At 34.9% G+C, this 57671-nt stretch carries 43 protein-coding genes, 2 tRNA genes, 1 pseudogene and 1 CRISPR repeat array (1 of these 47 only partly in view); of the genes and pseudogenes, 29 read left to right on the top strand and 17 right to left on the bottom strand.

The annotated features are described in order from the left end of the window. The first annotated feature begins 186 nt into the window (after window positions 1-186). Both FW781_RS09035 and FW781_RS09030 read left to right on the top strand, forming a co-directional pair. Window positions 187-1605 carry an amino acid permease gene (locus FW781_RS09035; RefSeq protein WP_149387091.1) on the top strand — a complete coding sequence of 473 codons (1419 nt, stop codon included), beginning with the start codon at window positions 187-189 and terminating at the stop codon, window positions 1603-1605. Window positions 1606-1862: 257 nt separating this feature from the next. Then, on the top strand, window positions 1863-2495 hold the full coding sequence (locus FW781_RS09030; protein ID WP_149387090.1) for an HdeD family acid-resistance protein: 633 nt from the start codon (window positions 1863-1865) through the stop codon (window positions 2493-2495). Between the two features lie 54 nt (window positions 2496-2549). Here the strand turns inward: FW781_RS09030 and FW781_RS09025 are convergent, their stop codons facing one another. Further along, window positions 2550-3956: a hypothetical protein gene (locus tag FW781_RS09025; protein ID WP_149387089.1), complete on the bottom strand. Its 1407-nt coding sequence runs from the start codon at window positions 3954-3956 to the stop codon at window positions 2550-2552. 408 nt (window positions 3957-4364) lie between these two features. Here FW781_RS09025 and cas9 point away from each other — a divergent pair, with 408 nt between their 5' ends. Genes cas9 through cas2 form a run of 3 tightly spaced genes read left to right on the top strand, consistent with a single transcriptional unit; the run spans window position 4365 to window position 9918 of the window. Continuing rightward, entirely contained in the window at window positions 4365-8687 is a 4323-nt protein-coding gene (gene cas9, locus FW781_RS09020) for a type II CRISPR RNA-guided endonuclease Cas9 (RefSeq protein ID WP_149387088.1), read from the top strand. 2 nt (window positions 8688-8689) lie between these two features. Further along, complete coding sequence (gene cas1, locus FW781_RS09015) at window positions 8690-9583, top strand: type II CRISPR-associated endonuclease Cas1 (protein ID WP_149387087.1); 894 nt, start codon at window positions 8690-8692, stop codon at window positions 9581-9583. Further along, window positions 9580-9918, top strand: a complete 339-nt coding sequence (cas2, locus tag FW781_RS09010) for a CRISPR-associated endonuclease Cas2 (protein WP_007842732.1) — start codon at window positions 9580-9582, stop codon at window positions 9916-9918. The genes cas1 and cas2 overlap by 4 nt, the downstream gene beginning before the upstream one ends. Before the next feature lie 57 nt (window positions 9919-9975). Further along, window positions 9976-11408: a CRISPR direct-repeat array (repeat unit 47 nt; unit sequence GCTGTGACTAATCACGAAGATAATAATTTTTGAAAGCAATTCACAAC). Window positions 11409-11606: 198 nt separating this feature from the next. Here the strand turns inward: cas2 and FW781_RS09005 are convergent. Together FW781_RS09005 and FW781_RS09000 are read right to left on the bottom strand one after the other, a co-directional pair. Then, window positions 11607-11924 (bottom strand): DUF6922 domain-containing protein, encoded by a 318-nt coding sequence (locus FW781_RS09005; protein ID WP_149387086.1) that lies wholly within the window; start codon window positions 11922-11924, stop codon window positions 11607-11609. Window positions 11925-11961: 37 nt separating this feature from the next. Next, window positions 11962-12642, bottom strand: a complete 681-nt coding sequence (locus FW781_RS09000; protein WP_149387085.1) for a nucleotidyl transferase AbiEii/AbiGii toxin family protein — start codon at window positions 12640-12642, stop codon at window positions 11962-11964. 718 nt (window positions 12643-13360) lie between these two features. On the opposite strand from FW781_RS09000, the gene FW781_RS08995 reads away from it, so the two are divergent. The 10 genes from FW781_RS08995 to FW781_RS08950 all read left to right on the top strand — a co-directional run bounded on the left by FW781_RS08995 (window position 13361) and on the right by FW781_RS08950 (window position 27494). Continuing rightward, window positions 13361-14902 carry a T9SS type A sorting domain-containing protein gene (locus FW781_RS08995; protein ID WP_149387084.1) on the top strand — a complete coding sequence of 514 codons (1542 nt, stop codon included), beginning with the start codon at window positions 13361-13363 and terminating at the stop codon, window positions 14900-14902. Between the two features lie 9 nt (window positions 14903-14911). After that, window positions 14912-18337: a hypothetical protein gene (locus FW781_RS08990; RefSeq protein ID WP_149387083.1), complete on the top strand. Its 3426-nt coding sequence runs from the start codon at window positions 14912-14914 to the stop codon at window positions 18335-18337. A 5-nt stretch (window positions 18338-18342) separates the two neighbouring features. Further along, on the top strand, window positions 18343-21753 hold the full coding sequence (locus FW781_RS08985; protein ID WP_149387082.1) for a DUF6443 domain-containing protein: 3411 nt from the start codon (window positions 18343-18345) through the stop codon (window positions 21751-21753). Between the two features lie 10 nt (window positions 21754-21763). Then, window positions 21764-22147, top strand: coding sequence for a DUF2750 domain-containing protein (locus tag FW781_RS08980; RefSeq protein ID WP_149387081.1), 384 nt, complete (start codon window positions 21764-21766; stop codon window positions 22145-22147). A 106-nt stretch (window positions 22148-22253) separates the two neighbouring features. Beyond that, window positions 22254-22889, top strand: a complete 636-nt coding sequence (locus FW781_RS08975; RefSeq protein ID WP_149387080.1) for an immunity protein Imm33 domain-containing protein — start codon at window positions 22254-22256, stop codon at window positions 22887-22889. A 23-nt stretch (window positions 22890-22912) separates the two neighbouring features. After that, window positions 22913-23506 (top strand): suppressor of fused domain protein, encoded by a 594-nt coding sequence (locus FW781_RS08970; RefSeq protein WP_149387079.1) that lies wholly within the window; start codon window positions 22913-22915, stop codon window positions 23504-23506. Window positions 23507-23716: 210 nt separating this feature from the next. Continuing rightward, window positions 23717-24697: a hypothetical protein gene (locus tag FW781_RS08965; protein ID WP_149387078.1), complete on the top strand. Its 981-nt coding sequence runs from the start codon at window positions 23717-23719 to the stop codon at window positions 24695-24697. A gap of 47 nt (window positions 24698-24744) precedes the next feature. Further along, the gene (locus tag FW781_RS08960) at window positions 24745-25500 is read left to right on the top strand and encodes a DUF6882 domain-containing protein (RefSeq protein ID WP_149387077.1); all 756 of its coding nucleotides are present in this window, start codon (window positions 24745-24747) and stop codon (window positions 25498-25500) included. 100 nt (window positions 25501-25600) lie between these two features. Then, complete coding sequence (locus FW781_RS08955; RefSeq protein ID WP_172625687.1) at window positions 25601-26068, top strand: DUF922 domain-containing protein; 468 nt, start codon at window positions 25601-25603, stop codon at window positions 26066-26068. A gap of 241 nt (window positions 26069-26309) precedes the next feature. Next, a complete protein-coding gene (locus FW781_RS08950; RefSeq protein ID WP_149387075.1) occupies window positions 26310-27494 on the top strand; it encodes a hypothetical protein in 1185 nt (394 codons plus the stop codon). Between the two features lie 425 nt (window positions 27495-27919). On the opposite strand, the gene FW781_RS08945 is transcribed toward FW781_RS08950, so the two are convergent. After that, the gene (locus FW781_RS08945; protein WP_149387074.1) at window positions 27920-28264 is read right to left on the bottom strand and encodes a helix-turn-helix domain-containing protein; all 345 of its coding nucleotides are present in this window, start codon (window positions 28262-28264) and stop codon (window positions 27920-27922) included. Between the two features lie 853 nt (window positions 28265-29117). Here FW781_RS08945 and FW781_RS08940 point away from each other — a divergent pair. From FW781_RS08940 to FW781_RS22645, 4 genes and pseudogenes are all read left to right on the top strand, one after another. Beyond that, the gene (locus tag FW781_RS08940; protein ID WP_149387073.1) at window positions 29118-29933 is read left to right on the top strand and encodes an RNA polymerase sigma factor; all 816 of its coding nucleotides are present in this window, start codon (window positions 29118-29120) and stop codon (window positions 29931-29933) included. 1 nt (window position 29934) lies between these two features. Continuing rightward, window positions 29935-31029, top strand: coding sequence for a hypothetical protein (locus FW781_RS08935; protein ID WP_149387072.1), 1095 nt, complete (start codon window positions 29935-29937; stop codon window positions 31027-31029). 444 nt (window positions 31030-31473) lie between these two features. After that, window positions 31474-31635: a DUF2624 family protein gene (locus FW781_RS08930; protein WP_149387071.1), complete on the top strand. Its 162-nt coding sequence runs from the start codon at window positions 31474-31476 to the stop codon at window positions 31633-31635. Window positions 31636-31671: 36 nt separating this feature from the next. Then, window positions 31672-32616 (top strand): annotated as a pseudogene (locus tag FW781_RS22645) (recombinase family protein); the annotation flags it as partial. A gap of 589 nt (window positions 32617-33205) precedes the next feature. Here FW781_RS22645 and FW781_RS08920 read toward each other — a convergent pair. Then, window positions 33206-33276 (bottom strand) — tRNA-Gln (locus FW781_RS08920). 154 nt (window positions 33277-33430) lie between these two features. Continuing rightward, window positions 33431-33501, bottom strand: a tRNA-Gln gene (locus tag FW781_RS08915). A 99-nt stretch (window positions 33502-33600) separates the two neighbouring features. Here FW781_RS08915 and FW781_RS08910 point away from each other — a divergent pair. From FW781_RS08910 to FW781_RS08890, 5 genes are all read left to right on the top strand, one after another. Beyond that, complete coding sequence (locus tag FW781_RS08910) at window positions 33601-34629, top strand: AMP-binding protein (RefSeq protein ID WP_149387070.1); 1029 nt, start codon at window positions 33601-33603, stop codon at window positions 34627-34629. 39 nt (window positions 34630-34668) lie between these two features. Beyond that, window positions 34669-35061, top strand: coding sequence for an alternative ribosome rescue aminoacyl-tRNA hydrolase ArfB (gene arfB / locus FW781_RS08905; RefSeq protein WP_149387069.1), 393 nt, complete (start codon window positions 34669-34671; stop codon window positions 35059-35061). Between the two features lie 48 nt (window positions 35062-35109). Further along, window positions 35110-35754: a hypothetical protein gene (locus tag FW781_RS08900; protein WP_149387068.1), complete on the top strand. Its 645-nt coding sequence runs from the start codon at window positions 35110-35112 to the stop codon at window positions 35752-35754. 300 nt (window positions 35755-36054) lie between these two features. Next, window positions 36055-36435, top strand: a complete 381-nt coding sequence (locus FW781_RS08895; protein ID WP_142717856.1) for a GreA/GreB family elongation factor — start codon at window positions 36055-36057, stop codon at window positions 36433-36435. 397 nt (window positions 36436-36832) lie between these two features. Then, window positions 36833-37807: a deoxyhypusine synthase family protein gene (locus tag FW781_RS08890; protein WP_045500886.1), complete on the top strand. Its 975-nt coding sequence runs from the start codon at window positions 36833-36835 to the stop codon at window positions 37805-37807. A gap of 255 nt (window positions 37808-38062) precedes the next feature. Here FW781_RS08890 and FW781_RS22405 read toward each other — a convergent pair whose 3' ends face one another. Beyond that, the gene (locus FW781_RS22405) at window positions 38063-38209 is read right to left on the bottom strand and encodes a hypothetical protein (protein WP_167498843.1); all 147 of its coding nucleotides are present in this window, start codon (window positions 38207-38209) and stop codon (window positions 38063-38065) included. Between the two features lie 89 nt (window positions 38210-38298). Between FW781_RS22405 and FW781_RS08885 the strand changes: the two genes are divergently transcribed. Beyond that, window positions 38299-38595 carry an MGMT family protein gene (locus FW781_RS08885; RefSeq protein WP_149387389.1) on the top strand — a complete coding sequence of 99 codons (297 nt, stop codon included), beginning with the start codon at window positions 38299-38301 and terminating at the stop codon, window positions 38593-38595. Window positions 38596-38888: 293 nt separating this feature from the next. Here the strand turns inward: FW781_RS08885 and FW781_RS08880 are convergent, their stop codons facing one another. After that, on the bottom strand, window positions 38889-39281 hold the full coding sequence (locus tag FW781_RS08880) for a helix-turn-helix transcriptional regulator (RefSeq protein WP_047386296.1): 393 nt from the start codon (window positions 39279-39281) through the stop codon (window positions 38889-38891). A gap of 940 nt (window positions 39282-40221) precedes the next feature. Further along, entirely contained in the window at window positions 40222-42114 is a 1893-nt protein-coding gene (gene htpG, locus FW781_RS08875; RefSeq protein ID WP_149387388.1) for a molecular chaperone HtpG, read from the bottom strand. Window positions 42115-42267: 153 nt separating this feature from the next. Between htpG and FW781_RS08870 the strand changes: the two genes are divergently transcribed. Both FW781_RS08870 and FW781_RS08865 read left to right on the top strand, forming a co-directional pair. Further along, window positions 42268-45168, top strand: coding sequence for an alpha/beta hydrolase family protein (locus tag FW781_RS08870; RefSeq protein WP_149387067.1), 2901 nt, complete (start codon window positions 42268-42270; stop codon window positions 45166-45168). Between the two features lie 143 nt (window positions 45169-45311). Next, window positions 45312-46745, top strand: a complete 1434-nt coding sequence (locus tag FW781_RS08865) for a hypothetical protein (RefSeq protein WP_149387066.1) — start codon at window positions 45312-45314, stop codon at window positions 46743-46745. A 287-nt stretch (window positions 46746-47032) separates the two neighbouring features. Here FW781_RS08865 and recA read toward each other — a convergent pair whose 3' ends face one another. The 3 genes from recA to FW781_RS08850 all read right to left on the bottom strand — a co-directional run bounded on the left by recA (window position 47033) and on the right by FW781_RS08850 (window position 50421). Next, on the bottom strand, window positions 47033-48034 hold the full coding sequence (recA, locus tag FW781_RS08860; protein WP_047386304.1) for a recombinase RecA: 1002 nt from the start codon (window positions 48032-48034) through the stop codon (window positions 47033-47035). A gap of 326 nt (window positions 48035-48360) precedes the next feature. Then, entirely contained in the window at window positions 48361-49545 is a 1185-nt protein-coding gene (locus tag FW781_RS08855) for an oxygenase MpaB family protein (RefSeq protein ID WP_149387065.1), read from the bottom strand. Between the two features lie 78 nt (window positions 49546-49623). Continuing rightward, entirely contained in the window at window positions 49624-50421 is a 798-nt protein-coding gene (locus FW781_RS08850; RefSeq protein ID WP_149387064.1) for a response regulator transcription factor, read from the bottom strand. A gap of 199 nt (window positions 50422-50620) precedes the next feature. Here FW781_RS08850 and FW781_RS08845 point away from each other — a divergent pair, with 199 nt between their 5' ends. Both FW781_RS08845 and FW781_RS08840 read left to right on the top strand, forming a co-directional pair. Continuing rightward, window positions 50621-51103 (top strand): hypothetical protein, encoded by a 483-nt coding sequence (locus tag FW781_RS08845; protein ID WP_149387063.1) that lies wholly within the window; start codon window positions 50621-50623, stop codon window positions 51101-51103. 102 nt (window positions 51104-51205) lie between these two features. Beyond that, on the top strand, window positions 51206-52498 hold the full coding sequence (locus tag FW781_RS08840) for a hypothetical protein (RefSeq protein WP_149387062.1): 1293 nt from the start codon (window positions 51206-51208) through the stop codon (window positions 52496-52498). Between the two features lie 112 nt (window positions 52499-52610). Here the strand turns inward: FW781_RS08840 and gap are convergent, their stop codons facing one another. The 5 genes from gap to FW781_RS08810 form a co-directional block, all read right to left on the bottom strand. Further along, the gene (gap, locus tag FW781_RS08835; RefSeq protein WP_047379077.1) at window positions 52611-53615 is read right to left on the bottom strand and encodes a type I glyceraldehyde-3-phosphate dehydrogenase; all 1005 of its coding nucleotides are present in this window, start codon (window positions 53613-53615) and stop codon (window positions 52611-52613) included. A gap of 32 nt (window positions 53616-53647) precedes the next feature. After that, the gene (gene pfkA / locus FW781_RS08830) at window positions 53648-54634 is read right to left on the bottom strand and encodes a 6-phosphofructokinase (RefSeq protein ID WP_149387061.1); all 987 of its coding nucleotides are present in this window, start codon (window positions 54632-54634) and stop codon (window positions 53648-53650) included. Between the two features lie 83 nt (window positions 54635-54717). Then, window positions 54718-55596, bottom strand: a complete 879-nt coding sequence (locus tag FW781_RS08825) for a DUF4846 domain-containing protein (RefSeq protein ID WP_149387060.1) — start codon at window positions 55594-55596, stop codon at window positions 54718-54720. Window positions 55597-56260: 664 nt separating this feature from the next. Continuing rightward, entirely contained in the window at window positions 56261-57022 is a 762-nt protein-coding gene (locus FW781_RS08815) for a TIGR03915 family putative DNA repair protein (protein WP_317133401.1), read from the bottom strand. A 141-nt stretch (window positions 57023-57163) separates the two neighbouring features. Continuing rightward, window positions 57164-57671: the final stretch of a putative DNA modification/repair radical SAM protein gene (locus FW781_RS08810; protein WP_149387059.1), read on the bottom strand. 752 nt of this gene lie beyond the right edge of the window; only the last 508 of its 1260 coding nucleotides appear in the window; its start codon lies beyond the right edge, outside the window; its stop codon occupies window positions 57164-57166.

Below are 57671 nucleotides of genomic sequence, written 5' to 3'. Positions count from 1 at the left end.
TGTGGAAAGCGGTCTTAATCTATCGGGTTAAGGCCGTTTTTGTCATTATATTTTAAATTTTATCGGTAAGGGGCTAAGCAGGAAGGGGCTTTCCGGTTTGAAGAATCCTGAATTGTCAATTTACCCCATGGAATGTGAATTTCTGTGAAAAGTTTTTATATATTTAGCGACCGAATAATTCATTCAATGAACAACGAAAATAAAACAGGAGAAAAGGAGACTTTAGTTAGAGGATTAACAAATCGACATATACAATTAATTGCCCTTGGAGGTGCCATTGGAACCGGCTTATTTCTGGGAATCGGACCGGCTGCGGTACTGGCAGGACCATCAGTAATTTTAGGCTATGCTTTAGCAGGAATTATTGCCTTTTTTATTATGCGTCAGCTTGGTGAAATGGTTGTTCAGGAACCCGTATCAGGAAGTTTTAGCCACTTTGCCTACAAATATTGGGGAAATTTTCCGGGATTTGCTTCCGGATGGAACTATTGGATTCTCTATATCCTGGTAAGTATGGCTGAACTCACGGCAATTGGGCATTATATTCACTTTTGGTGGCCGGAAATTCCGCTCTGGGTTTCCAGTTTGTTCTTTTTTATTGTGATCAATGCGCTGAATCTTGCTTCCGTTAAAGTATACGGAGAAACAGAGTTCTGGTTTTCCATCATCAAAGTCGTGGCTATTATTGCCATGATTATCTTCGGAGTATATCTTTTGATAAGCGGTACAGGAGGCGAGAAAGCAACGATTACCAATTTATGGAACGATGGCGGATTCTTCCCGAAAGGATTATTTAATAAAACAGAAAACGGATATTCAGGATTATTTGCTGCAATGGCCATGATTATGTTCTCTTTCGGAGGATTGGAACTTATCGGAATTACAGCTGCTGAAGCTAAAAATCCGGAAAAAACTATTCCACAGGCTACTAATCAGGTGATCTATAGAATCCTTATTTTTTATGTAGGAGCTTTGGTGATCTTATTTTCATTAAGTCCCTGGAGAGACATTACAGAAGGATCCAGCCCGTTTGTGATGGTGTTTCAGAACCTGAATGGCCTTGAATTTAGTATTTTTGGTAAGGTGATCCAGTTCAATACATTGATTGCAAATGTTCTTAATCTGATTGTTTTAACAGCGGCTCTATCAGTATATAACAGTAGTGTTTACAGTAACAGCAGAATGCTTTTTGGATTGGCTCAGCAGGGGAATGCCCCGAAATTCCTGAAAAAACTGAATAAAAACTCTGTTCCTATTAACGCTATTCTTATTTCATCATGCTTTGCCGGGATATGTATTATCATTAATAAACTAGTACCGGAAAAAGCTTTTGAATACTTAATGGCTTTAGTAGTATCTACTTTGATCATCAACTGGCTGATGATATGCTACACCCACCTGAAGTTTAAAAAATCAATAAATACATCAGGAATTCAGTCAAAATTCCCATCTATATTTTATCCGGTATCCAATTATATCTGTATTGCCTTTTTGGTTCTGATATTAGGATTGATGAGTATTACGGGAATGGAAATTCAGGTAATTCTGATCCCGGTATGGATTGGCTTTTTGTTTGTTATGTACAAATTGTACAAACCGAAGTAAGAATATAAAAACAGAATTAATATGTTTTGGAAAGGTGAAAATTAATGATTTTCACCTTTTTTATTTTTATGAATAAATAGGCTTAATCTGATTTTTTGCGGAAACAATTCACTGAATTTGCTATGGTCTACGGTTATTTTTCGTACATTAGTAAGAGGTTATATTTCAAATTCAGGTGAAATTTTAATCTGTTTGAAATGCCTGCGGATAAGCCGAAAACCGTTACAAAAAAGTAGGCAGGACCAAAAAAGACACCTATGGCCAATTTATTTCAAACCCTTACCAATACTGTAAAACATTGGTATATCCCATTAATCTTCGGAATTATATTTCTAATCTGTGGTTTTTATGTATTCAGTGTACCACTTGCAACGTATGTTACACTTTCTGTTTTTTTCAGTGTTTCCTTTTTGTTTTCAGGAATTACGGAAATATTCTTTTCCTTGCAGAACATTAAATCTCTGCAAGGTTGGGGTTGGTTTCTTGTAAGTGGATTATTAACGACTGCAATAGGAGTTTATCTTATCGCAAACCCTCAGATTTCAATGACTGTGCTTCCGTTTGTTATAGGATTCACTTTACTGTTTCGTTCATTTCAGCTTCTGGGTTTTGCTTTCGATCTGAAAAGTATGAGAATAATGAGCTGGGGAAATGTTGCCCTTGCCAGCGTCGGAGGAATTATATTTTCTCTGTTGCTGATATTTAATCCTGTGTTTACGGGAATTTCATTAGTTACGCTTACAGGTGTTTCTTTCATTTTTATGGGAATAGCTTCCATTATGCTGGCTCTGGATTTAAGGAAAATTAAAAAAATCCCAGGAAAAGTAAGCCAGGAATTAAGAGACAGAATCAAATCGATACAGGAGGAAATTGATGATCTTAAAAGATAATAAGTAAATTACTTCTAAATAAAAAGACCTTGTAAAAAGGTCTTTTTATTATTTTTAAAATGGCAAAACTGAATTCACATTATTCCCGTTCCAGATATAAATAAGATTAAAAGGATCAGCCAGATAAAATACATCATCAACAAGAAATTTATACTCATGTCTGCCTTTCAGGACTTCAACCTCCGCATACCAGTATCCTTTTTGCTTCTCAAGAACAATCGGTTCTTTTAGCCATTGGGTAAAACTTCCGATAAGTTTTACATTGTGAGCACCCGGCCATGCATTAATTTTAAAAATAACCTTTCGGGAATTTCTTTTTCCATACAAATTTGCCAGATAATCATTCGGAGAATCCTGAAGTACAGAATAAAAGTATTTCTGCGATTGTATAGAATCTCCTTTATATTGATAAGCGATGGCAAGCCAGTCATTAATCAATATGCTTTTACCCGTTCTCTTTTTCAGGTTTTCAATAAATGTGATGGCATCATCGGTTTTATGTGTTCGGAGAAGATCTGCTCCAAAATAAATAGCATCATTATTTTTAAAATTATAAATCTCCGATGAATTTTTAAATAAAGAATTGTAAAGTCGAATAGTTTCGTCCATCCCTTTATTCTGATAAATGGAACTTAAAAGGCTTCTGATGTTTTTTGGAAAATATTCAGTAATATCTGAAGAGTGTTTTCCTTTTTTCAGCTCTTTAGCCAATTTGAATCTGACAGGAGTGGTAAAATCTCCCTTTAGATAAAGCACCATTTCCTGCTTTTTCAGATTAATGGTCATTGAGTAGTTGGTTATAATGTCGCCAGGTTCTCTTTGTGCAGTTTCTGTCAGAATATGGGTAATCTTCTTTTCAGTAAAAGAATGAGACTGAGCCAGAAGATCTGTGGATGTTTCTCTTCTCCAGCAGGTTTCCTGGTGTCCGTTAGCAATGCAGTAATTGGTCAGTGAAAAATTTCGGGTTGTTTTAGTAACAATATAATTGCCGTGGATGGTAGCATAATCTCTGGAAGAATCAGCAATGAATAATTGAGCTCCTGAAAGCTTTAATAAGTTATAAGGAGCAATAAGTTGAAGAGCTTCTTTTACACTTTTGCATTTTTTTAGAATATCATTTACTACTTCCTGTTCTCTGTTTATTTTGGATGAATTAACAATTACGGGAATATCATCAATTGCGGTATAATCTAAAAAAAGACCGTGTTCATTCATTCCTCCCTGAGGATATTGCCACATGACATCATTATATCCGTCATGTTTTTCAGACCATAGCATATATCCCCATGATTTTTCTTCCCTGGGAATATACCAGAATCTATATTTCATATCAGGGCTTTCATCCTCATTATTGCCTATCCATATATTTTTACCGTCATTGGCTAAAAAAATAGTACAGGCATTTATTGGAATGAAAGTGCTTACTATCAAAAGGCAGATATATACTATTTTGGTTTTCATCACTTTAAAGATAATTTTTTTTAGATAAATGCTTGATAGCCTTGTTGTTAATTTTTTTATAATAAAAGAAGCTGATTACCCATTTTAAAATTTTAGAAAGTAGAATGAAAAATAAAACCATCCTTAAAAAAGGATGGTTTGTAGTCATGAAAGAACAATTCTCGAACCATTTTGTTGAGGATTTAAATAAGCTTAAACGTTTGATGTATTAAAGATGATAATTCAAATAAAAATGCCCCGAAGGTAGTCGAGGCTCTAAATGTTTTCACAACGGAATAATCCTTATTGTGAATTGCTTTCAAAATTATTGATACAAATATAAAAGAAAAAAATTAACTGTATTTATGGGAATCCATAATTTGAATATTTTTTTTATTACTATTTTTATGTGGTATCAAATTAATAGCGATGAAAAATATACTTGGACTGGACTTGGGAACAAACTCTATTGGGTGGGCGTTGGTAAAACAGGATTTTGAAAACAAACAAGGTGAAATTCTTGGAATGGGAGCCAGGATAATTCCGATGTCTCAAGATATTTTGGGCGATTTTGGTAAAGGGAATTCTGTTTCGCAAACCGCGGAACGTACAAAATATAGAAGTGTGAGACGATTACGTGAACGATTTCTTCTACGAAGGGAGAGGCTTCACAGGGTTTTAAATATTTTGAATTTCCTTCCAGAACACTATGCTTCACAGATTGATTTTGAAAAACGATTTGGGAAGTTCAAAGTTGAAACTGAACCAAAATTGGCATGGAAAAATATTGAAGGACAGTTTTCATTTCTGTTCCAAAACTCTTTCAACGAGATGCTTGAAGATTTTAAAGCGAACGGTCAGGATTTAAGAATACCGTACGACTGGACGATTTATTATCTTCGTAAAAAAGCACTTTATCAAAAAATTGAAAAAGAGGAGCTGGCCTGGATTCTTTTGAATTTTAACCAAAAACGTGGATATTATCAATTGCGTGGGGAAGAAGAGGAAGAAAATCCTAATAAACTTGTTGAATTTTATTCTTTAAAAGTTGTAGATGTTCTTGCAGATGAGCCGCAAAAAAGCAAATCAGATATTTGGTATTCTTTGGTTTTAGAAAATGGATGGATTTACAGAAGGGCAAGCAAAATATTGTTGTTTGATTGGAAAGATAAAACAAGAGATTTTATTGTAACAACTGATTTGAATGATGATGGAAGTGTTAAAACAGACAAAGAAGGAAATGAAAAAAGAAGTTTCAGGGCACCGGGTGAGAACGATTGGACTTTGGTAAAGAAGAAAACCGAGCAGGAAATCGAGCAGTCTCATAAAACCGTTGGAATGTATATATACGAAACGCTACTTGCTAATCCTAAACAAAAAATCAAAGGAAAATTAGTTCGTACGATTGAAAGAAAATTTTACAAAGAAGAGCTTAGACAGATATTAGAGAAGCAAAAGGAGTTTCATCAGGAATTACAAAATGATGACTTATATAATGATTGTATTCGTGAGTTGTACAGAAACAATGAAGCTCACCAACTGACTTTAAGCAAAAAAGATTTTATACATCTTTTTATAAAGGATATTGTTTTCTACCAAAGACCGTTGAGAAGCCAGAAGTCTTCTATTTCCAACTGTACTTTGGAATTCAGAAAATACAAAGATGAAAATGGAGCAGAACATACGCAATATTTAAAAGCAATTCCAAAATCGAATCCATATTATCAGGAATTTCGTCTTTGGCAATGGATTTTTAATCTTAACCTATATAAAAAAGATAATGATGAAAACGTTATCAAAGAATTTTTAACCACTACCCAAGATGTCGAAAATCTGTTTGAGTTTTTAAACAACAGAAAAGAAGTTGATCAAAAAACTTTATTGAAACATTTTAAGCTCAATGAGAAAACACATCGCTGGAATTTTGTAGAGGATAAAAAATACCCCTGCAACGAAACAAAGACGATGATTTCAACCCGATTGCAGAAAGTAGAAAATATTTCCGGGGATTTTCTGACGAGGGAAATCGAACAAAAGATTTGGCATATTATATATTCTGTCAATGATAAAATTGAATACGAAAAAGCCTTAAAATCCTTTGCGTTAAAACATCAACTTGACAAAAGTTCTTTTTTCGAGGCTTTCAGAAAATTTCCACCATTTAAAAGAGAATATGGTTCCTTTTCGGAAAAAGCAATTAAGAAATTGTTGCCTTTAATGCGATTGGGTAAGTATTGGGATTATGCCAATATTGATAAGTTTTCAAAAGACAGGATTCAGAAAATCATTAATGGAGAATATGATGAAAATATAAAAGATAGGGTAAGAGAAAAGGCGGTCCATCTTAGGAGTGAAGATGATTTCCAGGGTTTACAATTGTGGCTGGCCCAATATATTGTATATGGAAGACATTCGGAAGCATCAATAACAGGGAAATGGAATTCAGCTGATGACTTGGAAGAATTTTTGAAAGATTTTAAACACCACTTGCTTCGCAATCCAATTGTAGAGCAGGTCATTACAGAAACTTTACGTGTTGTAAAAGATATTTGGCTAAAATATGGAAAAGGAGCAAAAGATTTCTTCAATGAAATTCATATAGAGTTGGGAAGGGAAATGAAACTTCCAGCTGACGATAGAAAGAAACTCACAAACCAGATTACTGAAAACGAAAATACGAATCTCCGCATTAAAGCTCTATTAACAGAAATGATGAATGATCATGCTGTAGAAAATGTTCGTCCGTTTTCGCCCCAGCAACAAGAAATTCTGAAAATTTATGAGGACGGCGTTTTAAATTCAGGCATTGAAATTGAAGATGAATATTTAAAAATAAGCAAAACGGCGCAACCTTCTCCTTCAGATTTAAAACGGTATAAACTTTGGCTGGAACAGAAATACAAATCGCCTTATACTGGGCAAATTATTCCATTAAATAAATTGTTTACACCAGAATATGAAATTGAACACATTATTCCACAAAGCCGATACTTTGATGACAGTTTTAGTAATAAAATTATTTGTGAATCGGCGGTTAACAAATTGAAGGATAATTATATCGGACTTGGATTTATTAAGCAGTTTGGAGGAACTATTATTGAACTTGGTTTCGGGAAAAGCGTAAAGGTTTTTGATATTGATGAATATGAAGATTTTGTCAAGAAGCACTACGCCAATAACCGAAGTAAAAGAAATAAGCTTCTCTTAGAAGATATTCCTGAAAAAATGATTGAACGTCAGATCAATGATACTCGTTATATCAGTAAATATATTTCCGGTATACTTTCTAATATTGTTCGCTTAGAAGATGGTTCGGATGAAGGAGTAAATTCTAAAAACATTGTTCCCGGAAATGGAAAAATTACTACCCAATTGAAAAAAGACTGGGGGTTAAATGATGTTTGGAATGACTTGATTTTACCCCGTTTTAAAAGAATGAATCAGCTGACCAATTCGACAGATTTTACCGCCTGGAACGAAAATTTTCAAAAGTTTTTGCCGACCGTTCCAATTGAATATTCCAAAGGTTTTTCTAAAAAAAGAATCGACCATCGTCATCATGCTTTAGACGCTTTGGTAATTGCTTGTGCTACAAAGGACCACGTAAATTTATTAAATAATCAATCGGCAAAATCGGAAACCAAACGCTACGATTTGAAAAAGAAATTAATGAAGTTTGAAAGAGTTGTTTATCTCCATGTGCAAACAGGGGAGAAAATCGAAAGAGAAGTGCCAAAACAATTTTTAAAACCTTGGGAAAATTTTACTGTAGATGTTAAGCATAATTTGGACACGGTTATTGTAAGTTTTAAGCAAAACCTTAGGGTTATTAATAAAGCAACGAATTATTACGAAAAATATGTAGAGAAGGATGGTGCAAGAAATAAGACTAGAGTAGAGCAAAAGGGAATAAATTGGGCTATTAGAAAACCAATGCATAAAGATACGGTTTCCGGTAAAGTAGATTTACCTTGGGTAAAAGTTCCAAAAGGAAAAATTTTAACAGCGACGAGGAAAAGCCTTGATGCTTCATTCGATTTAAAATCAATTGCCTCCATTACTGATACAGGGATTCAAAAAATTCTCAAAAATTATTTAATGCTTAAAGATGGAAACCCTGAATTGGCTTTTTCACCCGAAGGAATTGAAGATTTGAATAAAAGTATTGAGAAGTACAATGATGGCAAACCTCATCAACCCATCAATAAAGTAAGGGTTTTTGAACTGGGTAGTAAATTTCAGATAGGACAAGCCGGAAATAAAAAAGATAAATACGTAGAAGCCGCAAAAGGAACCAATTTGTTTTTTGCATTGTACGAAGATGAAAACGGCAAGAGAAGCTATGAAACTATTCCTTTGAATGAGGTGATTGAAAGGCAAAAGCACGGTTTACCTGTGGTTGATTTAACAAGTACAAATGATTTCTATTTATGCCCGAATGATTTGGTTTATATTCTATCTGATGATGAGCGGGATAATATGACAAATAACGATTTTGAAAGCCTTTCTGACGAACAAGTTAAAAGGATATACAAATTTGTTAGTTGTACAGGAGGTGAGGGGCATTTTATTCCTTACGCAAGTGCGACAGAAATAATAAAAAATGAAAACGGTACAAATAGTAAAAGCGAGAGAATGCAGAATTTCTATGATGGTAGTTGTATGCTTGATAAAAACAGCAAGCCCATTATGATAAAGGAAAACTGTGTAAAACTTAAAGTCGACCGTTTAGGTAACATTTCAAAGATATAATTATGATTACTCGTTCAATCTACATCGGTAATCCCGCTTATCTCAAGCTGAAAGATGAACAGATGAAAATTCTTTGTCCGGAAACCAAAACGGAAAAGGGGAGTGTTCCTGTGGAAGATTTGGGCTTACTGATGTTGGATCATTATCAGATTACTATTTCGCATAATCTTATTCAGAAAATGATGGGAAATAACGTGGTGGTCATCAGTTGTGACGCTCATCATTTGCCCCATGGAATAATGCTTCCACTGTATGGTCATACTGAACATTCCGACAGGGTAAAAGATCAGTTGGAAGCAAGTGAACCATTGAAAAAACAGCTTTGGAAGCAAACCGTGGAATGCAAAATTGAAAATCAGAAAAATGTTCTGATGAAATTGGAAAACTATTATGAACCAATGGTTGAATACCAAAGAAATGTAAAGTCTGGGGATTTAACCAATATGGAAGGTATTGCAGCTCAGCATTACTGGAAATATCTGATCAGCCTTGATTTTTTGAGACAGCGTTTCGGAGAATCACCCAATCAGTTCTTTAATTTCGGGTATGCGGTTCTTAGAAGTATTGTCGCCAGGGCTATTGTTGAAACAGGATTATTGCCTGTATTGGGGATTTTTCATAAAAATAAATATAATCCTTACTGTCTTGCCGATGATATAATGGAACCTTATCGTCCGTTTGTTGATTTACTCGTGATGCAATGGCTGAAAATTCATCCTAATACCGAAGAACTGTCGAAAGAATTTAGGGCTCATATTCTTCAGATTGCAACCAAAGATGTACATATTGATGACAAAACAAGACCGTTGCTTGTTGCTGTAAAAATGACGGCTTCATCGCTTTACAAATGCTACACAGGAGAAAAAAGATTGATCTCTTATCCTGAACTGTTATGAACGCCGAAAGGTTTAACGCATACCGGATTATGTGGGTTTTAGTATTATATGATCTCCCGACTGAGACCAAAGCGAATATGAAAGATGCTAATCGCTTTCGGAAGGCGCTCATTGATGATGGTTTCACCTTGTTTCAGTTCTCAATGTATGTACGCCATTGTCCGAGCCGGGAAAATGCTGAGGTTCATATTAAAAGAGTTAAATTTATGCTTCCAAAAGCTGGGAAAGTTGCCATTATGTGTATCACGGACAAACAATTTGGAGATATTGAAATCTTTTTTGCCAGGAATAAAGAAGAGCCACCTCCAACCTTTCAGCAGCTTGAATTATTCTAAATTTTAAATTCTAAATATAAAAATAATCTACTGGTTTTCAGTAGATTATTTTTTGAGGCTGTGACTAATCACGAAGATAATAATTTTTGAAAGCAATTCACAACGAATTTCTCCACTTTGTGCATTTATTTGATGCTGTGACTAATCACGAAGATAATAATTTTTGAAAGCAATTCACAACAAAGAGAGATATAATCTATTGGCGTTACTTGCTGTGACTAATCACGAAGATAATAATTTTTGAAAGCAATTCACAACATCTTGTTCCTCCTTGCCTTTCTCGTACTGGCTGTGACTAATCACGAAGATAATAATTTTTGAAAGCAATTCACAACATTGAACATCGGATCCGTTTTCTCCGGGAGGCTGTGACTAATCACGAAGATAATAATTTTTGAAAGCAATTCACAACACAGCTTGGGGTTTTAGAAAAACATGCAGAGCTGTGACTAATCACGAAGATAATAATTTTTGAAAGCAATTCACAACCGAAATCAGAAGCATCTTTTGCTAATGCACGCTGTGACTAATCACGAAGATAATAATTTTTGAAAGCAATTCACAACGAAAGAACATCCGGGGAAGTACTGATCTGAGCTGTGACTAATCACGAAGATAATAATTTTTGAAAGCAATTCACAACAGCTTTACTTTCTACTTTTTTTGTGAACGTGCTGTGACTAATCACGAAGATAATAATTTTTGAAAGCAATTCACAACTAATAGTAAATCTGGATTAATTGGTTCTCCGCTGTGACTAATCACGAAGATAATAATTTTTGAAAGCAATTCACAACGGTTTAACGAATGAAGAATTTGCCAATTACGCTGTGACTAATCACGAAGATAATAATTTTTGAAAGCAATTCACAACCTACTTCATCATATTCCTCAATATAAAGATGCTGTGACTAATCACGAAGATAATAATTTTTGAAAGCAATTCACAACAAAAGCAAAAGATACTACAACATCTTTAGAGCTGTGACTAATCACGAAGATAATAATTTTTGAAAGCAATTCACAACTGGTAAACTGAACCTCTCTCTCACGTTTATGCTGTGACTAATCACGAAGATAATAATTTTTGAAAGCAATTCACAACTGGTTGTTAAAGTTGCTTTGTTGATGTATTGCTGTGACTAATCACGAAGATAATAATTTTTGAAAGCAATTCACAACAGCCAACTACGGGACTTGAACCCGTGACCTGCTGTGACTAATCACGAAGATAATAATTTTTGAAAGCAATTTACAACCATTTCGCTTGATTTAAAATTTGTTTAGCCGCTGTGACTAATCATGAAGGTAATAATTTTTTTAAGCAATTCACAACTGATGATGCTATGAATTTAATCCGCTGTGCGCTGTGACTAATCACGAAGATAATGATTTTTGAAAGCAGTTCACAACCCTCCTTATCACCATAATCCCGAACCAACTACTGTGACTAATCACGAAGGCAATAATTTTTGAAAGCAACTCACAACTATGCAATGTCTCGTGAAAGATTTTTAGGCTGTTGTAGCTGATCGGAAAAATAGTAATTTTTGCAATTCATAATCGTTCACCCATTACTATTGCCATTGTTATTTCCAATGTAGCACCTTTCAATTTTTAATACGAGAAATTGTTTTCTCAAAAATATAATTGGTTTCTAGTTATAGCTCAAATAACTATTTTCTTAGCTATATCCAATGATATGGTTTATCCTTACGATTAATATAGCAGTGCATCTCTTCTTTTTTAAGTTCGGGGAAAAACTCTATAGCTTTATCAATTGCATAATTTGGCAGGAAATGGATTTCGTCACGAATTGCTTTGAATACTTTTTCGTAAGTATAAAATTCTACAATTCTATCAATGTCGTTTTGATTACCACGTTCAACAATACGGGCAATAATTGATTTATAGGCTTTATCTAAATCCATCGCATCTAAATCAAAATCCCAAAAAAATGAAGGATCGATATCAAAGCATGGTCTTTTTTTATTTCCTTTTTTCATAGTATAAATTTACTGAATAATAGTGATATATGAAAGTTTAGCGCTTGAATCTACGTACCTTTTGTTTATTATTTTGCTCTTTGATTTCAGTAAATTTCAGTAATGGGTTATGTACTGATTTTTTTAATCTCTCTTCTATCTTTTGCCAGGTTATATCTTTACCTTTTATCATCTTGACTTGTACATTCCTATCAATACTGTCATGATGTAGTAAACTTAAGGCAGCAAGTGAGGGATTTCCTCCGTACTTTTTTTGATAAAAATCAAGATAAGTCTTAAGGGAATTGTGTTCCAGTAGAAAATGCATATCAACGAAATCTTTTATTCTGCTTCCATCTTGAAATATAGCGTGAAGTTTCATAGCGCCTATATCCTCAAGGGATGCCAACCTAATGTCTTCTTTTGTTATTATTGTAGGCAATTGCCATTGATACTGATGGGCAAGGATATCGACCTTGATTTCAGATATTTTCAAAAGTAAGGTATTTTCAAAAGTATTTTTAACTTCAACAGGATAGTTATTCGAGAGATAGTTTAGGATAGACTTCTCATTAAACGGTTTGGTTGTAAACAGATCAATATCAATACTTAAACGATGACCAAGCATTAGACTGAGTGCGGTGCCACCTACCAAGGTAAAATCCTTTAGTCTTTCCTCTTTCATCAGTTTCTGAAGAAGTTCCCACATTTCGGTACTGACAGTTTCTTTATGTAGCATATTTCATTTTTCAGAAAATTAATTCTGAAAGTGAGGTATGCTTCTACAAGGACTTTACAAGGAACTATTTGGCTTTGATTATCAATGAAAGCTAAATTATCAACCTTTTATTGATGGATATATTAATAAATGGAATTACAATTTTTGTCTGTTGGTAGTTAGTATCTGCATACTGATACAGCCAACTTAAATTTTAGCATAGTTTTTTCTTCCTAAAATTCTATTTTAAGAATGGATTTATTGTCTGTTAAATGCGTGCGATTTCGACAACTATGTGGAAAAGTTAGGAGCTCATTCGCAACTTTGAAAGTCCTTACGTCCTAACAAAGTTGCTGCTTCGCTCTGTGAGACTTTTTTGTTCAGTATTTTGATAGATTTTCGTTTGTAAAGTTGTTGGTTTTGGGAGCTGTTGAGAAGCTTTATTGTTAAACTAAACTTTATTTTTTTATTACTGTGACTTTAATCTACGGCACTTTTATTTTAGGATTTCTTTTTGTAAATAAGTGTACAAGTTTAATAATTCAGTGCTATTTAAATATTATACTCAATAAATAAAAAACGACAAGTTCTGTCGTAGTGAGCTTTTATTTTTGTAGTTCGATATAACATTAATTGGTAATACATATGTTACAAAAATGAATGTAAATATGGGGTTTTTACGGAGTATGTGTATAAATTATTAATAATACTTTTATCCCCTCAAATATAGCACAAGCCTATGAAAAAAAATTATCTCTGTGTATTCACTTTATACACAGTCCTGGGTATCTCTGCTCAGGAAGTGGTATGGCAGAAAGACATCAAATCCTCTACACAGGATTTTTTAAGCCAGGTCACCACAACAATCGATCAGCAGTATCTGATCACGGGAAGCTCAATTCAGAGCGATAAATTACAACAAACCAGTAAACAGAACAATGGTTATGATTTCCACCTGGTAAAACTTAACCAGCAAGGGGAAGAGGTTTGGGAAAAATACTTCTCAGGACAAAATCATGATTATCTCTCTGCTACTGTTACCACACAGGATGGCGGATTTTTAATTTCAGGTACCACATTCTCTGGGAAGGGGCTTGATAAAAAGGATGAGAGTAAAGGTGGTTCAGACATCTGGCTCATCCGTTTGGGTGAATTTGGTGATGAGTTATGGCAAAAAACATTAGGAAGCTCTTCAGACGAAGAAGCAAGGTCAGTCATTCAAACTACAGATTTAGGATTCTTTGTTGCCGGAAATGTACAAAACGCTGCGAAAAGTTACGGTTCCAAAGATGTTTTGATCACCCGACTTGACAAAGACGGAAAAGAATTATCCCAACTTGTTTTAGGTGGCCCTGGATTAGATGAAGTGGAAAAAATGATTCCAACACCTGACGGTGGCGCACTACTCGGAATTTATTCCAGAAGTGGTGCCGGTGGTTCAAAAAAGACGGAAAACTATGGAGAAGGAGATTTTTGGGTGATAAAACTTGATAAAAACTCGAAAGTAGAATGGGAAAAGAACTTTGGGGGGAAAGGTGATGACCACATAAGAACCCTTGCTTTAACTTCCGACGGTTTAATGATCGGTGGGGAGTCCAGATCGGAACGATCAGGAAATAAAACGGCAGGTATTAAAGAAGGAACAGACTTATGGCTTATTTCTTTAAATGAAAAAGGTGATGAACAGTGGCAAAAGTCTTACAACTTCGGTAATCGTGATGTCCTGATGGGAATGAGCGCAATTCATTCCGCAGATGACAAATCTTCTAAAGGAATTCTATTAGGAGGTTACACTCAGGCTGAAGGAAGAATACAGACTGATGATGAGACTTTTTGGCTGCTTTATATTGATCAGTTAGGGAACGAATCATGGAGAAAATATATCACCGGAGAATCCAGAAAGAAGGAAGAAAGGCTTTCTGATTTAAAACTGAACAGAGATGGCTCAATTATTCTTGCAGGAACCAGTGCCACAGAATTAGGTAAAGAAAACTGGAAGATTGTAAAGCTGGGAGACAAGCAGATTGATCAGCTCATTGAAAAATATGACATCAAAATCTATCCCAATCCAGTATCTGACTATGCTTATATAGAAATAGGAAGCTCATTCAAGGAGGCTGATATTCTCTTATATGATATGAGTGGAAGACAGCTGCAAAGCGTAAAAACCAAGAACAAAGTAACTAAAATTAATACGCAGGCTCTGGTACAAGGGGCTTATGTAGTGACTATAAAAACTGATACTGGTAAAACAGCGAATGCCAAATTAATTAAGAAATAGAACACAATAATGAAAAGAAATATAACCAGTTTGTTTTTTTGCCTGTCCTTAACTACAGCAATAGCACAAACTACGGGAAGCAAACAATCAACCCTTCCTAATATTATTCCGCCCTCTGCGGAGTCCTATAAACTTGGCGCTTTTGGAAATCTTCCGGTAAGCCTTTTTACAGGGAATGCTAATGTAGATATCCCTGTTACGTCGTTTGATACTGAGAATATTAATATTCCGATCAGGCTCAATTATTTTTCCAATGGACTCAAAGTAGACGATATGAACGGTTCTACAGGACTCGGCTGGAATCTTGTTTCCGGAGGAGTAATTACCAGAGTGATAAGAGATCTTCCTGATGAAGACAATCAGTCCAATATAAATATTCCGACTAATATTGGAGATTTAGGCGCTAATACTACAGCTGCCATGCAGTTTTTCCAGGATGCTTCTTTCGATGATATAGATACAGAGCAGGATTTATATATGGCGAGCTTTGGAGGGATGCAGATTAAATTCGTATTTGATAAAAAAGGAATCCCGGTTATTTATTCCCAAAAAGATGTGGTCATAGAGGGGACAAGTGGAGGAAATTCTTTTACCATAACGGTAGATAATGGAACCAAATACTATTTTACAGATAAGGAAACAACTTCCAACCGTACTGCTGGGGCAGGGCATTCCCTTATATCCATTTCTACAACAGCCTGGTATCTGACTAAAATTGAGGATGTAACCAGTGGAGAAATGGTATTTATTGAAAATGTGGATGGCGGGTATACCGCAACGATGAGCCAATCCCAAACTTTATCTTATACATCTCCTAACGCAGGTCCTATGACGTCTAGTTGTGGAAACCCTGCATTTATCCGTTATCCACAGGTCAGTGAGCTGATCAGTCATAATCAGACCGTTACCGGAAAACAGATTAAACGAATTTATAGTAATAATCCTTCCTATGGAGAAATTATTTTTGATTATCTGCAATCGGGAGGAAGTGGAGATTATAAGAGACTGCAAAAAGTTACTAAAAAGGTTAATGGCAATATCATCAATGATGTTACGCTCAATTACAATCTTACTGCTAATAACCGTCTGTTTCTTACTTCTGTAGTAGACAGTGTTTTAAATACCACCTATGGATTTCAGTACAATTTACCTGATGTATTTCCTCAAAGGCTTTCCTTTAGCAGAGACAGCTGGGGATATTATAACGGAATGATCGACAATACCAACCTGGTTCCTTCCATACCTGAAGTATCAATGTGGAGTTCATACAACGGAGCTGCGCAGCAGGTTAGTCCACAAAATACGGCTATTGGAATACTTCAAAAGATTATTTATCCAACTAAGGGATCAACAGAGTTTGTCTACGAAAACCATACTGCAATTGAGAAAAATGTGATGTTGAGCCCCTCTGAAAGAACAGGAACTCAGATCAAAGCCACGGCAGATGATACTAACGGGCACGTTGAAAATACAGTGCCTTTTACCCCGCTCCGAACAGAAGATATTACTCTGGGAGGGAGTGCCCAGTTTAACAGCTCGTGTGATCCTGCCGAGCAGGTTACCGGAAAGCACCGGGCAATTGTTAGCCTGCTCAAAGCTAATGGCCAGGCTGTCCCATTATATTTTAAAACTTCTACCGGGATTGTTACCAGTGCTGGTAATTCGGTTACTTTTCCTACCAACAATGGAGCAGGTCTTTTTGCCCATGTTCAGAAAGATGAGCCTTTAACTCTTAAACTTTGGACCCTATTTGTTTGTACCCGCTCTACGGCGTCAGCAAGTTATACAACCAAAGAGGCTGTTTACGGAGACAAAGAAGGACCAATTGGCGGCCTGAGAATTGCCAAAATTACAGATGCTACAGAAAACGGAATGGCCACAACCAGAAAATTTGTTTACCGTGATTTGAATGAACAAAATACGGAAGCTGTTGTATTGAGAACCCCTGCATTTCAGGAACAGCTTCTCTTTACAAGAACTTGCAGTACAAATAATCCCAACCTTCCAAGTGGATCTGTACCTACAGGGGTAGAAAGATTTCCCTATACGATGGTAACTTCTTCCAATATCAATCAGCTGTTTGCTACTCATCCCAATGTATTTTATAAAACGGTTCAGGAAATTGTAGAGGGAAAATCTAATATTATTCATCAATATTCTACCAGTTCAGATGATTTTGGAAAAGTAATTTATGGGGACAATATCCGAAACTCCGTCTGGACCAACTTTGGCTGGAATAACGGGCGCGAAATTTTTACCAAATACCTTGATGCCGGTAATAATATGGTACGTACTGTTGAAATGAACTATGAAGAAGATAATAGCAGAAAATATCAGGTAGACGGCTTTTCGATCAGAAAAAATTATGATAATCCTGTTACTAAGAATGAGACAAAACTCTGTACAGCCGAGGATGTAGTAAAAACCATTTCCTATACCTATTGTACTGCCAGTCACTCTCACAAATACAATGCAGTAGATGGGTATAAAAACTGTCAGGCATCAGGGGCTCAAAATACGACTCAAACGTATAATGATGTCTGTTTTGGTAAGCCTGTAGGTCTGATTACCTATGAAGATAAACTGGATAACCTTGACATCGTACAATACAAAAATATCTCTCATTTTGAATACCTGAAGTCCCAGAAAACGATAGATTATCTGAATGGAAATGCAATGAAGACGGAAACCCAGTATTTCTATAACAATCCAAAACATACCCAGATTACATCACAGAAAACAATATTCCCAGATCTTTCTACAACAGAAAAAACGTATCAGTATGCCTACGAAAAAGGAAACCAGCTGATGATTGATAAGAATATGGTAAGTATTTCTTTGGAAGCCAAAACCCAGCAAACTGTAGATAATATTACCAAAGTAACATCAAGGGAAGAAACGAGCTATCCAACCGCTCTCCCTCACGCGATTACCGGAAATTTAGTGCTTCCATTGTCTGAATATTCTTATGATACTCTGAATCCTGCCATTTCCTCAAAGGATATTACCTATGAAAAGTATGATGAGAACGGAAATATTTTGCAATACAGGGAAAAAGACGGTACACCGGTAAGTATTGTCTGGGGGTATAACAAAACCAAACCGATTGCAAAAATTGTAGGAGCCACTTATAACCAGGTCGAAGGTCTGATTACTAATATCGTAGCTAAGTCCAATGAAGATGCAGCTGATCCTACCAAGGAAGCCGAGCTTTTATCAGCCCTTGATGCCTTCCAACCGGTGGGAATGATTACCAAGTATACCTATGATCCTTTGGTGGGAGTAACTACTATTACGCCACCATCGGGAATAAGAGAGCTGTATGTCTATGACAGCGCCAAACGCTTGAAGCAGATCCAGGTAAGAGAAAGAGATAATGCAGGAACATACAGTTTTAAGGTGGTTAAAGAATTCAAGTATAACTATAAACAGTAAACACAATGAAAAAAATAAAATTATTAGGTCTGCTGTTTACAGCAATGGCAACCTATGCGCAAAGTACAACAGAAAACTATATACAATCCAAAACCTGTCTAAGCGGTGACTGTACTAAGAAAACAGAGACCGTTACCTATTTCGATGGACTGGGAAGACCCAAGCAGATTGTCAGTGTAAAAGCGACTACCACGGGAAAAGACCTGGTTACCCCTATTACCTATGACGGGTTTGGAAGACAGGATAAGGATATCCTTCCTGTTCCGGCTACTACACTCAATTCAGCCATTCATACCGGGATTGTGAATGAAACTGCTGCTAATTCTTATTACGGTGTCACCAATGCCTACACAGAAAAGGAAATTGAAAAATCTCCCTTAGACAGGGTAAAGCATTTGGCTCAGCCGGGTGATCCCTGGAAGATGAGCAGCGGACACACCCAAAAATTTAAATATGAGGTAAACCTTGGGACAGAGGTTAAGAAATTTATTACCAATACTACTACTGGTACGGTAGGAACGGATAATAAAACCATTTCTTCGGTTTCCATAGCATCAGGAAGTGGCTTTTATGATGCAGGGATATTATACAAAAATACGGTTACCGATGAAGATGGAACTCCTGTCATACAGTTTCAGAATGGGCGCGGTGAGACGGTACTGGTACGCAGAACAGACGGGACACAGAATATTGATACCTATTATGTCTACAACGAATACTGCCAAAAGGCATTTGTGATTCCGGCTCTGGCAGTAAAGAAGATTGAGCAGAATAATAACGTTGTTACTACAGATATTCTGAATACCTATTGCTACCAGTACCGATATGATGGACTAGACAGGCAGGTAGAAAAAAGACTTCCTGGAAGGGATGATTGGGAATCTGTGGTGTATGATGCTGCAGACCGCCCGATACTTACCCAGGATGTAAACCTGAAAAATAAAGGACAATGGATTCTTACCAAATACGATGCTTTGGGTCGTGTTGCCTATACGGGACTTATGTCAGGAGGAGACAGGGCTTCTATGCAGAACCAGATCGGTACACAGGTGATCAGTGAAGACCCGACTGCCAATGGATTTGCCAAAGATGGCATTGTATTGTATTATACCAATAATTTCCTTCCGGGTTTTACTAAACTGCTTACCGTCAATTACTATGATTCTTATCCAAGGGATGCAAAGGAGTTTCCACCTGCAAAAATTCTTGATCAGTATGTTATTAATGAAGACAAAGCAGTTAATGGAGGTATAAGTACCCAAGGTCTGCCTACAGCTTCTTATGTAAAGAATATTGAAGATGATAACTGGACCAAAACTTATTTCTATTACAATACCAAAGGGGGAAAGGTAGCAGAGAAAAGCTGGAACCATTTAGGAGGATATACCAAAAAAGAATTTAAGCTTGACTTCTCCAGTGCTGTGGATGAAAGCTATACCTATCACAAGAAAGGAAGTGCTGATGCAGAAGTGGTGATCAAAGAAAGTTTTGTATATGATGACCAGAAAAGGCTGTTGAAACATTATCATCAGGTGAATACCCAGAACGAAGAACTACTGGCGGAAAATACTTACAATGATCTGGGACAGCTTATTAATAAAAAGACAGGAAATTCTACCGGTACACCTTTACAGTCTATAGACCAGACCTACAATATCAGAGGATGGCTTACCAAAGTGAATGATCCTACGAACTTAAACGGGAAGCTTTTTGCCTATGAAATGAAATACCATAATCCTGCTTATTCTACCGTTTCTACAGGGAAATACAATGGGAACATTGCAGAAATAGACTGGTCAAGCGTTGATAATGGGACATTTAGAAGATATAATTATCAGTATGATGGATTAGACAGACTCAAAAATGGAATCTATTCTGAACCTAATGCAACAGTTCCACAGAATAATTATTATAATGAAGCGCTGACCTATGATGTAAACGGGAATATCCAGACCCTTAAAAGAAACAGATTTTTGACGGGGATTGGAACACAACAGATAGATGACCTGAGTTATATATACGTAGGGAACAGGCTTAGTACTGTGACTGATGCTTCAGGGAATTATGCAGGCTATCCCGGTTCTGTACCAACAGCAATTCCTTATGATGGTAACGGAAATATGACCAGCCATGAAGATAGAGGCATGTTGCAGATAGATTACAATTACCTTAATCTTCCCAATTACATAAAATTTAATAAATTATACAGAACTTATGACTTTGCTAACACCTATAACGTCAATACAAAATATCTGTATAATGCTGCGGGAGCCAAGCTAAGAAAAGTTTATACCTCAGGAACAGGAAGGACACAAATTGAAACCATTGGTAAAACAGACTATCTGGATGGATTTCAGTATACCAATGATGTATTAGATTTTGTTCCAACCTCAGAAGGGTATTATGACTTTGTTAAAAATCTGTATATTTACAACTATGCAGATCATCAGGGAAACATCAGATTAGCGTATTATAAAGATGCTTCCGGTAACCTAAAAATAGACAGAACAACTCACTATTATCCTTTTGGATTAGAGTTTGGTGGAGACTGGAGTACTTCAAATTCAGTTACTCCAAACTATAGATACTCTACCCAAGGACAGGAAAAACAAACGGAAACAGGATGGAGTTCTTACCGATGGCGTAACTATGATGCTGCAATGGGCAGGTTCTTTAATGTAGATCCGCTGGCAGAAGATTATCATACATGGTCTACCTATGCTTTCAGTGGAAACAGAGTTGTAGATGCAAGGGAGCTGGAAGGTTTAGAGCCTAAAAAAGTAAATGAAGTTAGTCTCCCGGATGATCCTATAGAGTTTGCGGAAATGATTGGCGGAGGGATTAATAGTCTAAGAGCTGCGGTCGCTAATAACGTGGTAAGAACATTTAATTTTACCTCAAATGATGCTGTAAGAAATAAATATGTAGTTGATGAAGATGGTGGTTTGACTTTACTTACTGGGGTTCCTAAAGAATCCCTGAAAGAAAAAGTAGTGAATGGAGCTCTTGATTGGGGTACTATAGCTCTATCTGTAGCTGGTGGGCCTGAAGGAATGTTAACAGTACAAGGTGGAAAAGTTCCGGCTCTCAAGGCTGTAGAAGAAGTTAAAAATTTACAAAAAGCAGGAAGAACTGGTAAACAGGCAAGACTAAGAGAGTTAGCTGAAGAACCTAAGCTAGGGAAAGCTGATAAAGGTTGGCTAAAATCTGATATAAATAAAGTTGCGCAAGGAAAGAGAACTACAATCAGAAATCCTCCAGGAAAAGATTTGGCTCATGAAAGGGGACGAGAGGCAGCAAAAGGCTACTCCTATAAATATTCTCATCTGCAAGATAGAACTTTGCATAGGAAGCAGCACAAATATGATAAGGGAGGAAGAAAGAATAAAGAAAGACCTGTAGAAGGAGAAAAATAAAATTAATATTATGCATAGCAAAGAAATTGAAAACATTTTAAGATTAGAGCCTATTAAAAGATATGAATACTTTATTAAGAAGGCTGCAGACTTTGAACAACTTTGGACAATTATTGATCAGGATGGGGATTATGTTATTTCAGAAATTGATGAATTTAATCTTATATCATTTTGGCCTGCTGAGGAGTTTGTTACATTATATTTGGAAAGAGGTTGGGACGATTGCAAACCTATCAAATTAACTTTAGATGATTTAAAAGAAAATATATTCGATATTATTAATTCTGAAAATTATTTAATTAATGTATTTCCTGTAAATGGGAAATCAGGATTTGTAGTAAATCTCGAAGAATTTAATCGAGATTTACAAGAAGAGCTAGATAAGATAGAATAATCCTGCTGTTGAGCGTCCCGCTCGTATCAAAAATAGAATAATAACAGCCCTTGCAGAAATGCAAGGGTTTGTTTTAATCTATTTGGTTTTTATAATTTAAAAATATATGATAATATACAAAGGAATTCAAATATATATAATAGATAATCTTTATTTGGAAACAAAGGAATTAGATTCTTATATATCTAAAGAAATTAGAGTTGCCATTGGTAATAATCTATCCGAAAACTATATAGAGGTTATTAAATATATTATAGATTATATCGTAGATAGTAAACCAATTATTTCTGAAAATCACAATATTGGCTACTATTCATGGCTTTTACAATTTAGGATGGATGAAGATAATTGCTATGATCTATATGAAGCAAACGCTGACGGCAGCAGTTTTAATAAAGGTTGTGATATGGCAATTTCGGTTGTTAGGCAGCAAAGCGAAACATGTTGGCAGCAGAATCTTATTCCTCTTTTTCCAAACTTCAACCAGTCAGTTGTTATATCAGATGGTGTTTACGAAGGAAAGGATATTGAAGGAATTAGATATGACTCACCTCAAGATGAGAGTGGATGGTACCTTCTCACGGATGACTATAATGACGATATTAAGTCATTAAAAATGGTGCATTTTTATCATGTTGCTTTTGCTCGTCCTGATATTTTAAAGTACTTGGCAATACCTTTCGGATACAGATTCCTTATGGAAGAAGGAAAGATAGAGATACGACAGGATGAGCCGGAATAGTTTTCAATTTAATACTAAATTTCATGTTTGATAAAATTTCTATAGAAAACAAAAATCTAGCTAAGTATATAACAACTATAGTGGGAATTAACGAAAAGATTGACCGTCATTGGGATGAGTTAAATATAAATTTTATTGATATTTTTGAATGTGATGACCAGATTTATCCCAATATAAAAATTTTCGGTACAATAGGTGTGTCTGACCATCCTAATAGAATTGAAATGAATGATGGTAACCTCAAAAATATCCCTATTGAACTTCTTATTTGCGGATACAAAGAGTTTGATATGTTATCAGATATTCTAACTATAGCAGGATTTTTTATCACTAAAAAAGGGTGGGAATGTCAGCCAGGATCAGTCTTTATGCGAATTGTTGATATGTATTATGAAGATTCCGAAATGAGACATATAATATTTGTCTCTCCATTTCTATGGCAAGGCAAATTAAAGCCACTGGATCTTAGTACAAAGACTGTACATTGGCTTTTGTGCATTCCAATTTCTGATAATGAACTTGAATATAGAATGAAAAACGGAGCATCTGCATTGGAAGACATATTTCAAGAGAAAGACATTGATATATTTGACATCAATAGAAAGTCAGTAATATAACTATTATTTATTCTGTTGTAATGCTCTTGCTCCTACAAATTTTCGAGAAAATAGTAAGAATACATAAGAAAAGATTGATTATCATAACATGTGTTTATGAAGATTATAGTACGGGTTTATTATCCGTGCTATTTTATTAAATAAGTATATTTACAACTATACAGATCAGGTGGGAAACATAAAGCCACCATAATAAATTCAAAAAAAATTATGACGAACAATCCGTATTGGATTTTTAAGAATGATGAACTTGAAAAATCAACAATTTTAGCCAAAGAATTAAATATTTCCAAAAGTGATTTCATGAGTATTCAATCTTGGTTTGACTTATTACTTTTGAAACATCAGGAAGCATCTAGTAATAAGGATGAACAGTTGAAAACAGAAGCTGAATTGGAAACCAAGTTTAACGAATTAATTTCTTCAAAAATCACAAGGAAAAGTTATAAGTATATTCTCCCAAAATTGTTAAACTATAACAATGTTTTTAATGATGCTTTTTTAAGGTCATTGTATGTAGCAAGGATTGGAGCTTTACTTAGAGATAATTTGATATCTAAGCTTGTTAAGGATAGGATGATTGTCTACTCTCCGGAAGATTTTTTATATGTTACTGTTTATCTTAGAGAGAACTATTTTATTTCGCCCAACAGTAATTTTTTGGAGGACATTCTTAAAATAGAAAATGTTCGTGGTATTATAGAGCAAGGTTCTGCTGGTACTAAGTTTGAAACTTTGAAAAATATCTTGTACATAGTATCTCAGAAAGACTTTCACCATGATATTATCTGTTTTAAAAAGATTTTAAAATTAGTTTTGGCAACAGATGTAGAGTTAATTCACTATTTGAAAGGATTCCAAGTAGTGAATAATCAGGGTTGCTATAAGATTATTAATGATATTTTTAATTTGCAGATTTCAGAAGATCAATGGAAAGACTTTGAGAGTAAGGTTCAGGTTATTTGTTTTTTTGATTCAGCCAGAAGTGCTAATCCTACACCTGCCTGGAATAGAAAATTTCAAGAAGTATCAGCATCTATAGAAAAAGATAAACTTTTACAGGTTGTGGAGACTGTTTTGAGGAATGAAGATAGTTGTATCTACCGATTCGATTATGGAGCAGAATGGGGTGATGATGTATCAAAACGGTTTTTAAAATCAGCGAAATGGATAAAAGAAATTTTGAATTAAGAAGTTATTGATGTGCTTAATTTAATCAAGTATAATAATATTAGAAAATGAATTACGAAGAATATAGTAAACAAAGATTAAATAAACTAATTAAGGTCCAAGATGATTTCAAAGACGTTTATAGAATTGATTCATATGTAAATTGGTTTTATGACAGTGAATTGGAACTCTTAAGGCTATATAATGATGATAATGATGAAGTCTATTTTAAATACATTCCAGTAGGAACCTATTCCTTAAAATCAAAGACATGGATGTGGAGTTGGTATAACACTCATTCCATTGAAAAGAATAAAAATGAACTTCTGGTAGTAAAGAAATTTGGCATTGAAAATAATTACGAAAAACTCTATACAGGAACTTTCGCTAGTGATGAGTATGCCGGATGGGAATTGTCTTCAATTTGTTTAGAATTTTTGAAAGGTATTGGTGTATATAGAGTCAACAGTAATGAATTAGAGAAATATATGTTAATCCTCAATGGCGTTGGCGAATATTCATCAGAAGTAAAAATGATGAAGCAGAAGAAAGTTGATTGTGGTAGTCATGGATATTCAAGACCTGCTTTCGTATGTCAGCATTTAAATCTTGAAGCATCAAATGGTTTTGAAGAAGCATTTGAGACTTATAAGGGTATGGAATTGGAAGAAGATGAGGATTTCCAGGCATGGTGTAGCGACTGCGAAAAAATTAGAATTGAGAATGATGGTTGGACTGAGGAGTCTGAAAAATTTGCGGGAATAACACTGATTTGTGAGAACTGTTATTTTGAATTAAAAGAATTCAGTAATATTAAATCGTAAATTAAAGTATAATAATGTGGTGTATAAAATTTTTATTGTTTTTTTATTAAGTTCTCAAACTTTATTAAGTCAAGCAATACAATGGTCAACAGATCGAAAGTTGGATTTTAAAGATTTCGCTCATCCTACACATGAGGAAGATAATAGTACAGGTGCAGAATCATATATTGGAATAGATTATAAAATTGTTTCTAATTCAATATGGACTGGTAAGATCAAAATAAAAATATATGCGATATTTTACCCTGAAAAATCATGGATTAATAAAAAATATACTGCTAATAGTCATATCCTGAAGCATGAACAAAAGCATTTTGACATTGCTCATGTATTTGCTGATAAACTTCAAAATGTTATAAATAGCCAAGTTAAAGGCACAAAAGATTTTAATAATAATTTTCAAAAACTATATGATGAGAATTTTGCTGAGTATAGTGCTTTTCAGAGTAGGTATGACTTAGATACTGAACATGGTGCAAATTTGGAACAGCAAAATAAATATAATGATATTATTGAGAGTATGGTAAATGATACATTTAATGAAAAAGATAATAAGAACAGAAAGTAAGGAGTAGCAGTGACTCTGGATATTTTTCAAGAAATACAAATTTTCAATTAGGTGAATTATTCTCTGTAGGAGAGTAAAAGACACCCTTTTATTGAGTATTATGTCTCAATGCTCTGTTTGGTATCAAGTTCATTTTTCACTAATACATAAATCCGTATCTAATCGATACGGATTTATTTTATGAAGCCAATAAGTGAAAATTGAAGCCCAATAAGTCTTATTATTTAAAGATAATGATTATGTGAATTATTTTATTGCCGTGAAAACCTCTATCAATTTTAAGGCGGTCAAAACAGATTCCGAAGCGCATAATTTCAGAAGGAAAACCTTCGATTATATAAAAAAAGATCTTACAGAAAAAAATGAATATTGGGTAGAAAATAAAATTTCAGATAGATTTAGGTCTATAGAAGCCTACTGTAAGGACAAATCCGGCAGAAAGTTACAGAAGAATGCATTACCAATTCGTGAAGCTGTAGTTGTAATTAAAGAAAATACAACGATGCAGGATTTGCATAAGCTTTCTAAAAGGCTTGAAGAAGAACTAAGAATAAGAATTTTTCAAATTGCCATTCATAGGGATGAAGGACATTATGATAAAGATTCTAAAGAATGGAAGCCTAATTACCATGCTCATTTAATAGCAGACTGGCAGGATTTAGAAACTGGAAAGACGTTGAAGCATCAATCATTTCACTATTCAAAAATGCAGGATATTACCGCTGAATGTCTGAAAATGGATAGAGGGATTTCGGGCTCTAGAGGGCGGCTTGAAGCCATAGAATTTAAAATTCAAAAAAAAGAAGAAGAGCTTTTGTTGCTAAACAGCAGAATAACTGAAATGAGAGCAGAGCTTAATTCTAAAAAGTTTAAAGATCTTATCGTAAAAGAGAATGACTTTTTAGGCTTTAGTAAGATCAAAACAGATAAAACGATTGAAAACTACGAGAGAGTTTTTAAGTCATATAATACAGAACTGCTTAAAAATAAGGAAATTCTTCAATCCAAAACCAAAATAATAACTGAGCTTAAACAAAATAATATTGAGTTAACTAAAGAAGTATCACTATTAAAAAACAAGCTGTCATTTATTTTGTCTAGCATTACTGCATACACGAATGAAAAGGAGATTTATTTCAATTCAGTGAAAGATACCATTATAAAGGCCATACAGTTTGAAAAATTTAAACAACCAAAATTATTCGATACAAGTAAAGAAAAAATTATAGCAATACTTGACAGTATTTGTAAAAAAGTTTCTGAAAAAAATAATATTCCTTTTTCATCACTGGAGGAGATTTTTAAAAATCCTGACAGCAGCTTAGAAATCTTTTCATTATTGAATTTTGATAATCATGGGATACAATATAATACCGAACATATTCCGCTTCAACAAAAAAGAAAAAAGATAAAGAGGTCACAATAGAACGGGCAAAAATTCATAAAAGAAAACAAAGGTATTGTTTCAGATTTTTAAAAGACAAGTTCAGGTCCAAAGGATATGCTAAAAAATCTCCACCTTGCAGGTCGTATTTTTCATCATAAACTTGCTTTTTAAAATCTTCCACAATGAATTTTGCCTTTCTTTTTTTCCTTTTTCTTTTGAAAAATACAATTATTAGTCGCGGAATTAGGGTAGTAGCTCCAAATTCTTTGGGAAAAGACATATCCATAGGGCTATTTTTTACTTGAGAATCATAAACACCTTATTTCTTTAAATCCCAAATACTCTCATCTTATTAAAATAATGGTTCAGAGTAATTTTCTATTCTCTTATACGTCAAAATCAAAAAAGTCCATTAGAACATTCCTTAAGAGATTACTAAATATTGCAATTTTTGAGAAATTACATTAGAGCGCTTCTATTTTCATGACTTCATTATGAATCACCTTAGTCCCACTCTCATTCAAAGTTTGCTTAATGGTAACTTTTATTTTATCATACTTAGGTGTTGGAAAGTCCAATAATTGCGAAATATTATTAAAATCGAAAGCTTTTGCAAGCAAAGTAATATGTCTAGTTGAATATTTATGTCGTTGAGTATATGATTCTACATTTCCTACAAATGTTTTTGAAACCCCCATTAATAAGCTTAGCTTTTCCTTGGTAATGTTTTTTAATTTTCTCAAAGTTTTGATATGCTCTATTAAATCCAAATCAAATTGAGTTGTTTCAAATTGAATTATCTTTTCCATTTATTATTTTTTTTTAATCCAACATGTTGGATATTTAAATATTATTCTTATATTTGCTTTAGCGATTTGATAATTATGCCAATAAGCATTAATTGACGATGTTTTCTCAGCTCAAAACGACCAATTCCCAACTGAGATAACCGTGATATCGCTCCATGTCTAAAAGTTCACTAACTTTGCATACGGCATGAGGGCGGTTCTCACGTTAATTGTGGTTGGAACTTTTAAATCTTACGGTTTAAAAGTTGGGTTGGTCGCCCATGAGCCCAAAACGTGTGACCGCTCCTTGCTTTTTTACAAGGAAATTTTTCATACAGAAAATATCGTTCTATACCAACATTTAAAATAGTTAATATGAGAACGAAATTGTCCAACATTCCAATTAAGGAACCACCAGTAGGTTAATCCTATTTTCAATAAAGGCCATCAGCTCTATACCTAACATTATAGTAAGGTATGTTTCGATGTGGATTTACAAAAAATCCCAGCTCCTAAAATTGGTTATCTTTTAAACTCTCACCTTTAAAAGTAAGTATTTTGTGCCACAACTACCAAATTTTGATTCTATAAAGGTAAAAGGATAGGGGGATACATCTGTTTTAAGATAAAAAAAAACATTATTGACATCAATCAAGATGTCCAAGCCTACGAAGGAAATTACTCCTATAATGAGTAGAGAAAGCAACTGGTATATGAGATTAAAAACTTAAAACCAGACAAATATTTGATAAATCCAATACAAAAATTTTTGCCAATAGTACATAAAATCTCTAAAGCTCGATATGTCACAATAGAAAAGTTTGGATATCAGATTAAAATCCTTCCAGCAATAAATTAGCTAAAATATACTGCTATGAAAAGTACAAACTCTTTACCCCGGAAGTTGACCGATCATCAGCTATATGAACTGCTGAAAAAAGGGAATCCGACCTCTTTAGAACATATCTATTTACGCTACAAAAGACTTCTTTTCTGGATTGGAAAACAAATGCTTGAGGATGATTTTGTCGTGGAAACGCTTATACAGGATACTTTCCTTAAACTCTGGTTACACCGTGATTCTATTGAAACTCCAAATCACATTCTTGGCTTTTTACGGTTTGTTTTGAAAAGAGACTGTATATCTTATTTCAATGCTCCGAAAAATAAATTCACCCGCTTAACCACTTCCCTTGAACGTTTTGAGAACTATCAGGATTATCTTGTCAGTTATGATCCCCAGCAAGATAAAGAGCATCTTCTCAGTCAGGAGTCCAATCAAAAAGATTTTGATGAAGTTAATAGGGTTTTAAATGTAATAAGTCCCAAAAGAAGACACTTGATTAAGCTTTGTCTTGAGTACGGCTTTCAGTACAAATCCATTGCAGAGGCAATGGGAAGCAGCGTAAAAGACATAAGCAATGAGGTTAACAGAGCCATAGACGATCTTCGGAAAATTCTTAATAGAAGTTCTCTTGAAAAACCAAAGGAAAAACCTTCCGATAGTGAAGAGCAACCAAATAAATTAAGCAGTCAGCAGCTTGAGATTATGAAAAGAAGGGTCGAACAAAAATCTTCTTTCATAGTAATTGCCAAGGAACTTAAACTTTCTGAAAAGCAGGTCCATCGGGAGTTTCTATATGCTTATCAATATCTACAAAATAAAAATATCTCCGAAAAAGCTCATTGAAATGGAAAAATCAACGATTACACTTACCCGAAAAATTCAGCTGCTGATCGACGTTCCTTCCAATGAAAAAAACGAGATATGGGAAAAGCTCTATCGTTATCAGAACCGCTGTTTCCGAGCGGCCAATTTTATAGTTTCCCATTTGTACGTTCAGGAAATGATTAAGGATTTCTTTTATCTGACGGAAGAAATCCAATACAAGCTTGCTGATGCAAACAAAGATCAAATGGGAATATTTACACGTTCGAAAACAAGCACAACGGCACGTACGGTTTTTGACCGGTTCAAAGGAGAGATTCCTACCGATATTCTGGGAAGCCTGAACAATACGATTCAATCAACCTTTTCTAAGAACAAAGCTGACTACTGGCAGGGCCTAAAGTCTTTGAGAAACTTTAAAAAGGACATTCCCATTCCACTTCCGGTTAAATGCATCAGCAAAATGAAGTATGATCCTGAAAAGAAAGCATTTTGCTTCAACATGTTTGCGATTCCGGTTAAAACATATTTAGGAAAAGACTTTTCTGATAAGCGTCTAATAATGGAACGGCTTTTAAGAGGAGAAATAAATTTTTGCACATCACAGATTCAGCTGAAAGCCGGAAAAATCTATTGGCTCGCAGTATTTGAATTTGAAAAAGAAAAACACCTTTTACAACCTGAAATCATCGCTGAGGCTTGCTTATCTCTGGAACATCCTATAGTTGCAAAAGCCAATAATGTACGCATCAATATTGGTACAAAAGAAGAGTTTTTATATCGTAGGCTTGCCATTCAGGCAAGTCAGAAAAGGATTCAAGAAAGTATAGCTTTTGCCCGTTCAGGAAATGGAGTCAAACGCAAACAGAAAGCACTGTATAAAACAGAGAATCTGGAAAGCAAATATGTAAGTCATCGGCTTCATGTGTACAGTCGGCAGCTGATAGATTTTTGCATCCGCCAGCAAGCAGGCACACTTGTTCTTAAAAATCAGGAAGATAAAATTGGCATTGCAAAAGATAATGAATTTGTGCTACGCAATTGGAGCTATTATGAATTACAGACTAAAATAAAATATAAAGCAGAAAAAGCTGGTATCGAATTAATCATTGGATAGCCTGAAAAAATAATGAGGGTGCTTGTACACCCGTAGGGTGAGGTCTTGGACTCTCACTAAATACTTTAGTAGTATATACAACGGCGTGGGCTCTTTTTTATATGTATAATATGGAGCAGAAGATACATAAGAGAAAAAACATTAAACGTTTTACAATGATGTTTTGAATAAAGCAAGAGGCTTTAGCTCTTGACTAGGTAATAAAGTGTAATCAGGAGAAATTTAATTTACCTGAATAAAAGTAAGAAATTGATGAAAATTTCTTCATGGCTGTAGATGGATAATAATCCAATTGAAATGTAGATAAGGTGAAACCTACAATTTTTTTGTTGACGGAAAATACTAGCTTTAAAATAAAGCCATTAAAAGACATAGACATTCCTTCAAAGCCGAATAAAATTATTATTCAATTTCGCTAATAATTTTATTTGAAATTTATACAGAGTGCTGGAGGACAAGAAAATAAAAAAAATACCCATTGAGGAGGTGATGGAATTCTTTCAAAACGAAGGCATGGAAATAACAGAGAAAGAGGCAGAATTAATCATGGACTTTCTTTATTCTGTTACCTTGGCTGTTATTAGAAAGTACTTCGGTTCTGAATAATTTATTTCTAAAGCTATCCTCTAATATTTACTAAACATGAAAATTATGAAGGTAGCAGATTTATACATCCGTGTTTCTACTGATGAACAGGCAGACAAAGGATATTCACAAAGAGATCAGCAGGATCGTTTAAAAAGATATTGTTCATCTAACAATATCTCTATTGGACAAATCATCTACGAAGACCATTCCGCAAAATCATTTAACCGCCCCGGCTGGATAAGATTTTTAACTACACTTAAAAAGAAAAGTTGTAAGACAAACCTTATTCTATTTACTAAATGGGACCGCTTCAGCCGTAATGCAGGGGACGCATATCAAATGATAAGTACACTTGCAAAATTGGGAATAGAACCGCAGGCCGTTGACCAGCCTTTGGACCTTTCTATTCCCGAAAATAAAATGATGCTCGCAATTTATTTGGCAGCGCCTGAAGTCGAAAATGACAGAAGGGCGCTTAACGTGTTTTATGGAATGCGTAGGGCAAAAAAAGAAGGAAGAGTTATGGGAAAAGCACCATTTGGCTATGCTAATAAAAGTAGGGAAAATGGTGAAAAATATATTGTACTGCAAGAACCTGAAGCATCAGCAATGAGCTGGGCTTTTAATGAGATCGCAAAAGGGGTATTAGCCTCTAATCAAATCAGAAAAAGGGTAAATGAATTAACAATTAAAAAGGTGAGCAGAACATCTTTTCATGTGGCAATAAGAAATCCCATATACTATGGGAAAGTATTTTTAGAAAAACACAAAGATGAAGAAGCACATTTTGTAGATGGTCAACATGAAGCTTTAATCAGTGAGGAGCTATTCAACAGAGTGCAAGAAATACTGGATGGTAAAAGGAGACTTCAGCGGCCTAATACTAAAATACTTTCCGGTGAGCATTTTCCATTACGAGGTTTTTTGGTATGTCCTAAATGTGGAAAAAATATTACGGCAAGCGCTTCAAAAGGGAGAAATAATAGATACTACTATTATCATTGCAATGCAGTTTGTGGATTCCGCCATAGAGCAGAATTGGTCAATTCAGTTTTTGAAGAAGGATTAAAGCAATTGGAAATGACTGAGCCTGCAAAAAAGCTTATGGAAAAAGTATTTCTGGATAACTATCAGAAGTTTATAAAAGCCCCACAAGATGAAAGAAAGAAGATATCTGATGAGATAGATAGGTTGAATTCAAGGATTTCTCTGGCGAGAAATAAACTTCTTTCTGAAATAATTACCGATGAAGAATATCTTGAAATAAAAAAAGAATATAAAGACCAGGTTGAAAAACTGGAAACACAATTAAATGATAAGCCGATAGAAAATAAAGTAGATATACCAAAGCTACTGGAAAAAGCATTAGAAACGCTTACAAATATTTGGAAAGTCTATACAGAAGGGGATATTGCAGTCAAGCGACAAATTATTGGTTCGATTTTTCCTGAAAAACTTGAATTTGACGAAAATCATTATCGAACCACAAGAATTAATGCTGTAGCTCACTATATCTTTCAGATTAACAAAGGATTATCACAAAATAAAAACAGGAGAAATGATAATAATAATCATTTCTCCTGCTATGTAGACCCACAGGGATTCGAACCCCGACTGACGGTACCAAAAACCGGAGTGCTACCGTTACACTATAGGTCTGCTTTATTTTGGTGTTGCAAATTTATATATTTTTTTCTTATTTACAAATATCTTCTTTCAATTTTCTACTGTTTACATGAAAAAAATAGATTTTAATCCCATAATCAATGGAGTAGAATAAAAACAAAAACCATCCTTAAAGAAGGATGGTTTGTAGACCCACAGGGATTCGAACCCCGAATGACGGTACCAAAAACCGGAGTGTTACCGTTACACTATAGGTCTGTTTTATTTTGGTGGTGCAAATTTACAGCTTTTTTCTTTACATACAAGAACTTTTTGAATTTTTTTTTAAATTTACTGTGGATTTTATTTACGGAAAATATGCTGATAGACTTCAATAATCTCAATATTAATAAATTATCGTTTCATACGGAGTTTGAAAAAAAAGTGAAAATTTTTCTGGAAGAATGGTTTTCAGAAAAAACAGGGGTACATGTCCAGACTTCGGGCTCTACGGGAGTACCAAAAATCTTTGAAATCGAAAAAAAGAAAATGATCAATTCTGCGGTGATGACCTGTAACTTTTTGGGATTAAAAAAAGGAGATACTGCATTACTCTGCCTGCCTGTAGAATACATCTCAGGAAAAATGATGATTGTCCGCTCTATAGAAAGAGGAATGAAGTTAAGAATTGCCGAACCTTCCCTAAAACCTGTTGAAAACCTGGATGAAGAAATAGATTTTTGCGCAATGACTCCGCTTCAGGTAGAAAATTCACTGGAGAAACTTCATCTGATTAAAAATCTGATCATTGGTGGTGCTGCCGTCTCAGAAAGTCTTAAAAATAAAATTCTGAAGATGAATCTTGATAATTCCAACCGTATTTTTGAAACCTACGGAATGTCTGAAACGCTTTCTCATATTGGCTTAAAACAACTGATGCCGCAACAGGAAGACTATTTCACCGTTTTTGAAAATGTATCCATCTCTTTGGATGAAAGAAAATGTCTGAAAATCTATGCGCCAAATGTGAATGCTGAAGAATTACAAACTAATGATTTAGTTGATATTAGAAATGAAAAACAATTTAAATTTCTTGGAAGAATTGATAATGTTATCAACTCCGGAGGAGCAAAAATTTTTCCGGAAGCTCTTGAAGCTTTGGTAAAAAAAGAAATTCCGAATGAAGCTGTATGTATTGGTTTGCCGGATGAAAGTTTGGGTCAGAAATTGATATTGATTATAGAAGGAAATGAATCAGATGAGGTGATAAAGAAAATTTCAGAAATACCGTTTGAGAAGAGTTTTCACAAGCCAAAAGAAATTATCTTCATCAGTGAAATTCCGAGAACTCCCAACGGGAAAATAAACAGAATAGAACTGCAAAGAAATATAAACATAAATCTCTAGTCTTGGCTCTTGATTCTAGCATCTCAAAATCTTAAAAAAATGAAAAACTTTTCAAAAGAACTCAGTTTCAAAACTTCCCGCAGCAGTGGGGCAGGAGGGCAGAATGTCAACAAAGTAGAGACTGCTGTTACCGTACTTTGGAAAGTAGATTCATCTGAGTTTTTCAATGATGATGAAAAAATATTGATTAATGATAAACTGAAAAACAGAATTAATGCAGAAGGCTTTTTATTCCTTACAGTTTCCGAAAGTAGAACTCAGCTGATGAATAAAAATAAAGCCATTGAAAAAATAATTGAAATTGTAAATAAAGCCCTCATCATTCCAAAGAAAAGAACTGCAACAAAACCTTCAAGAGCTCAGAAACAAAAAAGGCTTGATGGCAAGAAAAAGCTTTCCGATAAAAAAGAGAACAGACGCTTCAAATTTTAGCTTGTTTCTCCCGGAGAAAATTTTAATTTTGCCGGAAACTTTAAAACCATGATAAAAAAACTAATTCTATTGGGAACTATTTCGAGTTCTTTACTTTCTTTCGCACAGGAAAAAATAACCATCATACCGGCTGTAGGATATGCATGGAGAGTAGCTAAAACAGCACCCGGGCTTTCCATGGCAGAAAAAAATTACGTTAAAGGATTGAAAAACGGAATTCATTTTGAAATTGCGGCTTACTATAATGTGAAAGATATTGGGATTGGTGCTAAATTTTCCAATTATAATGCTTCCAGCAGTGCTGTATTGAGCGGATACAATATGAACGGGCAGACGGTTACAGCTTCTATAAGTACTAAAGATAATATTACATTCTTTGGACCTTCTGTTATGTTCTCCAATTATACCAAACCTACAAACCACAAAATTGTTGCTGATGTATCTCTTGGAGTAATTACTTATACTACAAAAACAGAAGCGGTAAAAGGCACAGGTTCCAATCTTGGTCTGGAACTGGGGGCAGCCTATCAATATGCAGTTTCAAAAAACTTTATGATAGGTCCTAAGTTGGGAATTACCGCAGGAACCTTGAGCAAAATAAAAGTTAATGGACAGACCGTTGATCTTGGTGATGACCAGAAAGAAGGTCTTACAAGAGTTTCTTTAAGCGCAGCCGCTACATTCCGTTTTTAAATGCTATATTTGTAAAGATTACAAATAATCTCATAATAATGGCAGCAACAATCTCTTTATCAGCAGAACGCAGACAATCAGGGTTGTTGCTGTCATTACTTTATCTGCACACAGATTCTTTTCTGAAAAGTTCTAAGGACTTTATCAATTAAGCCCTGTCAGGATCCAAGACAGGGACTCATTTCGGATTTTATTTATTGCTTTTTTGCGGTTTTCTATAGAAGAAGGCTGTTGTATGCCTGGGTTCTACATTGGATCGTTAGGGAATAACTGCATTTTAATTTAAAAAAATTGAAGAAAATGTCCAATCATATTATTGTAACCACCGGAATTTATGATGCTATAAAAGATACACTCAGAAGGAAGAAAGTGAGCATCGGAGAAGAAAAAAGACTTACGGAAGAGCTCAGAAATGCAAAACAGGTATTGAGAAGAGATCTGCCTGCTGATATCGTAACCGTTGAAAGGAAAGTGACTTTGAAAGATCATACCTTAGATTTTGAGCACGAATATATTTTTGTACCCTCTACCAAAGCAAAACTTAAAAAGAATAAGCATTCCATACTATCGGATATTGCCCTTGCAGTAGTAGGATATAAAGTAGGAGATGTGATCAACTGGCCTTTCAGAGATGGTGAAAGAAAAATTGAGATCCTGAAAGTGGAAGCCTGGGAAGGATAAATAGATATTGAGTATTATTAAGTTAAATTATAATGAAAGCGTGGCTTATTTGAGCTGCGCTTTTATTATTAGCTCAGCTGTTTTGGGGAACGCAAAGACGCAAGGTTTTAATATACTATGTGCTTTAAGGCGCAAGGATTTTATCTCCGATAAAATTTTGTACTGTTGATTACTTTATACATTACCCTTGCTGAAAATTTTACATTGAGCGAAGTCGAAATGTTCTTGCGCCTTAAAATATTTACAATACTTGGAGCTCTTTGCGTCTTTGTTGTGTTTCCCAACAAAACAGTTTTAGCATTTAACAAATGATAAAAAAAGACTCCTCTGTTACACTTTCTTCAAGTGCTTTGACTGCATTCCGTTTTTAAGTTTTATCTTTGCAAAAATTAAAAAAATGAGCAAACCGATAACTGAATTCATAGAAAAGTATTACCTGCACTTCAACGCAGCTGCATTGGTGGATGCTTCTAAAGGATATGTTGCACATCTTAAAGATGGCGGAAAAATGATGATTACTTTGGCAGGAGCAATGTCTACTGCTGAATTAGGGAAGATTCTTGCTGAAATGATCCGTCAGGGGAAAGTAGATTTTATCTCTTGTACAGGTGCCAACCTTGAAGAAGATTTAATGAACCTTGTAGCACACTCTCACTATGAAAGAGTTCCTCATTACAGAGATTTGACTGCTCAGGATGAGTGGGATCTTTTAGAAAGAGGTCTGAACAGAGTTACAGATACTTGTATCCCTGAAGAAGAAGCTTTCAGAAGATTACAAAAACATATCGTTGAGATCTGGAAAGATGCTGAAGCTAAAGGAGAAAGATATTTCCCTCACGAATTCATGTACAAAATGATCCTTTCAGGAGTATTGGAACAGTATTATGAAATTCCTAGAGAAAACTCCTGGATGATTGCAGCAGCAGAAGCTAATTTGCCAATCGTAGTACCAGGATGGGAAGATTCTACAATGGGTAACATCTTCGCTTCTTACTGTATCAAAGGAGAGCTTAAGGCTACTACAATGAAATCAGGTATCGAATATATGACTTACCTTGCTGACTGGTATACTAAAAACTCAGCAGGAAAAGGAGTTGGATTCTTCCAGATTGGTGGAGGTATCGCTGGAGATTTCCCTATCTGTGTAGTGCCAATGTTGTATCAGGATATGGAAATGCATGACATTCCTTTCTGGTCTTATTTCTGCCAGATTTCTGATTCTACAACATCTTACGGTTCATATTCAGGAGCCGTTCCAAATGAAAAAATCACTTGGGGTAAACTTGATATCACTACACCGAAATTCATCGTTGAAAGTGATGCAACCATCTGTGCACCATTGATGTTCTCTTATATATTAGAAAACGCATAAGAATAAAACTCTCGTCAGAGATTATCATACAGCGCTTCAATTTATTTGGAGCGTTTTTTTTTGCTAGATTTTGAAATAGGCCTGTTATGAAAACTAAAACTCTTTAAACCATAAAAAAAATGAAGAGAGTAAGAATAATTAAGTCTCATCTTTGATGAATAATAAAAGCAGGCAGCTGAAAAATAGCTTTAGCTATTCTCTTAATATTCTTAAAAACTTAAATGCGCTTAATAGTTCAGTAGTCAAATAAAAAAATCAATCCAAAGAATTCACCAATACAAAATACCGATACGCAAGAATACCTTTCTCAACCTTCGTCAATTGATTAGGATCCTTCTTACTCAACTTCGGAAGCACCTTTTTATTAACTGCATTCAACAGCCTGAAAAATGATTTTTTCATATCTTTATCTTTTAATGAAACATCATTGAGTTTAAGAGAGTTCAAAAATGATGCAAAAAAAGGAAGCTGACTTAAAACAACAATTTAATATGGACGAGATTTTCAAACAACAGGTATACGAAGTAGCAAGACTTATTCCCAAAGGCAGAGTTTCTACCTATGGTGCCATCGCAAAAGCAGTTGGCTATCCTAACCATTCAAGACATGTAGGAAAGGCGATGGGAGGATGTCCGAAAAATGTTCCTGCTCACCGTGTCATATCAAGCTCAGGGGTTTTATCTGTTCCTGAATTTCAGTCTAAGCTGGAAAAAGAAGGAATTGTTGTGGAAAATCTTAGAATAAAAAATTTCAAAAAGCTGTTTTGGGATCCGTTGGCAGAATTGTAAATTTTAAATTATTAGAAATAATAAGCTTTTAACGCAAAGCTTCTATCTATCAATCATAATATGTGTAAGGGAGCAAAGTCGGAATCAATTTCCATTGATTCTTTCTAAGCGAACACGTATCACAAAGCTTCATCAACGACAAAGTCGGAACTCTTTGCTTCCTGAAATAAAACATTTGAATCATTCATCCTTCGTGTCAAAAAACGCATTTTGTTTTAAAATTATTTTATAAAAAAATGTCACTCCATAGTTTAATATGAGTGACATTAATATTTTAAAAGTTTTAAATCGCATTATTTTCCTCCTTTTGGGAGACCTTTCAGTTCTTGTTTAAGCCTTATATTTTCTTCTTTTAATAAAGTAATATAATTTTGTAAATTTTCAATAATAGCTCCCGGAATATTATCATAATTATTCTGGTTAGTGATTACTCCTGCAGAAGAAGATCTGTCATTAAAGACAGGATGATCATTATTAACAACTACTGTAGGTTCCTCCTCTTCATAAATATCTTCAATCGGTACATCCAGGAAACGGGCAAGTTTGTCCCACTCATCTTTTACGATCCTTACATCACCGCTTTCTTTTCTGCTGTAATTGGATACATCCGTTGCGATAAAGTCAGCTACCTGTTGTTGAGTATAGCCTTTTTGCTTTCTGATGACGCGTAATTTTTCTTTTTGCATGACCGACATTTTATACAAAAATGGCAAAAAAGCAGAATCTATACAATAAAAAACAGAAAAAATATAGAGCAAACCAATGAAAGCGAATGGAAAATGTAGAAAAGCTTTATAATATGAATCTTATTTAGATTAATTGTTGATGATTTTTAGGTTGTTTTTGTTTTGTTGGAAAACGCAAAAGCGCAAAGAGTTCCCCAGCATTATGGGTGTTTTTAAGGCGCAAGAAAAACAGAGATTTTCAGCAAGAGCAATACATAATAGACCAGCAGTAAACAATTTTATCTTAGATAAAATCCTTGCGCCTTAAAGCACATCGTATATGAAAACCTTGCGTCTTTGCGTTTTTCCAACATTCTCTTCCAAAACAAAAAAAGACTGCTTCAAAATGAAACAGTCTCTTGTGTTATTTTTTAGATTGCTTTTTTATTCTCTTTGTTTGTTAGAAACGCAAAGGCGCAAAGAATTCCCAAGCATTATGGGTATTTTTAAGGCGCAAGAAAATCAGAGATTTTCAGCAAGGGTCATGTAAAGATTTAACGGTACAAAATTTTATCTTAGATAAAATCCTTGCGCCTTAAAGCACATCGTATATGAAAACCTTGCGTCTTTGCGTTTTTCCAACATTCTTCCCAAACAAAAAAAATGCTTCAGATGAAACAGTCTCTTGTGTTATTTTTTAGATTGCTTTTTTATTCTCTTTGTTTGTTAGAAACGCAAAGGCGCAAAGAGCTCCCAAGCATTATGGGTGTTTTTAAGGCGCAAGAAAATCAGAGATTTTCAGCAAGGGTTATGTAAAGATTTAACGGTACAAAATTTTATCTTAGATAAAATCCTTGCGCCTTAAAGCACATAGTATATTAAAACCTTGCGTCTTTGCGTTTTTTCAACATTCTTCCAAAACAAAAAAAGACTGCTTCAAAATGAAACAGTCTCTCGTGTATTATTTTTCAAGTTGCTTATAGCTTCTTTGTATAAAATCTGTCAGATCCTTTCCTTTCAGCAAGTTCTGTGAAAGTTTCGCAAGATCCAAGGCATATTTGATCAGACTTTCTTTCTCTTCAGCATTTTCAGTCTTTAAAATCTGATTAGAAAGCTCACTGTTGGAATTCACCACAAGATTGTACATTTTCGAGAAACCACCCATTCCGAACATTCCGCCTCCGCCAGTAGCCTGCATTTCTTTCATTCTTCTCATGAATTCTGGTTGGGTAATGGTAAATGGAGCATCATTGCTGTCAAGATCTTCAAGCTGAACGGTAAATTTAGAATCCTGAATAGCTTCTTCTACATTCTTTTTCAAAGATTCTTTTTCCGTTTCATTCAGTTTTGAAATTACGGGTTCATCTTTTTTGATCAGGTTGTTTACATGATCTGCATCTACTCTTGCAAAAGAGATATTTTCTTTTGAAGTTTCCAGCTTCTGGATAACATGTGGAGTGATAGGAGAGTCTAATAACAGAACTTCATATCCTTTATCCTTTGCAGATTGGATGTAGCTGTGTTGTTCATCAGCATTGGTAGCATATAGTACAACCAGTTTATTGTCTTTATCCGTTTGTACAGGTTTGATTTTTTCAACCAATTCATCCCAAAGGAAATATTTTCCGTCTGTTGTAGGATACAGTGTGAATTTGTCTACTTTTTCAGCAAATTTTTCTTCTGTAACAATTCCATACTCTATTACAATCTTAATGTCATTCCATTTTTTTTCATAATCTTCACGGTTTTCGTTGATCAAAGAAGCCATTTTGTCGGCTACTTTTTTCGTGATGTAAGATGAGATCTTTTTTACGGCACCATCAGCCTGAAGGTAAGAACGGGAAACATTCAATGGAATATCCGGAGAATCTATAACACCTCTCAGAAGCATCAGGAAGTCCGGAACAATTCCTTTTACTTCATCTGTTACAAATACCTGGTTTTGATATAACTGAATTTTATCCTTGTCGATATTCAGGTTGTTGCTCAGTTTCGGGAAAAACAGAACACCGGTAAGGTTGAATGGATAATCAACGTTTAGGTGAATATTGAATAAAGGCTCCTCAAACTGCATAGGATACAGCTCGTGATAGAACTTCATATAATCTTCGTTGGTCAGTTCGCTTGGAGCAATCGTCCATGCCGGTACCGGATTGTTGATGATATTGTCTACCTCTTCTGTTTCAGCTACGGCATCCTCGGGGGCATCTTCCGGTAAAGGAAGTGTATGTGTTTTTGTCCCGAACTTGATTGGAACCGGCATGAATTTATTATACTTTAATAAGAGTTCACGAATTTTTGCCTCTTCCAGAAATTCTACAGAATCTTCAGCAATATGAAGGATGATTTCCGTTCCTCTGTCTGTTTTGTCAGCAGTTTCTTCAAGAGTGAATTCCGGGCTTCCATCGCAGATCCAACGTACTGCCGGTTCATCTTTGTAAGATTTTGTAAGTATTTCCACCTTTTCAGCGACCATGAATGCAGAATAGAATCCAAGACCGAAATGTCCGATAATTCCTGAATCTTTAGCCGAATCTTTATATTTCTCCAAAAACTCTTCAGCTCCTGAAAAAGCAACCTGGTTGATATATTTTTCAACCTCTTCACCTGTCATACCAATACCTTGGTCGATGATGCGTAAGGTTTTCTGGTCTTTATCAATTTTAACTTCGAGTTTCGGATTTCCGTATTCCACTTTCGCTTCTCCGATACTTGTTAAATGTTTTAATTTTAAAGTAGCATCCGTTGCATTGGAGATCAATTCTCTTAAGAATATTTCGTGGTCACTGTAAAGAAACTTTTTAATTAGTGGGAAAATATTTTCCACAGATACATTAATATTTCCTTTAGTCATCATATTTTATATTTTAATTGTTCAACATACTTCTCAAAAAAAATACCATGCAGCAGAAAGTGACAGAATGGCATTTTTTCAGTGCGAAATAATCTTATCCTATGGATTTGTCGAAGAAATATCTTACTTTTAAATATTAAAAATTTTTTAAAGATGAAGTTGAAATGTACAGTTTTTATTCTGCTCATAATGACTTGTTGGGTCTATGGACAGAAAAAACCTTTAGACCATTCTGTCTATGACAGCTGGCAAAATATCGGTGGAAGAAAAATCTCCAATGACGGAAAATGGATTGCTTATTCCGTGGATGCTCAGGAAGGAAATTCTAACCTTTCTTTATATTCCGTAAAAAATAAAACAACAAAGAAGTTTGCAAGAGGAACAAAAGTAGATTTTACGAATGATTCCAGATTTGCTGTTTTTCAGATCCGTCCGCAGTATAAAGATATAAAAGCGGTAAAAGATAAAAAGCTTAAAAAAAATAAATTAACAAAAGACAGCCTTGCTGTTGTTGATTTTTTAAATGATAAAACAGAGAAAATTCCTAATGTAAAATCATTTAAAATTCCTGAAAAAGCAGGTTCCTACATTGCCTATCTTCTGGAAAATACAAAAGATAAATCTTCAGATGAAGCATCTGATAAAGAAGATGGAGAGGATAATAAGGATGAGGATAAAAATATAAAACCTTTACAGCTGGTTGTGCGGAATCTTCTGGACGGGAAAAGTACAACGTATGATAATGTTGTCCGCTATGAGTTCAGTAAAAATGGGAAGCAGCTTGCTTTTGTAACGAAAAAACCTGAAGAGAAACCGAAAAAGGATAAAAAAGAGGAAAAGGATTCTACGGATGAAAAATCTGAGAACAAAAAAGATAATGACAAATCAAAACCCAAGAAATATACACTTCAGACTGTACAAGTGGTAGATCTGCAAAAAGGAGTTGTGACTAAAATTTCGGAAATGGAGGGCGATTTTTCACAATTATCTTTTGATGAAGAGGGAAATCAACTGGCCTATGTAGGAACTTCTTCCGCACAGAATGATCTGGTAAAACTGTATCAGCTGTATTATATTAATTTTAAAGGAAATAAAAAGGAAACGATTACCAATGAAAATGCACAGATGAGGAAGAATTGGGTGATTTCTGAAAACCGTTTACCCTTATTCAGTAAAAACGGAAAGCAGTTGTATTTTGGTGTGGGTCCAAAACCCATTGCAAAAGATACTGCGATGATTGCGAATGATCATGCTGTAGTAGATATCTGGAACTATAAAGATGATTATCTGCAAACGGTACAGTTAAAGGAATTGAAAAATGATCTGAAAAAATCTTATGCTGCAGTAATGCAGACGGAAAAACCGGAATCCTTTAGAAACATTGATGCTGAGGACTTAGATACTTTACGACTGGTCAACGAAGGAAATGCAGAATTTGCACTTGGAATTACAAGTTTGAATAACCGTATTTCTTCGCAATGGGAGGGCGCAACAAAGAAAACATATTTCCTGATTGATAATAAAACGGGTGAGAGAACGGAAATTATTCAGAATCTGAATGGTTCGGTTGCTGTTTCACCGCTTGGTAAATTTGTGGTGATCTTTGACAGAGAACAAGGGAAATGGCTGAGTTATAATGTGAAAACAAAGCAAACAATTCCAATGAGCAGCGGATTACCCGTTTCCTTTGTGGATGAAGAGTTTGATATGCCGGATTTTCCGAATTCTTATGGCATCGCATCCTGGACGAATAATGATGAATCTGTAATTATCAAAGACCGTTTTGACCTTTGGGAATTTTTCCTGAACGGTTCAAAAAAGCCAAGAAATATTACTAACGGATTTGGGCGTAAACATAAAATAACATTTGATACCTACGATCTGGATAAAGATATTAAAAGCTTAAACCGAAAATCGGACATTTATTTATCAGCCTTTGATAATACATCCAAAGCAAACGGAATTTTCAAAACATCTATTCAGTCGGGTTCTGATCCGGTAAAAATCCAGATGGAAAATGTATGGGGATACAGAAGTATTCAAAAAGCGAAAAATGCAGAAGAATATATTGTAGTAAAAGAATCATATACTGATTCTCCCAATATTTTTGCAACATCAGATTTCTCAGAACAACAAAAGCTGAGTAATACCAATCCACAGCAAAACCAATATAACTGGGGTACGGACGAATTGGTAAACTGGACAACACCAAAAGGAAATACCTCTACAGGAGTTTTATACAGACCGGAAGATTTCGATCCGAATAAAAAATATCCTATGATTGTCTATTTCTATGAAAAGCTTTCGGATAATCTGAACCGTTATGTAGCACCGGCTCCAACACCTTCAAGATTGAATATTTCTTATTTTGTAAGCAACGGATATCTGGTTTTCACTCCTGATATTTCGTATACTGATGGCTTTCCCGGAGAATCTGCAATGGAATACATTAATTCCGGTGTTGAGAAATTGAAACAAAATTCCTGGGTAGATGGTACTAAAATTGGAATTCAGGGACAAAGCTGGGGTGGTTATCAGGTAGCCTACCTTATTGCTCATACCAATATGTATGCAGCTGCGTGGAGTGGTGCTCCTGTTGTAAATATGACGTCCGCATATGGAGGAATCCGATGGACCTCAGGAATGAACAGACAGTTTCAGTATGAGAAATCACAAAGTAGATTAGGGAAGAACCTATGGGAAGCTCCGGATCTTTATATTAAAAATTCACCGCTTTTTACCATTGATAAAGTACAAACTCCGGTAGTGATTATGAGTAACGATAAAGATGGAGCAGTGCCGTGGTATCAGGGAATTGAGATGTTTACCGCATTGCGCCGTCTCGGAAAACCAGTATGGCTTCTGAATTATAACGGTGATGATCACAATCTTGTAAAACGTCAGAACAGAAAGGATATTCAAATCCGTGAACAGCAGTTTTTTGATTACTATCTTAAGAGTGCTAAAGCTCCGGTTTGGATGACTAAAGGTATTCCGGCCACCCAAAAAGGAAAAGATTGGGGGTTTGAGCTGACAGATGATAAACCTAACTGATAAACTTCCGGCGGAGCCAAAGGCTCCGCCGGAAGTTTTTATCGCCAAAAAACAATGAAGAAGAAACTGACACAATGGCATTTTTTTTATGATGGGTCTGTTGATCGCTTTTATTATATTTACCGCCAATTATAAATAACAGTATGGGAATCTTTGATTTTTTTAAGAAAAAGAATAACAATCAGGAAAATGTAAGTACTCCGGTTCAGGAAATGGAAATGCCCGAGGAAAAAGTAGTAGAGGAAGTAACGGAAGAAGTAGTGGAGATACTACCAGAAGTCCCTTCACAAACAATACAAGAGCCTAAGATAAATGGTGAGTACGAAAAAATCAGGATTTATAATGATTATATAGTATATTCTATAGCGCTTCAGCTAAGAGGGGAGTATACCCCTATTTCTGCTTTTCAAAAAGAAAATGGTGAGGTAGAAGGCTTTGCCTATATGGTTACAGAAGATGCTTATGCACTTGCTCCACAACAGGCGATCGGGCAAATGGAAGAAAAGTTTGAAAACGAACTTCAGGAAGGTAAGATCAAGTCTTATATGATTTTATATCACTCTCAGTTTGATGATAATGGTAATCATAGTCCCGCGACAAAAGAGGAAGAGTTTAAAGCCATTTCACTTTCTTATCACTTTGAAGGAGCTGATAAGGAAAAAACGGGACTTCCTTATATTTTTGAAAACCAAAATGTCACTTATAAAGGTTTTGCAGCGTTTTCTCACGAAGAAAATAATGAGATTATGAATCATCAGCTGGTGGATGGCAAAGATTATTTTCCGAATACAGAAGGAATTGCTGCTCCTGAAACCACTAACGAAGCCGGAATTATCATAAGAAAATCAAATATTCATAATCTTGTGAATACCTGGAGCGGGATTTTTGGTCATGAGAATTTCCAGACTAAAGATTACGGTCAATATCTTACTACTGTTTTAATGCAGTCTACGGTTGCTGATCCTGCTGGTGAAGATAAAAGCAAAACAGAATTTGAAGATGTAAGATTTAAGACTATTGTTACAGATGAGCTTAGTACAATAATTCCGGAGGTAAAAACAAATTATACTTTAGATTTTGAAACAAGGTCAATCAGAGAATGGGAAAATGCATTGAACTTACAGGCAATCGTAGCGGGTCCGGCCAGAGATACTTTTGGAGTTTGGTTCTTTGCTACAGATTATGCTGAAAACAGAAATATATATATTACTCAGCCTCATTTGAAGGTCAATATCAGCGGAATTGTTTTCATTCTTGATGTTCATACAAACACTGATTTACCAGATGGTACCAAAATGAGTGAAGACTTCACAACTTATGCACCAAGCCAGGATCTTCCGAACTATGCATGTTTCGATTTTATTGCTCAGGTTGTAGATTTTAAGGAAACAGAATTACTTGAAGATGGTACTGTTAAAGGATATATCCTAAAGTTGAAACTAATTACGAATGAAGAAAATGAAGATTTCTTCACCATCGATGCTTTTGTTAATAAGGAGAATATGAGGTTTGAAACTCCAACAAAAGGAATGAAAGTGACTGGTGCACTTCAGCTTCAAGGTAAAATTGCAGAATAATTTTTTTAAATATAAAAGCTTAAAAGAGGTTGTCCTAAAGGTCGGCCTCTTTTATTTTGAGTCTAAGAGAAGTTTTATTTAAAAGCAAAGAATATGTGATTCGAAAGTTAATTCTAAGGAGGCAAAGAGTGTGGCTCTGCCGTTGATGAAGCTTTGTAATAATGCGTTCACTTAGAAAGGATCAATAACACAACCAAAAATAAAAACTTTGCGTTTAAGAAAAAACATATGCACTTAAAAACAAAAAAGGCAATCCTAAGACTGCCTTTTCTATATTTTTTGAAAAATTATTTGTTTTTCATTTCTTCCTTGATCTTGTTTTCCAATTCCTCGGAAAGTTCAGGATTGTCTTTTAAAACATCTTTTACAGCATCACGCCCTTGTCCTAATTTAGACTCCTCATAGCTGAACCAAGAACCACTTTTCTTCACAATTCCCATATCCACTGCCGTATCAAGAATTTCACCTACTTTAGAAACTCCTTCACCATACATGATATCGAATTCTGCCTGCTTGAAAGGCGGTGCTACTTTATTTTTCACAATCTTCACTTTCACACGGCTTCCGATAGCCTCATCACCTTGTTTGATAGGCGCACTGGCTTTTCTGATATCAATTCTTACAGAAGCATAGAACTTCAGAGCGTTACCTCCGGTAGTAGTTTCAGGGTTTCCGAACATTACCCCGATTTTTTCTCTCAACTGGTTGATGAAAATTACTGTACATTTCGTTCTTGAAATAGTAGCTGTAAGCTTTCTTAATGCCTGAGACATCAATCTTGCATGAAGACCCATTTTGGAATCTCCCATTTCACCTTCAATCTCAGCTTTTGGTGTAAGAGCTGCCACAGAGTCAATTACAACGATATCGATAGCTCCTGAACGGATAAGGTTATCAGCAATTTCTAAAGCTTGCTCACCATTGTCCGGCTGAGAAATGATAAGGTTCTCCAAATCAATTCCTAATTTCGCTGCATAAGTTCTGTCAAAAGCGTGCTCCGCATCAATAAATGCAGCAATACCACCTGCTTTCTGAGCTTCAGCAATCGCATGAAGGGTCAATGTTGTTTTACCTGAAGATTCAGGACCGTATATTTCAATAATTCTTCCTTTTGGATATCCGCCTATACCTAATGCGATATCTAATCCTAAAGAACCGGAAGGAATTACTTCTATTGTATTGTCTATAGATTGATCACCTAAAGTCATTACTGTTCCCTTTCCGTATGTTTTATCTAATTTGTCAAGCACTAAAGCGAGTGCTTTTTTCTTATCATCAATGTTACTCATCGCTATTAAAATAATTTCTCAAAAATACATAATTTAAATATCAAAAACTAATATTATTTGTCCCTGAAAACTGTTTTTAGAGTTAAAAAATGATAAAATTTTGCTGTTGATCTCATTCATAACGAAGCAGATGTATAATGTGAGATGCATACTTGAAAAAAGGTAAAAATTATTAATTGTGAAGGAAGCCGGAAGCTGGAAGAAGGGAGTTATAGAAGTCCGGAAAATAGCATAAATTTAATTTTGTGCTATTATTAAAGTTTTTGCTGAAAGAAATTAATCTTCCAATAGTAACTTCCTGCTCCCGGCTTCTATCTTCCTGCTTTTTAATGAAAATTTGAATTTTTAGTAATATTCAGATAGTCTTCCAGTACTTTCATCTGATCCTTATTCCCTCTTTTTATTCTGGCATCGCGGCTTACGACTCTGTCATAAATCTTGTTGAAAAGTATCTTTGATTTTGGAAACAGATTTTTGTTGGGAACTTCCGGGATCTGCAGTCTTTTGCAAACTTCATCATCCAGCAGAAACCAGGTACAGCAGACATGCAGATATTTTAAATTTTTCCTTTGAAATTCAAATTTTAAAATAGGATTTTCCAAAGATTCATTCAGCAGAGAATGGGCAAGAAGAACGGAGTCTTTATCGGAAGGAGGCTGCACAGATGTCCATAAATAAAAATATTCAGTAGCCTGTTTCTTGTCATCGGGAAGAAGCTGTTCCGGAATACCTAAAAGATAGCCTACATATTTCCACAGGTGAAAAATTCCCTGTTCCTCTTCAGGGGAAAAACTATTTCCCAATTTCTGAAGGCTGTGAAGAAAGACAAGACTAAAACCTATGTAAGTTGCCATCATATCCCATGAATTGATCGGCTCACCCCAGTTTTCGGTATCCCAGTCTTTATAATGTTTTTTTATGGAAAGCCTTGCATAAGAATGAATTAAACGGGTTTTTATAGCAAATTCATACCCTTTTGCATGAACTTCCAGCGCATTATATCGGGTTGCATTTACCCAGAAATCCAACGTTTCCGAAAGACGTTTTACCGCCCCCTTTTTTAATGCTTCTGTGACAATAAGGGGTTTGTTGAGGTAGGCGTAGTCGTAACCGCCGATCAGACAATAATCCCTCAACGAGATCAGAGAGTCCAGATTGCTTCTCATGCAGAGCTCAGCACCGCTTTTGAGTAAATTGTAATCAAGCCACTCGGGAACTTTTTGAGTTTGGATAAAAAGTTTTTTTACACTTTCAGGAACAGAATCTGTTTCCGAAACTCCGTTTCTGATGTACTGCTCAATTTCCCTGGATGCCTCATGAAATTTTTTAGTAAAATAAATCTCTTTTACCACCTCATCACCGATCTCATCCACATGATGAAAAAAAGGCGCAAATTTTTCAAATTTTTCAAAGCTCACTTCTGCTCCGGAAAATTCAATAAGCAGTTTTCCGTTTCCACTTTCCCAGAAATCTCTGAAATGAGAAGCGTCTTTAAATCGTGGTTGTATCATGTTCATTCCTTTACCTATAAAAGTACAAGTTTTATGCTGAAATTTTTGGTGAGATTTGTCAGGCCCAGGGTGAGGATTCTATAGATATCCCCATTCAAAAGTTTTCTTGATGAGCTCGGAGCTATTTTTACAGTCAGATTTTCTTAAAATATTTTTTCTGTGGGTGCGTACGGTTTCTTCTGAAATATTTAGTAAATCTGAAATTTCACAGGTCGAGTACCCTTTTGCAATACAATTGATAATTTCAACTTCTCTTTTGGTGAAAATAACAGGAATTGGCTCATCAGATGGGTTGTGTTTCATCCACTGCATCTGGTGAAAATCTTCCCGCCCATTGATTCCTGAAACCAGTACAATATAAGAGTTTTGATGGGTTATATGTTCAATATTGGTGTGGATGTTAGCTGCCTGCAAAAGCCTGCCGTTTTCATCTTTGTAAGTGTGTAAAGCCTGATGATGGAACAATTCATAATTCCCTTTTGAAGTTCTCATTCTGAAACAATAGCTGGTTTTCAACTCCTGTTGATAATCAAAGCCGTTAATTTCCTTCATTTTTTCTATAGACATTCTTTCGGCCTCCATGACAAACTCAATGTCATCGGGATGGATGAGGTCTATAATTTCTTTTAAATGTAGAGGATATTTACTGAGGCCATGTATTTTCAGAATGTCTTTATGATGATTGCAGATGGTACTATCTGCGAAATTAATAACATAATAATAAAACTTGCCCGGCGCGAAGATTTCTCCTATAAGATGTTCAATGGCGGGAACGGGCAGGATTCTGTTGTCATTCTGTAAAATTTCAGGATAGTCATTCCAGACTTTGGTGAGGGGATGCGGTTTTTTTGCATGAGTCAGGTGTTTTTTCTTCATTGGTTAATGTTTTCTTAAAAATAATAAAATTATGTTAAAAAATCACCCTTTTGTGGTATTTCGTGTGGTAGGAAAGTATTGTAGCTTTAAATAAAACTAATGACCATGGAGGCTCAATTTCTGGAACATTCCTTTTAGGCTATCATTCAGCCAATTTCTAAATCAATTCAAAAAACTTTAATCTGAAAAATAAATAATCATGAAAACAAAAATTGTATTACTGTTTCTATTCTGGGCTTTTATAGCCTGGGGACAGGAAAAGAAGAGCTTAGAAAAAGATAAACAAGAGGCCGAAAATATTTTTACTGGCTTAGGGGAGGTATATTCCAAATATTTGGATTCATATAAAAAAACAAATGAAAAACTGCAAGAGTTGAACAAAAATCTGAATGGAAAGTCAGAAGCAAGTTATCTAGTGCAAATTCAGGAGCAATATAAACGGGCAAATGCCTACAATGATACATTGGCTTTAAAACATCAATTATTTTTAAATTATAAAGGTGTTTATGAAAATAAAGGTATTGACGGGAAAGAGATAGATAAGTGGTATGGATATGCAAGTGAATCTTTTGTTAAATCCCAAAATTCTGTAACAACTAATGATTCAAAAGTATACATCTATTACGGGGAAAATAAAGTGATTGATCAAGACTTTCTAAAAGATAAAAATGATGAAAACTAACAGATAGTCAGGAATATATTAAATACTAAAGGGAAAGAAAGCTATTTTGGAGATATTACAATTCCTTATGATAATCAAGAGTTCTATTTCTATAAATATTATATGAAAGACAAGATAAAAGAAATTGTAGGGGACGCAGAGACTATTGAAGAAAAAAGTAATAATCATGCAATTTCTCAATCCGAAAAAGATTTTTTAAAAAAAAATAAATTTGTTTTAGAGAAAAGAAATAGCAAGGGAGATTATATAATAGATCCTGAAAAAAAATTTAAATTTAAAAAATTGGATGTGGAAATCAGAGATGGATATTTTTATGATATAAGAGTTTTGGTTGAAGATTATGACGGAAATAGCCATGTTTTTACCAACCAAATAGGGTTAAGTATTCTATTTTTTTCTCAGTATAGTACCCGGAAAATGATGTATTATAAAAATTCTATCCGAAAAAATGCACTTGTTGAAAACCAAGAATATACTGATGAAAAGCTAAATCACTTGTATATAAATCTTTCGGATGTGATGAATTATACTTATAAAATGGGGAATCATTATATTCCACATGATTTGATTCTGGAACTGCCTGAGAAACCTGAAGAAAATAAAGTTGGTAATGCTACCTATCAAATAAAACAAGAAACTTATTTGGAAAAAATATTAGAATTGAGAGCTTACACTGATTTTCTTACTCTTTTTGGAGGTTCTAAAAATGGTTTAGCACAAATAGAGGGAAGGGCTAAGTTTTATCTTTTTCCTTATCCTTTTCGTTTCTTTAGTAGTAGAAGGACATTGGGACAAATAGAATATTTTCCTTCAGTCTCCCCATATGTAAATTATTCAAGATTTGAAAAAGATTCTAAATATGTAAGTACTATTTATGATCCTGAAAATAATAACTTTCAAATAGAAAATAATAGAAATCTAGGATTAATAGAAAAGCGCTATCTTACGATGGGATTAGATCTGGAAGTATTAAAATGGCAGAATAAAAGCGCTCCTGTAAGCATAAGTTTGTATGGTTTGGTTAACTATAATATATCTCAGGTAAATATCTCAGCTAATGAAGAGGAAAAAATAGAAGACATAAAGTCTATGGGATCTGGTGGAGGTCTTCATTTAAGTGCAAAACGGTTTAATAATTTTGGATTTGATTATAAAGCAGATATTTCGTGGTATAATTATAGAAACTTTAATACTACTAAAAATATTGATCTTCCTTCGGTAATTCCTGTATTCAGACATGAAGCAGAAATTTTTTATCACCCTAATGGAAATCCTAATCAGGCTATTTTTGCACGTCTAATTACATTTAATTACATGGGAAGTAATAGCCAGGCATTTTATCAGTTTCAATTTGGATATAAATTTTCTATAGGAAATAGAGCCGTGAATAAATAATATATCATTAATTTATGAATAGATTTATAAATATTCTTTCATCTTTACATAACAAAAAAACCTTCCCATCGGGAAGGTTTTATATTACTTATTGCTTATCGCTCATTACTTATTACAAAGAAGCAGCGTGTACAAGCATATCTACTAACTTGTTAGAGTAACCCATTTCGTTGTCATACCAAGAAACAAGTTTCACGAAGTTTGGAGAAAGCATGATACCAGCATCTTTATCGAAGATAGAAGTTCTCTTATCTCCTACGAAGTCCTGAGATACTACTGCATCTTCAGTATATCCTAGGATCCCTTTCAATTCACCTTCAGAAGCAGCTTTGATTACTGAACAGATTTCTTCATAAGAAGCAGCTTTGTCAATTCTCACTGTTAAATCTACTACAGAAACGTCAACAGTTGGTACTCTGAAAGACATACCTGTTAATTTCCCGTTCAAAGAAGGGATTACTTTTCCTACTGCTTTAGCAGCACCTGTAGAAGAAGGAATAATGTTGTTTAGAGCAGCTCTACCTCCTCTCCAGTCTTTCACTGAAGGACCGTCAACAGTTTTCTGAGTAGCTGTTGTCGCGTGTACAGTTGTCATTAAACCTTCTACGATTCCGAAGTTATCGTGAATTACTTTAGCTAAAGGAGCTAAACAGTTTGTAGTACAAGAAGCGTTTGATAAGATTTTGATATCATCAGTAAGTTCCTTGTGGTTTACACCCATTACGAACATTGGAGTATCATCTTTGGAAGGAGCAGAAAGGATTACTTTTTTTGCACCTGCATTGATGTGAGCCTGAGCAGTATCTTTAGATAAGAAAAGACCCGTAGATTCTACGATATAATCAGCACCAATTTCATTCCACTTTAGGTTGTTAGGATCTCTTTCAGCAGTTACTCTGATTCTTTTCCCGTTTACTACAAGGTCATTTCCTTCTACAGAAACTTCACCTGGGAAAATACCGTGTACAGAGTCATATTTTAACATGTAAGCCATGTATTCTGCATTGATTAGGTCATTGATTCCTACAACTTCAATGTTGTCTCTTTCAGTCATTGCTCTGAAAACAAGACGTCCAATTCTACCAAAACCGTTGATACCTACTTTAATTGTTGACATAATAGTTTGTTTTTATTAGATTATAAAAATAATTAGATTGCTAAAATTTTTGAAATCAGTAAAAGATCTTCATTGATTTCGTTATGTTTTTTAATGGCTTCTTCAATAGGCGTATACGTCAGATCATTGGAACGCATTCCGGCCATTACATTGCTTTGTCCTTCCATTAATCCTGTTACGGCACCATAGCCTAATCTGCTTGCCAAAACTCTGTCTGCACAGCTTGGAGAGCCTCCTCTCTGCATATGTCCCAAAATTGCTACACGAATGTCATAATCAGGGAATGTCTGTTTTGTTTTTTCTGCAAGTTCATATACATTGGCTAGTTTTTCACCTTCTGCAACCACCACAATGCTTGATGCCTTTCCTGTTTTTTCTGCATCTCTGAATTTTGCGAAAAGCTCATCAATACTGTCTTTTTTCTCAGGAATTAAAATATCTAAAGCTCCTGTTGCCAATCCACTGTTTAATGCGATAAAACCAGCATCACGACCCATTACCTCCACAAAGAAAACTCTGTTGTGAGAAGTTGCAGTATCACGGATTTTATCAATGGCATCCATGGCAGTATTCAAAGCAGTGTCGTAGCCTATCGTATTATCAGTTCCAAAAATATCGTTGTCGATTGTTCCCGGGATACCGATTACTCTGATTCCGAATTCTTCATTAAAGATTTTTGCACCGGTGAAAGTTCCGTCTCCACCAATACACACCAATCCGTCTATTCCAAGCTTTACGCAATTGTCATAAGCTTTCTGACGGCCTTCTTTTGTTCTGAATTCAGCGGATCTGGCAGACTTTAGAATTGTTCCACCCTGGTTGATTATATTTTTTACGGAACGGGCTCCCATTTTCAGGAAATCATTGTTGATAAGACCGTTGTAGCCTTCTCTCACCCCGTAGCATTCGATATTATAGTAATTGGCGGTTCTTACTACCGCTCTTAACGCCGCATTCATACCCGGAGAGTCACCTCCTGAAGTAAGAACTGCAATTTTTTTTACAGCACTCTCTTTCATCAAGAAAAAAATTTCGAACACAAATTTACAAAAACAAGTTCAGATTATCGTAGTAACTTTTCAATAGTTTTGAATATAAATTATTAAAAGCTTCTGAAATTTGTAGGTTTAAAAAAATATCGTGCGGTTTTAGTTTCCTGAGCATCGATATCCAGGTCGTACCATGGTGTAAAATAGGGATTAAAAGGATTGGATAGTACATGAATAGATTGTGCCGGTGTAAATCCTTCACTCAATAAAAACAGTCTTTTCCCTTCCTTATTGCGGCAGACACCGGAAATAAAAACAATATGTCCCGGACTTCCCGGTGTGATCAGAATATCTCCGGTTTTAAGATCAGAATTTCTTGTTACCGGTTTTGTTTCCTTATTTAATGAAATAGTTCCCGCATAATTAAAGATCAGATCCAGATAATTTCTGAAACTCTGATAAGAATCATCAAAAGACATGGTTTTTCTGAAGCTGACTGAATTTCCGCTGACCAATGCTCTCGTTCCGTTTTTGTAATCATTCCAGCGGAGAAGATCTCCACTGGTAAAATGAAATTTGATCTCGTCAAATTTTTTTGCTTTATAAAGATATTCAGCTCTCATACGGATTGCTGCATCAGCACATTGCTGCAAGTCTTTATTTCCGGTATCAATATCAAAAATGGCTTCATGGAGATGCTGGGTAGAAATAGGAGTTCCGTCATATTTTAAAATTTGACTGGCATAAGGTTTCAGCTTAAAATTTTCAATAAAGTATCCGAAAGAACCTGGTTTTTCTTCACTCCATTCATATCCCTCAGGAGGAGAAAATCTTTCCCGGATGGTATTTTTATCTTTATGGATTTTTAAAGTACTTTCTGCAATTAAATGTTCGTTCTTATCCGGCTCAGCCAGTAAGCGGTCTGATAATTTTTCTTTTGTACAGCTTGTGAGAATAACAAGCGCTGTGATTCCCGTGATAATTTTTTTCATGCGTTTTTAGTGAACACAAATATCATTTTTTTTCACGTACCAGCCAATAAAGTTCTGGAAATCTGCAATATTTAACTTCTGATTTATACATGTTTTTCAGGAATCAGTAATTTTCCCCAATCATTCAGCTGCCAAAGAATCTTCACTAGCTGTTTACTTAGTTCTGTTAAAGCATATTCCAAAACTCACCCGAACGTTTTCATTGATCTGCCAAACGATGGGAATGTTCCATTTATCACTTATCACTGATGATAAGCCGTGCGAACCTTCAAAAAAGTAAAAGTTATCCACAAATTAAAAATGTTGATTTGATTTTTAATTATATAGGTTACAGATTTACAGGAGGTTTTCTTGTCTTTTTTTCTTTGGAAGCGCCTTTGTTTATTCAATTTTTAGAAGAAAGATGATATTGGAATATTTCCAATATTAACTGTATATTAACGAAAAAAAGTTATCCACAATATGAGTTTTCCATTAATGTGGATTCTATCTGTCACTAAATTAATAGTTTAAATAAAAATTAAAAAATGAGGACTTAAATTTTAAAGTCTTTCTTCGCTGAAAAAAAGTTATCCACAATATGGAATTATTGAGCAAAATGACAGCATCTGCCTATCTCTAAATCTATATTATCTGCATAATTAGTTAGAGCTTATTCTGTTTTTTACCATTTTTCCGTCAGATATTTCCAGTATCTTTTCGGAACATGCTGAATATGCAGTTTCAGGTTTTTCCGTTCAGTAATATTCGTTTTAGTGAAATAACGCTGCCAAAGAGTTTGGTAATTTTTCTCTTCATCATGGAATTTTTGTTGATACTGGCCGAAATCCAGTTTTTCATCAGGGTAGAAGAAATCACAGATGTCCAGATCATAGAGAAGTCCGTAGTTTCTCCGTAGATCGTAGATCATCCATTTCTGATCCTGATACCGGTCATGAAAATGTTTTCTGATCAACGGAAGAACATTGAAGTCAGGATCTATTTTGGAAAAGAAGACTTCATCTTTCATTTTTTCAAAGCGGACAAAAGCAGTCATCCTGTGCCTTTCTCTATCCACCGATTTGCAGATTTTTGAAATTTTTAAAACATCAGCATCAGCAAAATTTTCAAGAATATTTATTGCCGGATGCTTAATAGACTGCCTTACTGCAGATAGGATGAGGTTTTCAAGATTCGGATCTTCTGATAAAAAAACTTTTAAAAGCTTATAGATGCCCACTTTCCCGATATTATGCTCCAATTTGTTGAGAACCCGCTCAGATTTGTCCTTTTGGGTAATGACTTCATGAATCTCCGCAAAAATATTTTCCTGATGAAATCTTTCTCTGCTGGCAATTTCCACATCTTTATAACGATATTCGAAAACTTCAAATATTGAGGTGAAAAGACCATCGAAACTTCCATCGTAGAGTAGGGTTGTCATCATTAATTTTAAATTTAATTGTGCTGCCTGTCATTCTGACGAAGAAACATTCTGATTGATTTAGGAGATTCTTCCTTCGTCGGAATGACAAATACACTGTAATATATTAGTGATCATTTGTGAAAAAATTCGTGCTATTTGTGTTTAAAACAATGTTAGTTGTTGTGAGAATTGATTGTGAAACTTTGAGGAACTTCCGCCCACCAGTAGTCTCCTGAAATTCTTATCTGTTAAATATCTTAAGTAGGCATTTCCGGCAGTAAAATCAATGAAATACTTTGCCCGGTTCACAGCTGCTCCCAATTTTTTCAAATGATCCATTGTCAAAACCTGAAAGCGTCTTGCACTGATGATTTTCTGAGCCGTTTTTACTCCAATTCCCGGAATTCTTAAAATCAGCTGATATTCGGCGGTCTGAAGATTAATAGGAAACTGATCCAGATTCCGTAATGCCCAGCTTAACTTAGGATCTACTTCAAGATCAAGGAAAGGCATATTCGGATCCAAAATCTCTTCTGCTTTAAAACCATAAAATCTCATCAGCCAGTCAGACTGATACAGCCGGTTTTCACGAAGCATAGGAACCTCCGTTGTTAAAGAAGGCAGCCTCTGATCTTCCAGAACCGGAACATATCCTGAATAATAAACCCTT

Origin of the sequence: Chryseobacterium panacisoli, assembly GCF_008274625.1 — a bacterium.
Classification (GTDB): Bacteria; Bacteroidota; Bacteroidia; order Flavobacteriales; family Weeksellaceae; genus Chryseobacterium; species Chryseobacterium panacisoli.
This window is presented reverse-complemented; position numbering and strand designations above follow the sequence as displayed.

Bases quoted from the DNA above. Each gene is read 5' to 3' on its own strand.
- FW781_RS08990 (WP_149387083.1), top strand. From the start codon at position 14,912: ATGAAAAGAAATATAACCAGTTTGTTTTTTTGCCTGTCCTTAACTACA.
- gap (WP_047379077.1), bottom strand. From the start codon at position 53,615: ATGTCAACAATTAAAGTAGGTATCAACGGTTTTGGTAGAATTGGACGT.
- pfkA (WP_149387061.1), bottom strand. From the start codon at position 54,634: ATGAAAGAGAGTGCTGTAAAAAAAATTGCAGTTCTTACTTCAGGAGGT.
- FW781_RS09035 (WP_149387091.1), top strand. From the start codon at position 187: ATGAACAACGAAAATAAAACAGGAGAAAAGGAGACTTTAGTTAGAGGA.
- FW781_RS08995 (WP_149387084.1), top strand. From the start codon at position 13,361: ATGAAAAAAAATTATCTCTGTGTATTCACTTTATACACAGTCCTGGGT.
- htpG (WP_149387388.1), bottom strand. From the start codon at position 42,114: ATGACTAAAGGAAATATTAATGTATCTGTGGAAAATATTTTCCCACTA.
- FW781_RS08970 (WP_149387079.1), top strand. From the start codon at position 22,913: ATGTTTGATAAAATTTCTATAGAAAACAAAAATCTAGCTAAGTATATA.
- FW781_RS08890 (WP_045500886.1), top strand. From the start codon at position 36,833: ATGAGCAAACCGATAACTGAATTCATAGAAAAGTATTACCTGCACTTC.
- arfB (WP_149387069.1), top strand. From the start codon at position 34,669: ATGAAAAACTTTTCAAAAGAACTCAGTTTCAAAACTTCCCGCAGCAGT.
- FW781_RS22405 (WP_167498843.1), bottom strand. From the start codon at position 38,209: ATGAAAAAATCATTTTTCAGGCTGTTGAATGCAGTTAATAAAAAGGTG.
- FW781_RS09000 (WP_149387085.1), bottom strand. From the start codon at position 12,642: ATGCTACATAAAGAAACTGTCAGTACCGAAATGTGGGAACTTCTTCAG.
- FW781_RS09030 (WP_149387090.1), top strand. From the start codon at position 1,863: ATGGCCAATTTATTTCAAACCCTTACCAATACTGTAAAACATTGGTAT.
- FW781_RS08850 (WP_149387064.1), bottom strand. From the start codon at position 50,421: ATGAAGAAAAAACACCTGACTCATGCAAAAAAACCGCATCCCCTCACC.
- FW781_RS08980 (WP_149387081.1), top strand. From the start codon at position 21,764: ATGCATAGCAAAGAAATTGAAAACATTTTAAGATTAGAGCCTATTAAA.
- FW781_RS08815 (WP_317133401.1), bottom strand. From the start codon at position 57,022: ATGATGACAACCCTACTCTACGATGGAAGTTTCGATGGTCTTTTCACC.
- FW781_RS08985 (WP_149387082.1), top strand. From the start codon at position 18,343: ATGAAAAAAATAAAATTATTAGGTCTGCTGTTTACAGCAATGGCAACC.
- FW781_RS09005 (WP_149387086.1), bottom strand. From the start codon at position 11,924: ATGAAAAAAGGAAATAAAAAAAGACCATGCTTTGATATCGATCCTTCA.
- FW781_RS08945 (WP_149387074.1), bottom strand. From the start codon at position 28,264: ATGGAAAAGATAATTCAATTTGAAACAACTCAATTTGATTTGGATTTA.
- FW781_RS08940 (WP_149387073.1), top strand. From the start codon at position 29,118: ATGAAAAGTACAAACTCTTTACCCCGGAAGTTGACCGATCATCAGCTA.
- recA (WP_047386304.1), bottom strand. From the start codon at position 48,034: ATGAGTAACATTGATGATAAGAAAAAAGCACTCGCTTTAGTGCTTGAC.
- FW781_RS08975 (WP_149387080.1), top strand. From the start codon at position 22,254: ATGATAATATACAAAGGAATTCAAATATATATAATAGATAATCTTTAT.
- FW781_RS08855 (WP_149387065.1), bottom strand. From the start codon at position 49,545: ATGATACAACCACGATTTAAAGACGCTTCTCATTTCAGAGATTTCTGG.
- FW781_RS08865 (WP_149387066.1), top strand. From the start codon at position 45,312: ATGGGAATCTTTGATTTTTTTAAGAAAAAGAATAACAATCAGGAAAAT.
- FW781_RS08870 (WP_149387067.1), top strand. From the start codon at position 42,268: ATGAAGTTGAAATGTACAGTTTTTATTCTGCTCATAATGACTTGTTGG.
- FW781_RS08960 (WP_149387077.1), top strand. From the start codon at position 24,745: ATGAATTACGAAGAATATAGTAAACAAAGATTAAATAAACTAATTAAG.
- cas9 (WP_149387088.1), top strand. From the start codon at position 4,365: ATGAAAAATATACTTGGACTGGACTTGGGAACAAACTCTATTGGGTGG.
- FW781_RS09025 (WP_149387089.1), bottom strand. From the start codon at position 3,956: ATGAAAACCAAAATAGTATATATCTGCCTTTTGATAGTAAGCACTTTC.
- FW781_RS08845 (WP_149387063.1), top strand. From the start codon at position 50,621: ATGAAAACAAAAATTGTATTACTGTTTCTATTCTGGGCTTTTATAGCC.
- FW781_RS08880 (WP_047386296.1), bottom strand. From the start codon at position 39,281: ATGCAAAAAGAAAAATTACGCGTCATCAGAAAGCAAAAAGGCTATACT.
- FW781_RS08840 (WP_149387062.1), top strand. From the start codon at position 51,206: ATGAAAGACAAGATAAAAGAAATTGTAGGGGACGCAGAGACTATTGAA.
- FW781_RS08935 (WP_149387072.1), top strand. From the start codon at position 29,935: ATGGAAAAATCAACGATTACACTTACCCGAAAAATTCAGCTGCTGATC.
- FW781_RS08910 (WP_149387070.1), top strand. From the start codon at position 33,601: ATGCTGATAGACTTCAATAATCTCAATATTAATAAATTATCGTTTCAT.
- FW781_RS08895 (WP_142717856.1), top strand. From the start codon at position 36,055: ATGTCCAATCATATTATTGTAACCACCGGAATTTATGATGCTATAAAA.
- FW781_RS08825 (WP_149387060.1), bottom strand. From the start codon at position 55,596: ATGAAAAAAATTATCACGGGAATCACAGCGCTTGTTATTCTCACAAGC.
- cas2 (WP_007842732.1), top strand. From the start codon at position 9,580: ATGAACGCCGAAAGGTTTAACGCATACCGGATTATGTGGGTTTTAGTA.
- FW781_RS08885 (WP_149387389.1), top strand. From the start codon at position 38,299: ATGGACGAGATTTTCAAACAACAGGTATACGAAGTAGCAAGACTTATT.
- FW781_RS08965 (WP_149387078.1), top strand. From the start codon at position 23,717: ATGACGAACAATCCGTATTGGATTTTTAAGAATGATGAACTTGAAAAA.
- cas1 (WP_149387087.1), top strand. From the start codon at position 8,690: ATGATTACTCGTTCAATCTACATCGGTAATCCCGCTTATCTCAAGCTG.
- FW781_RS08900 (WP_149387068.1), top strand. From the start codon at position 35,110: ATGATAAAAAAACTAATTCTATTGGGAACTATTTCGAGTTCTTTACTT.